A 57,347-nucleotide genomic window follows, 5' to 3' on the forward strand; every position below is an offset into this window, starting at 1 on the left:
CTCAAGGCGCATGCGGAAAACAACCCAGCCATCCTGGATGAGGTGAGCGCATTGCTGGGCGATATCAAGGAAGCTTGGGACGGCATCAAGCCCAAGCAGCCAGCGCAGCCTGAGATGCATACTTAACCCACATTTTTCACCCGGCGGCCAAGGGCAGTGGTGTAGACGGCTGAGACGGGTGAAAAACTATCAAGCAGTCGATCGACCAGACAATGACATACTGTTCTCGCCCTCGGCCTATCACGGTTTAGACGGGTTTGCCCGTACGCGGGCGCTTCAGCGCGGCGCCTACAAACGCGAATGCTACGCCGGCTCCCGCGGACCCGGTGAGAAATACGGGCTAGCCGCGCCAGGCCTTGGGCATTGTCGCGATATCTATATCCCCGCTCCTAATCATGAAACGTCCACTCCCTGCAGCAGGTGCATTCAGCCTGACCCGCTAGGGACCCACAATACGTCTCCCGGTGTGACGCGACCAGGCCTGGAATCTGCGGTCCTTTTTTAGCTCCGGGCAGAATAGCATCCAGCTAAAGTTTGGATTTGGCGAGGCGATATGTTGTACTGGAGCCGCTGGGTTTTGGGGAAGTATCGCCGGTGCAACCAGCCGGATGGCGTAGGGGTTGATCTGTCTTTAGGTCGTGGCGATTTGTTTTCACACGCTGGAAAACCGAACCGGTGGCTGCTCAGTCTAAATATAGTGATCTGTAAACGCGATTTTAGGAAAGTCAGCTATGAATGTTTCAGTACAGCGAGGCTCGGGGATAGAACAGTATAAAAAGGCCGGAACGCAAACGAGTCTTGAGACCGCCTCGCCGCATCGTTTGATACAGATGCTGCTCGAAGGCGCATTGGAAAAGCTGAGGTCGGCCAAACTCTATATGCAAAGCGGTGATCGGGCCTTGAAGGGAAGTCACATCTCCTGGGCGATTTCCATTCTGGACGGTTTACGGATGAGTATAGACAAAGAGGCCGGCGGGGAAATTGGGCGTAATCTCGATGATCTGTACGAATATATGGCGCGCCGCCTGATCGAAGCCAATGCGCAAAATGATTTGGACGCGCTTGACGAGGTCTCGGCCTTGTTGATCGAGATCAAATCGGCGTGGGATGCCGTGCCCGATGCCATGCAGGCCCAGCAAGAGACATTTAGCTAAGTTGTATTGCCCATGGATAGTCACGTGAACCACAAACCGGTATTGGCCAAGGTGGAGGCGCTGACCCCTCTAGCGGTACTGCTGGATGAAACGGAACGCATGCTGGCGCTGGCTCAGAAAGGCGAGTGGGAAGCGCTCGTCGCATTAGAGGCTGAACGAGGCCCGCGCTTGGAGGCCTATTTCGATACCCTCGCTGCGGCGCTGCGCGAGCAGTACCGGGATCAGCTGCGCCGGGCCATAGAATATATTTTAAACGCGGATAAACAAATCATCGCCCTGGGCGAGGCCACCAAAGCGGAAGCCGTCGATTCTCTGCGCCAGAGCCAGTCCGCCCGCAAGGCGAGCGCTGCTTATCAGAGGAACGACGGCCTGTAACCGCAACTTGATCAGCACGAGGCGGACGGACAGACGCCTCATTACACTACGTCAGGGATACAACGTGACCGAAGCGAGCGAACTGAGCGGGTTATTCTGTGAACTGAGCATCCCCTTCGAGTGGACTGCCGCTGATAAGGCCGACACCGCCACCGCCGTGACACCGGCGGAGGAGTTGGCCAACCAAAACTGCCTGAAAATCGTTCTCGGTCTCGACGATGTCAGCCATGATGCCAATGACGACGTCCTTGAAGTGAGTTACGAACTGCAACGCTTGGATTTCAAGGTTAATGTCATTCTCGAGCTGGTGGGCCAGCTTGTCAGCCAGAACCTGAGTCTACCGGCGCGTCACGCCGTGAAACTCGGACCCTCAAGCATCCGGTGGCGCACACAGGCATCGCCGGCCGAAGTGGGGCAGCGACTGCGGCTCAAGCTCTTCCCCGACCAGCGCTTTCCGTTTCCGCTTTGTTTAAGGGGGCGTGTGGCGACCCTCGAGCAGGTCGAGCAGGACTGGGAGATTCGGCTTGAACTGGACCAGATGCATGAGTACACCCAGGATCTATTGGAAAAATACATCTTCCGTTGTCATCGCCGCCATATCGCGCGGATGAAGACCCAAATCAATAAATAATTGATTGAATCTGTTATTGTTTTGGTGTTGGTTTTTTGACATTATTGAATCCTGATGCAGTGATGGGTAAGCGGCGCGTTTGATGCTCAACCCGGAAGTGGTTTGGAGTTACACTGGAGAGTGCTATGCGTGAATCAGCGATTTTGCTGATAGACGACAATGAAAGCCGGCGTGAAGAGCTGTTGGCGATACTGGAGTTTATCGATCTGCGCCACTTCTATGCTTGCGATTGCGCCACCTGGCGGCAGCAGTTGGACCAGATCGATGCGCCAATCCAGACGATCATTTTGGGGGATTGTGGCAGCGCGGAGACACTCGACGAAATCGTCGCCCTGACCACTCAGGCCAATCCCGATGTCGCGTTTATCCTGTTTCAGGAGGAGTGCGGCGCCGGCGCTTATTCGGAAGCTCTGCAAAAAGAGGCCCTCGCGCTTTTGGACCGACCGCTTAAATACAAACAGACGGCCTCAGTGCTGGAAAAGGCCAAGGTGTATCGCGGCACCACCAGCACCGTCCCCCGAGAGCGGCGCGGTTCTATCGAATTATTCCGCAGCCTGGTCGGCAATAGCCACTCCATCCGCCAGGTGCGCAAGCTGATCGAGCAGGTCGCCGTTGCCGACGCCAATGTGCTCATCCTGGGCGAGTCCGGCACCGGTAAAGAGGTCGTGGCGCGTAACCTGCATTACTATTCCGCCCGGCGCGACAAACCCTTTGTGCCCATCAACTGCGGCGCCATTCCCGCCGACCTGCTCGAGAGCGAGTTGTTTGGTCACGAGAAGGGCGCCTTTACCGGCGCCATCAGTGCGCGTCAGGGACGCTTCGAACTGGCCGAGGGCGGCACCCTGTTTCTGGATGAAATCGGCGATATGAGCCTGCATATGCAGGTTAAACTGCTGCGCGTGCTGCAGGAGCGTACCTTCGAGCGGGTCGGCAGCAACAAGAGTATTAGCACCAATGTGCGCATCGTCGCAGCCACCCATCGCGATCTGGAACGCGCCATCAAGGAGGGCAAGTTCCGTGAGGACCTGTTTTACCGCCTGAACGTCTTTCCCATCGAAATGCCGCCGCTGCGCGAGCGCCGGGAAGATATCCCCCTGCTGGTGAACGAATTGATCGCCCGCCTCGAGAACGAGGGCCGCGGTACCGTGCGTATCACCCAGCCCACCATGATGGCGCTGTGCCAGTACAGTTGGCCCGGTAACGTGCGCGAGCTGGCCAATCTGGTGGAACGGCTGGTGATCATGTATCCCACCGGGGTCGTGGATCAGAACGACTTGCCGGAAAAATTCCAAAGCGGCGAATTGAGCCAGGGCGAGGCCATCGTCAACGAGTTGATGGCGCAACAGCCCGAGTTGGACGAATTGCCGTCCGACTCCAGCGCGAATCTGCCGCGCTTGCCGCGCGAGGGCATCGACCTGAAAGAATATCTGGGTGACCTAGAGCGCCATTTCATCCAGCAAGCCCTGGACGATGCCGACGGCATCGTTGCCCATGCCGCCAAGCGCTTGCAACTGCGGCGTACCACCCTCGTCGAAAAAATGCGCAAATACGGGCTGCAGCGCAATGAAGAAGTGACGTAAATTTGACTTCGCCCGCCAATCCATCTTGTAAGCTTCTGATTTAAATAGACTCTATAAACCTGGCCCGATTTTTGCATTGGTTCTGTGTACGACAATAACTCACAACACAGACGAGCAGACAGGCAATTATGGCGTTACCAGGCATTGACCGGCTTGAGCATCTGAAAGACGCATTTCAGGCATTTAACCAGATGTCTGAGGCGCTGCTGTGTTCCTACCACGAACTCGAGCATCAGGTCGAACGCCTGAACCGGGAGCTGGCCCGGCGTGATGCCGATGCGGCACCCGGCTTGGCCAGTCGCTTGCGCAATATGCTCGACGCCCTGCCCGGCGCCGTGGTGGTCCTGAACGGCAGAGGCGTGGTGCAACTGGCCAATCTGGCCGCCCTCGACATGCTCGGTGAACCCCTGGAGGGCATTCAGTGGCGTGGTGTCATTCAGCGCGCCTTCGCGCCCCGTGCCGACGATGGCCACGACATCTCGCTTAAAGACGGCCGCCGGGTCAGCATCGTCACCAACTCCTTGGGGCGTGAGCCGGGCCAGATCCTGCTGATCACCGATGTTACCGATAAGCGCGCACTGCAGGACAAGTTGGGGCGCTTTCAACGACTCTCCGCCATGGGCCAGATGGCCGCCTCGCTGGCGCATCAGATCCGTACCCCCACCGCCTCGGCGTTGCTGTATTTATCCAATCTCAGTCGTCAGCGCGACAATCCCGCTGCGATCGCCAAATACAGCGCCAAGCTGCGCGCCCAACTGCAGCACATCGAGGCCATGGTCAGCGACATGCTGGTGTATGCCAGCGGCAGTTCCACCCTCCAAACGACCCGCTTCAGTCTGACCATGCTCTGCCAAGCCGTGGTCCAGGGGGTGCAGGGCCAATTCGATCAAAACGGTGTCAGTCTGACGCTGGAAAACCAGGCGCCTGAACTGGAGCTCAGCGGCAATCTGGACGCCATGAAGGGTGCGTTGATCAACCTATTGATGAATTCCATGCATGCCGCCGGGCAGGCACCGCTGCACGTCGTGCTGCGTCTGGCTCAACAGGATGCCGACACGGTGTGTATCAGCGTGACGGACAACGGTGTCGGCATTCCCGCCGATATCCAGGCCAACATATTCGATCCCTTTTTCACCACAAGACCACAGGGAACAGGTCTGGGCCTCGCGGTTGTGAAGTCTGTCGTTGACAAGCAGGGTGGCCGAATTGAGTTGGTGTCCACACAGGGACAGGGCACCGAGGTCACTCTGGCCCTGCCGTTGCAGCCAGACGGCAACGACGGGCATACCCAACCGTATAACATGCAAGCAGAGGTAGGATTATGAACGCAGCAGCTGTTCTGGTCGTCGAGGATGATATTTCACTTCGTGAAGCACTTTGCGACACACTGGAAATGGCGGGCATACAGGTCAGGGCCGTGGCCGACGGCAACGCCGCCCTGAAGATTATTGAACACGAAAAGGTCTCCGTGGTGGTCAGTGATGTCCACATGCGGCCGATGGACGGACATGCCCTGCTGCAGAAGCTCAAGGCGGCCAATCCCAATCTCCCGGTCGTTTTAATGACCGCCTATGGCAGTGTCGAAAACGCGGTCAAGGCCATGCGCGACGGTGCCAGCGATTATTTGGTGAAACCCTTCGAAGCGGACGTGTTGCTCAACATGGTCAACCGCTTTCTCAATCAAAAGAGTGCCGCGCGGGATTTGATTGCCGAAGACGAAAAGACCATGCGCGTAGTGGCCCTGGCCGAGCGCGTGGCCGCCGCCGATGTTACCGTGCTGATCAACGGCGACAGCGGTACCGGCAAGGAAGTCATCGCGCGCCACATTCACAACTGCTCGGCGCGCGCCGAGGGTCCCTTTGTCGCCATCAATTGCGCCGCGATCCCGGAGAATATGTTGGAAGCGGTGTTGTTCGGCTATGAAAAAGGTGCCTTCACCGGTGCCTACCAGGCCTGTGCCGGCAAGTTTGAGCAGGCCCAGGACGGCACCCTGCTGTTGGATGAAATCTCGGAAATGGACCTTGGTTTACAGGCCAAGCTGTTGCGCGTGCTGCAGGAGAAAGAAGTGGAGCGCCTGGGCGGTAAGAAGACCATCCCCCTCAATGTGCGCGTGCTGGCCACCACCAACCGCAACATGAGGGAGGATGTCGCCGCCGGCCGTTTCCGCGAAGACCTGTATTACCGCCTTAACGTCTTTCCCCTGAGTCTGCCGTCACTGCGGGCACGCAGCGGCGACATCGTGCCGCTGGCGGAACTGTTTATCGCCAAATACGCCGGTGCCGCGGCGCCGAGCCTCAGCGATGCCGCCAAGTATGCGCTCACCCGCCATGCTTGGCCCGGCAATGTGCGTGAGCTGGAGAACGTCATTCAGCGCGCCTTGATCCTATGCGACGACGGCGAACTCAGTACTGAAGATCTGCAATTCGAGACCCTGGAAGACCAGGAAGAAGCGCAGCTTTCCTTGCACCAGGAATTGGACTCAAACCTGAATAACGATCTCAAACTAAAGGAATTCGACCTGATCGCCCATGCCCTGAGTGAATGCAGCGGCAGTAAAAAGGCGGCGGCCGAGTTGCTGGGTATCAGCCCGCGTACACTGCGCTACAAATTGGCGCGCATGCGCGCCCAAAATCTTTTGATCCCCGGCGAATAATGTCGTTAAGACTGGAGGAAACGTCATGAATAACACTATGAATGTCGACCAAGTGCTGATGCAGATGCGTGTTATGGCAGCCCAGGCCAAGGGCATCCAGGATGTCAGTCAAGTGGAGGCTAAAGGCGGTGCCGATTTTTCCGACATGCTGGTGAAATCCATCAACGCCGTCAACGAAAGCCAACAGGCCTCCGGGGATTTGAAGAAACGTTTCGAAATGGGTGATCAGAGCGTCAACATGGTCGATGTGGCCGTCGCCTCAGAAAAGGCCAAGATCGCTTACACCGCCATGAGTGAGGTGCGCAACAAACTGATCAAGGCCTATCAAGACATCATGAGCATGCCTGTTTAAGGCCGTATTCAATTGTTTGAGCGGGTAAATAAATGGCGCTGGTAAAAGCTGAAAATATCGGTAATCAAATTGAAGGCATGAGCAGCATGCCGCTGTTCCGGCAACTGGGCATGATGGTGGCGTTGGCCGCCACCGTGGCCCTGGCGGTGGCGATTGTGTTATGGGTCAAAGAGCCGACCTATCGCATGTTGTACGGCAGTTTGTCGGATCAGGAAATGATGGAAATCACCCAGGTCCTGGACCAGGCCGGTATCAAGTACGACATCAACAGCAGCACCAACGCCGTGCTGGTGGATGCCGGCCGCGTGCACGATGCACGCATGCAGCTTGCCGGGCAGGGACTGCCCAAGGGCAGCGGCACCGGTTATGAATTGCTTGATAAGGACCAAGGCTTCGGCACCAGCCAATTCATCGAAACGGCGCGCTATCAACGTGCCATCGAGGGTGAGCTGTCGCGCACTATCGGTTCGCTCAATAATATCCAGAACGCCCGGGTTCACCTGGCCATTCCCAAGCAGTCCGCCTTCGTGCGCAATCGCAAGAAGCCCAGTGCCTCGGTGATGCTGAATCTCTATCAAGGTCGCGCCATGACCAAGGGGCAGGCCGATTCCATTGCCCACCTGGTGGCGTCCAGCGTGCCCAATCTGGAAATGGAGGACGTCACCGTGGTCGATCAAAACGGCCGCCTGTTGTCACGCCCCGACGGTGAGACCGAATTCGGTCAGTCGTCCAACCAGTTTGAATACCGCAAGAACCTGGAGCAGTATTACACCAGCCGTATCGAGCAGATACTCGAGCCCATCGTTGGCATGGGCAAGGTCAAGGCTCAGGTGGTGGCCGATCTCGACTTCACCGTCACCGAGCAGACCCATGAATCCTACAATCCCGACCTGCCTTCCATTAGAAGTGAGCAGACCATTGAGGAGGAGAGCAGCGCAGCTGCAGCCAAGGGCGGCCTGCCCGGCGCGCTCAGCAATCAGCCGCCCGGTGCCGCTGCGCTGAATGAAGCGGCGGGGGAAGGGGCGAATAGCGGTGCCAGCAACAACAGTCGCCGCGTCGTGCGCAACTACGAACTTGATAAGACCATTAGCCACACCCGCTACCAGACCGGCGAGATCAAGCGCCTGTCCGCGGCGGTCGTGATCGATAACAAACAGGGTGAGGACGGTAGCGTGCCGCTCAGTGGCGAGGAGCTGACCCGCATCAACGGCCTGGTGAAGGAGGCGATCGGCTTTAATCCGGCCCGCGGCGATAGTGTCAATATCATCAACGCGCCCTTCATTACCGAAGCCGAGGCCGAGCCCCTGCCCGAGACATCCTTGCTGGATCAGCCTTGGATCTGGGATGCGGGCAAGCAGCTCGCCGGCCTGGCGCTGGTATTGTTCCTGGTCTTCGGTGTATTGAAACCGGTGCTCAAGAGTCTGGCAGAAAAGGGTGCCACCGTGCGCCACTCCGCGCCGTCCTCGAATAACGACGTGGCCTTGCAAGGGCCGGCCTCCATGCCGGCGCTGCCCAACGCCCGTGCTTACGAAACGACGCTGGAGACCGCCAAGGCGGTGGCTCAACAGGAGCCGCAGCGGGTGGCGCAGGTAGTCAGGGAGTGGGTGGACAAGGATGGCTGAAAACAATAAGCGCCGCGATGCGGGTGGTCTGAGCGGTGCTGAGCGCGCCGCGATCCTGCTCATGAGTCTGGGCGAAACCGATGCCGCGGCCATTCTAAAACACATGGGCCCGAAAGAGGTACAAAAGGTCGGCACGGCCATGGCGCACACCTCTAACGTATCCAAAGAGGTCGTGCTTGATGTGATTAACAGTTTCGTCGAGGAAGTGGATGCCAAGGCCGCACTGGGCGGTTCTGAAGACTATATCAAGAACCTGTTGATGCAGGCCCTGGGTGAGGACAAGGCCTCCCAGGTGATCGACCGCATCCTGCTGGGGCATTCTTCCAAGGGGCTCGAGTCGCTGAAATGGATGGAGCCCAAGGCGGTGGCGGAGTTGATTCGCACCGAGCATCCGCAAATCATCGCCATCGTGTTGTCTTATCTCGACGGTGACCAGGCCGCAGCGATTCTGTCCATTCTGCCGGAGCGTACGCGTTCCGATATTGTCATGCGCATCGCCTCCCTCGACGGTATTCAACCCTCGGCGCTGCAAGAACTCGATTTGATCCTGGAAAAACAATTTACCGGCAACAGCTCGGTGCAGTCCTCCAGCGTCGGTGGTATGAAGACCGCCGCCAATATCCTTAACTTCATGGATGGCTCGGTGGAATCCGAGATTATGGATGAGGTCAAAGAGGCCGACGCCGAGCTGGGGCAGGGCATCGAAGAGCTGATGTTCGTATTCGACAACCTCGTCGATATCGATGACCGCGGCATTCAAACCCTGCTGCGCGAGGTCTCCTCCGAGACCCTGGTGCTGGCACTCAAGGCCGCCGACGAGACGGTCAAGGAAAAGATCTTCAAAAACATGTCCAAGCGCGCCAGCGAAATGTTGCGCGACGATTTGGAGGCCAGGGGGCCGGTCAAACTCTCCGATGTGGAGGCGGCGCAGAAAGAAGTGCTTGCCATTGCCCGCCGCATGATGGAATCCGGCGAACTGGCCATGGGCGGCAAGGGCGGGGATGAATATGTCTAAGCTGCCGGATAATGGCGGGGAGGCCAAGGTCTGGGCCGTGCCCGAGATCAAGGCGGACTCCAGCCGCAATCTCACCCATACCGATACCAGCTTGTCGCCACGCGAAAGAAAGGCGGTCGAGGAGAAGGTTAACAAACTCAAACACTCCGCCTACCAGGAGGGCTTTGAAAAGGGCCGCCGCGAAGGGGCGATCCGCGGCCAGCAACAACTTGATCAGACGGCTCAATCCGTGGCCAACGTAATGGATGCCATGAGCGCGCCCTTGCAGCGTATGGAAGAACAACTGGAATCCGAGTTGGTCAAACTGGCCGTTGCCATCGCCAAGCAGATCGTCCGGCGCGAGCTCAAGACCGATCCCCGTCAGGTAGTGGCGGTGGTGCGCGAAGCACTCGCCATTATTCCCTCGGCGGCGCAGCATATTCGGGTGTATTTGTGTCCCGACGACGCGGCGCTGGTGCGCAAGCTCATTCCGGCCAGCGGTGGTGATCGCAGTTGGGAGGTCGTCGACGACCCGCTCCTGAGCCAGGGCAGCTGCCGAGTGGAAAGCGATAGTGCTACTGTCGATGCCAGCTTCGAGGCCCGTATCGCCGCCATCGCCGCCGAGCTGTTGGGCAGCGAGCGTGCCGATGACTGAGCCGCAAGCCGCTCCCCGCGTGTTCGCCGATCTCCCGGCGCGACTGGCCCGCCATAGCGAAACCCTGGAAAACAGGATCCCCTTGGCTGTCAGCGGCAAACTGACGCGCATGGTGGGCCTGACCCTGGAGGCGGTCGGCATCCAGGCGGCGATAGGCGGCCGTTGTTTGGTGATGCCGCCCAGCGGCGAACCCGTAGAGGCTGAAGTCGTCGGCTTCGCCGGAGACAAGACCTACCTCATGCCCACCGGGGACATCCGCGGCTTGGTGCCCAATGCCAAGGTGGTGCCACTCAATAAAGTGTGCGCGGCGCCTGCCGGCATGGCGTTGCTGGGGCGCATTCTCGACGGTGCCGGCCGGCCGCTGGATAGCAAGGGTCCGCTGGGCGTCGATACCTGGGTGCCGCTCAATGGGCGCAGTATCAATCCCCTGGCGCGCCATCCCATCGACATGCCCTTGGATGTGGGCGTCGGCGCCATTAACGCCATGCTTACCGTCGGCCGCGGTCAACGCATGGGCCTGTTCGCCGGCAGCGGTGTGGGCAAGAGTGTGCTGCTGGGTATGATGACCAAGTACACCACCGCCGATGTGATCGTGGTCGGTCTGATCGGTGAGCGCGGCCGCGAGGTGAAGGAGTTCATCGAAAATATCCTCGGTCCCGAGGGCATGGCGCGTGCCGTGGTGGTGGCCACGCCGGCGGATAATTCGCCGCTGATGCGTCTGCACGGCGCCATGTTGGCCACCAGCATCGCCGAATATTATCGCGATCAGGGGCTGCAGGTGCTGCTGTTGATGGATTCCCTGACCCGTTATGCACAGGCCCAGCGCGAAATCGCCCTGGCCATCGGCGAGCCGCCCGCCACCAAAGGCTATCCGCCCTCGGTGTTCGCCAAATTGCCGCAACTGGTGGAGCGTGCCGGCAACGGCGACAAGGGCGGCGGTTCAATTACTGCCTTTTATACCGTGCTTACCGAGGGTGACGACCAGCAGGACCCCATCGCCGATGCCGCACGCGCCATTCTCGACGGCCATATCGTGCTGTCGCGTGAGCTGGCGGAGATGGGCCATTATCCGGCTATCGACATCGAGGCCTCCATCAGCCGTGTCATGAACGAAATCGTTGTGCCCGAGCATATGCAGCAGGCGCGGCGTGTTAAACAGCTCTATTCCACCTACCAGCAGAATCGTGACTTGATCAGCGTCGGCGCCTATAGCAAAGGCAGCAATCCGCGTATCGACGAGGCCATTGCCTACTATCCCCGGCTTATGAATTTTCTGTCGCAGCCCATCGGCGAGGCGGTGCAGTTTGAGCAGAGTCTGGGCGGCTTGGCGGCGCTGTTTAAGAATCCCCCCAGCACCCAGCCCCAGGCAAAGGAATAAGCGTAAATGGCGGATTCGCGGCGCTTCGAACCCATCGCCGATTTGGCTAGAAACAGCGAGCGCGAGGCCGCCAAGGCCTTAGGACAGGCCCTGCAGCAGCTCGAAGCGCACCAGGCGCAGCTGCAGCAGCTAATCGACTATCAGGCTGAATACCGGCGCCGATTGAGTGATTCCGCCAGTCAGGGGATGAATGCCCAGGCCCTGAATGAATATCGGGAGTTTGTCGCCAAACTGGCCCAAGCCATCGACCGGCAGGAGCGGGTAGTAGAACAGCTGCGCCGGGAACTGGAGGACAGTAAACGCTACTGGTTCGCCAAACGGGGACACTCCAAGGCGCTGGACATGGTGCTTGAGCGATATATAAAGAGTGAGCGCCGGGCGCTGGAAAAAAAGGAGCAGCGTGACCACGACGACCGCAACAATCGGGTGAAGCACGACTAACTCACTGTCGTTCAGGCAAGTGCCCGTTCGGGCGCCGTTTTTTGGGTTTAAAGGTATCCAATTTCTATCTAAAGCTCACTATTTGTTTGCCGTTAACAAAGGTGTGCGATTCGAGCGACCAGAAACCGAAAGCAGGGGTGTCTATGACGCAAGAGAATGAAACAGCGGTCTCCGAAACCGAGATGCTGATCGAGTGCGATGAAGCACTGGATATCTCGGTAGCGTCCGATTTCAAGGCGCTGTTGCAGCAGGCCATGGTGCAGGGTTGCCCCGTGGTTTTGGACGGCTCGCGCGTTGAGCGCATCGATTGCGCCGCGCTGCAACTGCTTTCCGCCTTTTTTTTAGAAGCGCAGGAAAGCGGCTTTGAGGTTAGCTGGCGCAACCCCAGCCAGGCATTACGATACGCCGCCGATATGACTGGTCTGAAAGAGACGCTCCATTTGTAGTACATCCACTTCTGCAGGCCATGCACGGAAGAATAATGAGGGGAAATAGCAATGCCGACAATACTTGCAGTTGACGATTCAGCATCCATGCGCCAGATGGTGACCTTTACCTTGAAGGGTGCGGGATTTACCGTCATCGACGCTGTCGACGGTGTCGATGCGTTGGGCAAGGCCAAGAGCGCCAAGGTGGACCTGGTGCTGACCGACGTCAATATGCCGAAAATGGATGGCATCAGTCTGATTAAAGAACTGCGCGCGCTGTCCAATTACAAATTCACTCCAATTTTGATGTTGACCACCGAGTCCGGCGGCGACAAAAAGATGGAAGGCAAGAGTGCCGGCGCCACCGGATGGATAGTCAAACCCTTCAACCCGGACCAGTTGCTGGCGACGATCAAGAAAGTCCTGGGTTGAGGGCGCAGCAATGAGCATCGATATCAGCCAATTCCTCGATACATTTTATGAGGAAAGTTTCGAAGGTCTGGATACTATGGAGACCGAGTTGCTGGCGCTCAAACCGGGCGAGGCCGATGGTGAATCGATCAACACCATCTTTCGCGCTGCGCATTCCATCAAGGGTGGCAGCGGCACCTTCGGCCTTGGCGCCGTCAGTGACTTCACCCATGTGCTGGAAACCCTGTTGGATCAGATGCGCGACGGCCGGCGCGAGGTGACACAAGCGGCGGTGGAACTCATGTTGGCCTCGGTGGATGTGTTGCGCGACATGCTCAATGCCCTGCGCGACGGCAGCGACATCGATAGCGATCGTGTCAACGAAGTACATGGCCAGCTGGAGGCCCTGCTGCAGGGTGATGCCGCGCCGCAAACAGAGCAGGCCGACGCGCAGCCGCTCACCACCGATGCGCAGGCCGCGTCGGTGGCGAACGGCTGGACGGTGCATTTCAAACCCTTTGCCCACTTGTTTAAAACCGGCAACGATCCGGTCCGGATTATCAGAGAGCTGGCCGATCTGGGCAGCATGCAGGCCAGCGTCGACCTCACCGCCCTGCCCGAATTCGATTTGCTCGATCCGGAAGAATGCTACCTCGCCTGGCGCATCAACCTGGACGGTGATATCAGCGAAGCCCAGATCAGAGACGTATTCGTCTGGGTGGAAGATGACTGCGACTTGAGCGTGGAGGCATGTGCTGCCCCCCCTGAAGCCAGCGACTCAAAAGCGCATCTTGAACAGGGTGAAGCCCCGGGCGGGAACGACGCAGGCGCCGTTGAAATTCAGGCCGATGAGACACGCGCGCGTGAAACCGTACAGCAGCCCCAGGCCGGCGCTGAGCAAGCCAAATCTCAGACAGCGGCCCCTGCGACGAAGAAGCAGGCCAACGCTGAATCCGGCTCCATCCGCGTCGGAATCGATAAGGTGGACGCGCTCATCAATATGGTGGGCGAATTGGTCATCACCCAGTCCATGCTCAATCAGCTGGGCGAAGAATTCACTATGGACCGGGTGCAAAAACTGCAAGAAGGTTTGACCGAACTCGAACGACATACACGCGAATTACAGGAAAATGTCATGCGCATTCGCATGCTGCCAATCAGCTTTTCCTTTAACCGCTTCCCGCGTCTAGTCCACGATCTGAGCACCAAGCTCGATAAGAAAGTGGAGCTGAAGATGTCAGGTGAACAGACCGAGCTCGACAAGACGGTGATGGAGAAGATCGGCGACCCGCTGGTCCACCTGGTCAGGAACTCCTTGGATCACGGCATCGAATCGCCCGAAGAACGCCAGGCCAAAGGTAAGCCCGAAACCGGCACCTTGCATCTCAACGCCTATCATCAGGGCGGCAACATCGTTATCGAGATTCATGACGACGGGGCCGGTCTGGATGCCGAGCGCATACGTGCCAAGGCCATCGAGAAGGGCCTGGTTAATGAGCATGAAGAGCTGTCACACGACAAGATCTATGACTTGATATTTGCGCCGGGATTTTCCACCGCCAAGGAAGTCAGCGATGTCTCCGGCCGCGGCGTGGGCATGGACGTGGTCAAGCGTAATATCAAAGACCTTGGCGGTGTGGTCGAGGTGAAGTCGGAGCAAGGGTTGGGGTCGACGTTTACCATCCGCCTGCCCCTGACCCTGGCCATCCTCGACGGACAGCTGGTGCGCATCGGCGATCAGACCTACGTGGTGCCTCTGGTATCCATCATCGAGTCCCTGCAGATCAAGTCGGAAAAAGTCAGTTCTATCGCCGGCGGTACGGAGTTGTACAAGCTGCGGGATGACTATCTGCCGATTATTCGTATGCATGAGCTGTTTAATATCGAGTCGGACAACACCGAACTGGTCAACGGCCTACTGGTGGTGGTTGAAGGCGAAGGTCAAATGGCCGGTATATTCGTGGACGATCTACTGGGTCAGCAACAGGTGGTGATCAAGAGTCTCGAAACGAATTATAAAAAGGTGAAAGGCCTCTCTGGAGCGACCATTTTGGGCGATGGTACCGTCGCCATGATACTGGATGTGCAGGGTCTCGTGGCCTTGTCGCGAGAACGGCTTAGATCCCTCAGGGACCGGTCCGCGGTTGCCTAGTGCGGAATTAAGGAGATTGCAATGAATATGATTCAGGGCCTGGATATGGATACGATCGCGGGCGACAGCGACGGCAACCAGTATCTAACCTTTATGCTGGCCGGTGAGGAATACGGGCTGGATATTCTGAGAGTGCGGGAGATCAAGGGCTGGGACAATGTGACACCCATTCCCAATACACCCAAATACATCAAGGGCGTGATCAATCTGCGTGGCACGATAGTGCCGATTATCGATCTGCGCCAGCGCTTTTCCCTGGACGCCATCGAATACGGCCCCACCACGGTGGTGATTGTACTCAAGGTGAATAGCGAAAAAGGCAGCCGCACCATGGGTATTGTGGTGGACGCGGTCTCCGAGGTCTACAACATCGATGAAGAATCGCTAAAGGCGGCGCCTGATTTCGGTCAAGCGATCAGTACCGATTTTGTAAAAGGCTTGGGTACGGTGGATGAAAAGATGATTATCGTTCTGGATATCGATCATCTTCTGAATTCAAGCGTGCTGAACGCGGTGGTTGACCAAGCGACCGAATAGAATCAAATTGCTATAGAACGCATTCTTTTCAACAAAACAAAGCATCCCATGTCGCGCCGCTCGATGGTCGCTGGTCAGGAAGAAAATTGAATGTCGAGGGAATTCGAGTTTACCGATAAGCATTTTCAACAAATTAGAAAGCTGGTTCTAGAGCATACCGGTATTCATCTTTCCGATATCAAGATGGATATGGTCTATAGTCGTTTGGCGCGCCGTCTGCGGCAACTCCATCTCAACTCCTTCACCGACTACCTGGAACTGCTGGCGCAGGGCGATGATGGTGAGCTGGGCAATTTCGTAAACTCCATCACCACCAATCTAACGTCGTTTTTTCGTGAGCAGCATCATTTTGAATATCTGAAGGCCACCGTACTGCCGCAGCTGATGCGACTCAATGCGGCCAGCAAGACCATCCGCATTTGGTCGGCCGGATGTTCCTCCGGTGAAGAGCCTTATAGTCTCGCCATTACAGTGAAGGAGGCCATCCCCGACAAGCTCGGCTGGGACGTCCGCATTCTGGCCACCGACCTCGATACCAACGTGATCGCCACCGGTAGTGAAGGCGTCTATACCTTGGAACGCGTCAACGGCCTGCCTCCGGCGGTGCTGAAACGCTGGTTTTATCGCGGCACGGGTGAGCGCGCCGGTCTGGTCAAGGCTTCCTCGGCGCTGCGTGATTTAATCATATTCAAACAACTCAATCTGATGGGCGACTGGCCCGTCAAAGCGGGGGTCGATGTCATCTTTTGCCGTAACGTGGTGATCTATTTCGATAAGGATACCCAGCGCCGCCTGTTTCACCGCTATGCCGATATCCTGCGCTCCGACGGCTACCTCTTCGTCGGGCATTCAGAAACGCTCTATAAGGTCTCCGAGCGTTTTAGGTTGTTGGGCAAAACCGTTTATCAGAGGATGGCCTGATGACAGGCGGATTCACTACAGCGCGGCCGGAGGCGAGGCAGCCTAAGGCATTGCCCGGCTTTTCCCATATCAATCGTTATTGGGACAAGATGCACGATGTCTATGCCGCCAAGATCCTGCCCGGCGAATATTATGTCAGTCTGGAAGGGGAAATGATCGTCACGGTATTGGGCTCTTGTGTCTCGGCCTGTATTCGCGACAGTGTGTTCGGCATCGGTGGCATGAATCACTTCATGCTGCCCATCGGCGCCGCGGGCGGCGGTAGCAACAGCACCTGGAACAATGCCGCCACGCGTTACGGCAATTTCGCTATGGAGGCGTTGATCAACGATGTGCTGAAGCACGGCGGCCGGCGCGAAAATCTGGAGTTGAAGATTTTCGGCGGCGGTATGGTGATGGAGCATATGACCAACATCGGCAAACAGAATATCGCCTTCGTGCATGAATTCATCAAAACCGAGGGGCTCAAGTTATTGGCGGAAGACTTGGGGGGTATCTATCCCCGGAAGGTCCACTATTTTCCCCAGTCCGGCAAGGTGAGGATGAAGAAGCTGCGCTCCATGCACAACAGGACCATTATCGAGCGTGAAGCCGATTATATGGACAGCCTCGAGACCAAGCCCATCGAGGGTGAAATCGATCTGTTCTGATCGATGCGGACGCGATGGCTAAGATCAAAGTCCTAATCGTTGATGACTCCGCCCTGGTGCGTAAGCTGCTGACGGAAATGTTGTCCGATGCCCCCGGCATCGAGGTGGTCGGTGCGGCGCAGGATCCCTATATCGCCCGTGAAAAGATCAAGCAACTGCAGCCCGACGTGCTTACCCTGGATGTGGAAATGCCACGCATGGACGGACTCACCTTTCTCAAGAACCTGATGCGTTTGCACCCCATGCCGGTGGTGATGGTGTCGTCCCTCACCGAAGCGGGCGCCGATGTCACCCTCGAAGCCCTGGAAACCGGCGCCATCGATTTCGTCACCAAGCCCAAGCTGGATCTGGCCGAAGGCCTCGGCGCCTATCGCGATGAACTGGTTAACAAGCTGAAGACCGCCGCCGCCGTCAGCAAGACCGCCTTGCTGATACGCTCCGCTTCGCTCCAGGTGCGCCAGAAGAACAGTGTCGATGCGGTGATCCAAAAGGAAATCGGTAAGCACTATCGCACCACCGATCGGCTCATCGCCATGGGTGCGTCCACCGGGGGCACGGAGGCCATCCGCGAGGTGTTGGTCGACATGCCCCCGGATGCGCCGGGCATTGTGATCGCACAGCACATCCCCGCCGCCTTTAGCGAACCGTTCGCCCGGCGTATGGACAGCCTTTGTGCCATTCACGTCAAACAGGCCGAGGATGGAGATCAGATCCTTCCCGGTCATGCCTATATCGCGCCGGGCGACGCGCACTTGCTGGTGGTGCGTGACGGGGCCAAATATCGCTGTCGTCTCAGCGACGGTCCGCCGGTGAATCGGCATCGCCCGGCGGTGGACGTATTGTTTCGCTCGGTGGCGCAGACTGCCGGTCCCAATGCCCTGGGGGTGATCCTGACCGGAATGGGCGCCGATGGCGCCGACGGCTTGAATGAGATGCGCCAGGCCGGCGCCCAGACCATCGCCCAGGACGAGAAGACCAGCGTGGTCTGGGGCATGCCGGGCGAGGCGGTCAAGCGCGGCGCTGTGGATTTCGTCCTGCCGCTCAACACGGTCGTGCGCAAGCTCATCGAACTGATTCGGAAATAGCACCGCGCGGCGCTGCCGCCGGCGACCAAGCTTTTCTCCCGAGGTATTCAATGCACGTTGGTACGTTAATTGCTCTATATCTAACGCGAAACCAGGATATATGACCGAATGCAAACAGCGACACCCGATATTTCATCTCTCTTAGCCGGACTGCTGCCGGGGCAGGGGCCTGCCTCCGGCGCCGTGATCGGTGCCGGAAGGCCGGCGCAAGGGGTTGAAACAAAAAGCGAAAATGGCCCGTCGCCGTTTTTGAGTGCGCTCCGAGCGTCGCAGCAACAATTGCCGCTCGACAGCCCGAGCGGCGCGGCGGGGCTGAACCCCGAAGCCTTGCGCGCCGTCGTTGAGCAGCTGATCGGCGGCCAGGCGGCAACAGCTGGCTCGCCTTTGCCGCAGCAGCCGGGGCAAGGTCTTGCCGCTGAGGAGTTGGAGGCGCTGCTGGCGCAGCTGGAGTTGCCGCCGGACAGCCTGGCGGCGGTATTCAAGCAGATTAAACTGGCCACGACTCAGCGCGACGCCGAGGCCGCAGCGAATCCCGTCGCCGATGCCCCAGCGGATCCCATCGCCGATGCCCCCTTCCCGCCACTGCTGACCATGACCCCCGCGCCGTCCCCGGCCGCCGATGCGCGTCTGCTGGACGAACGGGTGGCGGCCCTGGCCAATGCCCACACGCCGGTTCAAGCCCCATTGGCCGCCGGGCGTCAGCCCCAGCCGCCGACGGCGGCTCCGGCCCTCGAGCTAGACAGTGTCGAGGTATCCGCTAACCCGGAGGCGGGTCAGCGGCTGAGTGTCAATCCGGTGGCCGCCATTTCGCCCGCCATGCTGGAACGCGTGATGATGAACACGAACCTGGAACGCCGGCCGTCGGCCGAGCTGCTCAACTGGAGTGACGGCCAAATCGATTCACTGGCCACCCTGCAGGGCGGCTCACAAGGACGCCCCATGACCACCACCGCCGGCGATGCCCGGCCGACGCAAAGCTTTATCCAGACGCCCTTGAATGATCCGCAGTGGCAGCAGGATTTCAGCAATCGGGTGGTGATGCTGGCCAGGGGCGGCGCAACGGGCCAGGCCCAGGTCGCCGAGATTCGCCTCAATCCCGCTCATCTGGGGCCGGTGGAGGTACGCGTGGTGATGAACGACGATAAGGCCTCGATCACCTTTTCCGCCCACCACACGGCGGTGCGCGATGCGATCGAGACCTCGTTGCCGCGGCTGCGTGAAATGTTCTCCGGTTCCGGTGTGCAGCTGGCGGATGCGACGGTGTCGGACCAATCCTTGCCGGATCGGCGTCAGCGCCATCAGCAGGGACAGGCGGATGGCCACGGCTTCGCCGCCGCTCCGTCGGGCTTCGATGACGACGCCGAACGGGTGATCGGACAGGTCGATCTGTCCGCGCTGCCGTTGCAACGCGGCCTGGATCTGTACGCGTAAACCCCCGTCGCTTTCTTGTCGTTGTCTCCCGCCGCACCTCAATACGCCCAGTCAAAAATCCGTCGCCATCTCCTTTTAAGATTGTAAGCCGTTGTAATTATTAGAACATTTTCGTGGCATGCTAATTGCTATTCCAGATTGGGTGATCCAATCAGCTTGAGGAAAGGCAATGGCAGACGCGGACGACGACGATACCAAACCGGCCAAGAAGGGCAATGCCAAGAAGATGATCTTCATGGTGCTGACCCTGCTGGTGCTGCTGGGGGCGGGCACTGGCGGCACGCTCTATTTCACCGGCATGTTGGGCGGCACGGGCGACCCGGACGTCGCGGAAGAAGAGCAAAAGCCGCAACAGGACGCCAATAAGGTGCCGATCTACTTCGCCTTTCCCGAACCCTTTACCGTCAACTTCGAGACCGACCAGGGACTGCGTTTCCTGCAGGTCAGTGTTGAGATCATGACCTACAACCAAACCGCCGTGGACGGCATCCAGACCCACATGCCGGCGCTCAAAAATAACATCATCCTGCTGCTCAGCAATCAGAGCTACGGCACCCTGGTCACCCTCGAAGGCAAAGAAGAGCTGCGCCAAAAGACCCTGAACGAGATCCTGAGCATTCTGAAAAAGCATAAGGTCGAGGGTAAGGTCGAGGAAGTCTATTTCACAACCTTTGTAATGCAATAAGACTATGTCAGTAAACGACCTGTTATCACAAGACGAAATCGACGCCCTGTTACACGGCGTCGACGGCGGTGACGTCGAGACCGAAGAAGACATCTTCGACGGCGAGGCCAAGGCCTACGATTTCACCAGTCAGGATAGGATCGTGCGCGGGCGCATGCCTACCCTGGAGATGATCAACGAGCGCTTCGCCCGCTATTTCCGGACCAGCCTGTTCAACATGCTGCGCCGCACCGCCGAGATCGCCGTCGGCGGCGTGCAGATGCTCAAGTTCGCCGAATACGTTCACACCCTGTTCGTGCCCACCAGCCTGAATCTGGTCCACGTGAAGCCACTGCGCGGTACCGGACTGTTCGTCTTCGATCCCAAATTCGTATTCATCGTGGTGGACAACTTTTTCGGTGGCAGCGGCAAGTTCTACAACAAGATCGAGGGCCGCGAATTCACCCATACCGAGAACCGTATCATCGAGATGATGCTGCAAAAGGCGTTTCAGAATATGAAGGATGCCTGGGCGCCGGTCATGGATGTGGATTTCGAATTTCAGAACTCAGAGGTCAATCCGCACTTCGCCAATATCGTCAGCCCCACCGAGGTGGTGGTGATCTCCACGTTTCATATTGAATTGGACGGCGGCGGCGGTGACATCCATGTCACCATCCCGTACTCCATGCTCGAGCCGATCCGTGAATTACTCGACGCCGGCACCGTCAGCGACCGTACCGAGGTGGACGAGCGCTGGACCCGGGCGCTGATGGAAGACATCAAAGAAGCCAATATCGACGTCAAGAGCACCCTCACCGAGGTGGATATGAGCTTGCGCGAGGTTCTTAACATGAAGGCGGGCGATATCATCCCCTTTGATTTTCCCGAACGGGTCATTTTGGCCACCGAGGACGATGTGCCCGTGTTTCGCGGCAAATTCGGCGTCCACCACAGCAATAATGCCATCCGCATCATAGAGCCGATCAAGGCCGGCCTACCCGTTGTTACCAAGCCAGGAGTTGACCGATGAACGACGAAACCGAAAACCCGGATATCAGCAGCGATGACGCCGCTGCCGAGGATGCCTGGGCTGCCGCGCTGGCGGAGCAGGACGAGGAAGAAAACAACGCGCCGCAGGCCGAACCGGCCGAATTGGACGAGTTCACCGACCCCGTACCCCATGTGCCGGGCGAGGAAAACCTGGACGTCATCCTCGACATCCCGGTCACCATTTCCATGGAGATCGGCCGCAGCAAGATCAGTATCCGTAATCTGCTGCAATTGAACCAAGGCTCGGTGGTGGAGCTCGATCGGCTCGCCGGTGAGCCCATGGACGTGCTGGTCAACGGCACCCTCATCGCCCACGGCGAAGTGGTGGTGGTAAACGAAAAGTTCGGCATCCGCCTGACCGACGTGATCAGTGCCCAGGAACGTATCAAGAAACTCAAATAAGCGCAGGTATTCAGTGATTCCTTACCGATACATAGTCCTCTTTATGGCGCTTCTGCCCGGCTTGGCGGCGGCCCAGGAACAGGCGGATAAAGTGCAGAAAAGCCTGCCGCATACCTCGGCGGACCAGATGATCAAGCTGGTGCTGGGGCTGTTGTTCGTATTGTTCCTGATCTTTCTATTAGCCTGGTTGTTCAAGAAATACCTGGGCGGTTCGGTTATCTACAACGCCTCGCTCAGGAGCGTCGCCGGTGTTTCGGTGGGACAGAAGGAGCGCGTGGTACTGATGCAAGTGGGCGAGCGCCAGATCCTGGTAGGCGTGGCGCCGGGCCAGGTCAACATGCTCTATGCCTTGGAAAAGGGAGATGAGATCAAACCCCCGACACCGGCCGAGAAGGGCGCCTTCGCTGAAAAACTCAAACAGAGCCTGACCCGGCTGGACAAACAATGAAAGGTTTGCTCATTCTTTTGGCCCTGTTTTTTCCCGCTGTCGGTTTCGCCGAGCCCGGTATGCAGGCCCTGTCCATGAGCGTCAATCCGGACGGTACCGAAACCTATTCCCTGAGTATTCAGGTGCTGGTCCTGATGACCCTGCTGACCTTCATCCCGGCGGGGGTGTTGGCCATGACCAGCTTCGCGCGCATCGTCATCGTGCTGGCATTGCTGCGTCAGGCGCTGGGCACCATGTCCACGCCGACCAATCAGATCATCATCGGGCTGGCCTTGTTCATGACGTTTTTCGTCATGGCGCCGGTGTTCGACCGTGTTTATAACGATGCCTTCGAACCTTACATGAACGAGGAGATTTCCAGCGAGGACGCCTTGCTGCGCGCCTCTCAGCCGTTCAAGCGCTTCATGCTCGACCAGGTGCGCGAGACCGACCTTGCCCTGTTCGCCGATATGTCGGGTCAGGAATTCAGCGAAGACAATCTCGGCGATATTCCCTTCTCGGTGCTGGTGCCGGCGTTTTTGACCAGTGAATTGAAGACTGCCTTCCAGATCGGCTTCATGATCTTTATCCCCTTTCTGATAATCGATCTGGTGGTGGCCAGCGTACTCATGGCCATGGGGATGATGATGTTGTCGCCGCTGATCGTGTCTCTGCCGTTCAAGATCATGATGTTTGTCTTAATTGATGGCTGGGTGTTGGTACTGGGCACCCTGGCCTCCAGTTTCTATGTCGCGTGAGGTCAATGTATGACACCTGAAGTCGTCCTCGATATCGGTACTCAGGCATTGCAGGTGTTGACCGTGCTGGTGATGATTATTCTGCTGCCGGCGTTGGCCGTGGGGCTGCTGGTGAGCGTGTTCCAGGCCGCCACCCAGGTCAATGAACAAACCCTCAGTTTCATCCCCAAGCTGTTGGTGACCTTCGGGGTGATCATGTTCGCCGGCCCCTGGCTTCTGAATCTGCTGGTGAATTACTTTCAGCGCCTGATCAGCGGCATTCCCGGCGTGATCGGCTGAGGCGCTGGCTGGTGAATCTCGTCTATGACCAAGTCGTCAATCAACTGCTCTGGTACCTATTGCCGTTTTTTCGCGTCAGCGCCTTTATCGTGGCGGCGCCCATTTTCAGTACCGGCATGGTGCCGATGAAGATACGCCTGATCGTTGCCGTGGCCATTTCAGTGGCCATATTCCCCGGTCTCACGCCTGCCGACAGCGTCGATCCCTTGTCGTTGAACATGTTCTTGCTGGTATTCGAGCAGATTTTGATCGGTGCCGCGCTCGGCTTTGTCATGCAGTTCATCTTCGCCGCCGTGGTCAACGGCGGTCAGTTGATTGGCATGCAGATGGGCCTCGGCTTCGCCCAGATGATGGACCCGCAGACCGGCGTCAACGTACCGGTGGTGAGCCAGTTTTACAACATCATTGCGGTGCTGTTCTTCCTGTCCCTCAACGGCCACCTGGTGTTGCTGCAGATCCTCGGCGAGAGCTTTGAGATCCTGCCGGTCGGCGGCGAGGGATTGGCCCTGGCGGGCATCGAGGCCATGGTCTATTTTTCCGCCTGGATGTTTTCAGGCGCCCTGATCATGGTCCTGCCTGCGGTGGTTTCTTTGCTGATGATCAATATGGTGATGGGTGTCATGACGCGTGCCACGCCGCAGATGAATATCTTCGCCGTCGGTTTTTCCATCACCATAACCGCCGGTTTCGTGGTGATCATGTTGACCCTCTCCACTGCCTTGCCCCAACTGGCCACTCTGTTCAACGAAGGGTTTTTGTTCATGCGCGAGATGATGAGTAGCTGATATGGCGGAGTCGTCAGACGGTCAGGAAAAAACCGAAGACCCTACCGAGAAAAAACTGCGTGAAGCGCGGGAAAAGGGCCAGGTTGCCCGTTCGCGCGAACTCACCACCACTGTGATGTTGATGACGGCGGCCTTGGGGTTGTTGGCGTTCGGGCCCATGGTGGTGTCGGCCCTGGGCAGGGTCATGGTGAGCAACTTCAGCCTGCGCCGCGCCGAGGTATTCGACACGCGTTACATGATCGATGGCTTTCTCAGCGCGGTCGCCGAGGCCTTGATCGCCCTGGCGCCGTTCCTGGTGTTGCTGGTGGTCTCGGCCATTGCCGGGTCCATCGCCCTGAGCGGCTGGAATTTCAGCGTCCAGGCCTTGGCGCCCAAGTTTTCCAAGATGAATCCGCTCTCAGGCATGAAGCGCATCTTCGGGCCGCAGGGGGCGATGGAGCTGGGCAAGGCCCTGGCCAAGTTCTTCGTCATTGGTATCTGCGGCCTGACGGTGCTGTACTTCGCCTTCGAGCCGGTCATGGGTTTGGGCATGGAGCCGGTGAATCAGGCCATTGCCCACTCCGGCGAACTGATCTTCTGGGGTTTTTTCGCCGTCAGCGCCAGCATGATTGTGATCGCCGCGTTTGATGTGCCGTTTCAGCTGTGGAATCACAAGCGCCAGCTGAAGATGACCAAGCAGGAGGTCAAGCAGGAGAACAAGGATACCGACGGCAGTCCCGAACTCAAGGCTCGCATCCGCCGCACCCAGATGGATATGGCCATGCACCGCATGATGGAGAAGGTGCCCGAAGCCGATGTGGTCATCACCAACCCCCACCACTTCTCGGTGGCCATCAAGTACGACCAGAACAAAATGAATGCCCCCATCTTGGTGGCCAAGGGCGCCGATCTTGTGGCCTTTGAGATCAGAAAGATCGCCCAGGGCAATGACGTGCCCTTGATGGCCTCACCGGCCCTGGCGCGTGCGCTGTTCTTCACCACCGAGCTGGACGAGGAAGTGCCGGAAGGCCTGTATCTGGCCGTGGCCCGGGTACTGGCCTACGTCTACCACCTGAAACAGCAGTTCGGCGGCGCCTATGAGCGTAAAGATCTGGAAATGAATGATCTGCCCATTCCCGAAGATATGCAGTTTGATGCCAAGGGGAAAAAACAGTGACAGCAGTAATAGAGCAGGGGAAGACGTATGGAAAACGCTAAGAACATGCCCAGTATGTCGGAGGTGATGCGCATGGGGCTGGGCGTGCCCGTCATCCTGTTGATGATGCTGGGCATGATGATTGTGCCGCTGCCGGCACTGGGCCTGGATGCGCTGTTCACCTTTAATATATCGCTCTCTTTGATTGTGCTGCTGGCGGTGATCTACAGCAGGCGGCCGCTGGATTTCGCCGTCTTTCCCACCGTGCTGCTGCTCGCCACCCTGTTGCGCCTGGCGCTGAACATCGCCTCCACGCGCGTGGTGCTGCTCGACGGGCATACCGGCACCGACGCCGCCGGTCAGGTGATCGAGGCCTTCGGTGAATTCGTCATCGGCGGCAACTATGCCGTCGGCCTGGTGGTGTTCGCCATCCTGGTGATCATCAATTTCGTGGTGGTCACCAAGGGTGCCGGGCGCGTCTCGGAAGTGTCGGCACGCTTCACCCTGGACGCCATGCCGGGCCGGCAGATGGCCATCGACGCCGACCTCAATGCCGGCCTGATCGGTCAGGAAGAGGCCCAGCTACGGCGTAACGAAATCATCCAGGAAGCGGATTTTTACGGTTCCATGGACGGTGCCAGCAAATTCGTGCGTGGCGACGCCATCGCCGGCATCTTGATTCTGTTCATCAACATCATCGGTGGTTTGGCCATCGGCGTGGCCCAGCACGACATGCTGTTCGCCGAGGCGGTGCGCAATTACACCCTGCTGACCATCGGTGACGGCCTGGTGGCGCAGATCCCCTCGCTGGTGCTGTCCACCGCCACGGCCATTATCGTGACCCGCGTCTCCAGTTCGCAGGACATGGGCGGTCAGATCCTGGGTCAGTTATTCGAAGATCCGCGCGTCTTGATCGTCACCGCCGTTATTCTCGGAGTGTTGGGCATTATCCCCGGCATGCCCAACCTGGTGTTCCTGACCCTGGCCGCCATTATGGGCGGTGGCGCCTACATGGCTATGCAAAAGCGGCAGCGCGCCGCCGCCGCGGAGGCGCAGCAGCAGCGCGAACCGGTGCCGCAGGCGCCGGGGCCGGAGATCAAAGAGCTTAGCTGGGACGATGTGGTGCCGGTGGACACCCTCGGCCTGGAGGTGGGTTATCGTCTGATCCCGCTGGTAGATAAGAATCAAGGCGGCCAGTTGATGGGCCGCATCAAGGGTATTCGCAAGAAGCTGACCCAAGACCTGGGCTTCCTGATTCCCTCGGTGCATATCCGTGACAATCTGGAGCTGGCGCCCAACGTCTATCGCATCACCTTGCTGGGGGCCACCGTGGGCGAGGCCACCATCCATCCCGACCGGGAACTGGCCATCAACCCGGGCCAGGTCTACGGCAACCTGCAGGGCATCCCGGGCAAGGACCCGGCCTTCGGTCTGGACGCGGTCTGGATCGAGACGTCGCAGCGCGATCATGCCCAGGGCCTGGGGTATACCGTGGTCGATCCCAGCACCGTGGTGGCGACCCATCTGAGTCATATCATCGGCGCTCACGGCCAAGAGCTGTTGGGCCGTGAAGAGGTGCAACAGCTGCTTGACAACGTGGCCAAGGTCGCGCCCAAGCTGGTGGAGGGACTGGTGCCCGACATCCTGCCGCTGGGCGTGGTGGTGAAGGTGCTGCAAAGCCTGTTGGAGGAGGGCATTCCCATTCGCGACATGCGCCGCATCGTCGAAACCTTGGCGGACGAAGGCAGCCGGAGTCAAGACCCCGGTATTTTGACGTCGCAGGTGCGTATTGCCCTCGGTCGGTCAATTGTCCAGCAAATCAACGGCATAGCGAACGAGCTGCCGGTCATTACGCTGGATCCAACATTGGAACAGTTATTGCAAGAGTCGGTAAAGAACGCCGGCAGCGGCGGTCTCGGGCTGGAGCCCGGGCTGGCGGAGAACATGTTCTCTGCCCTGGGTGAGGCGGCGCAGCGCCAGGAAGTCAACGGACAGCCGGCGGTGTTGCTGGTCTCGGCCTTGATCCGGCCGGTGCTGGCGCGCTTGACCAAGGGGGGCATCCCGTCGCTGCGAGTGCTGTCATACAACGAGATACCCGATGACAAGCAGATCAAGGTCGTGGCGTCCGTGGGCGGACAAGCGACTCCGGCCCTGGGTTAACCGACATGGCACGTCGGCGCAGTGTAAATGAGGTAAGTGTGCGATGAAAATAAAACGATTTTTTGCTGCGGATGTGAGAAGCGCCATGCGCATGGTGCGCGAGGAATTGGGCGAAGACGCCGTCATCCTCTCCAACCGACGCGTCAACGGCGGCATTGAAATCATTTCGGCCATCGATTATGACGAAAACGCCCTGCGCCGCGAGGTGCAGCAGGAACATGCGCGTGACACCCAGCGTGCGTCGTCCCGGCCGAGAATAGATGACGTTCACCACCCGGCCCCGACCAAGCCCCAAGTCATCTGGAATGAGGAACCGGCCCTGATGGAGATGCGCGGCGAGATCAAGACCTTGCGCGGCCTGCTGGAAAGCCAGCTGGCCGGCATAGGCCGTGCGGAACCGGAACGCCCCCACCCGTTTTATCAAACGCTCAAACAACGTCTGGCCATGCTCGGCCTGGGCAGCAGCATGGCGCGGGAATTGTTGGAATCCCTGGCGCTTGAGGGCAGCGAGGAAGAGTTGTGGCGTCGCCTGCTGGGCAAGATCGCGGTCAAACTCGCGGTCACTGACGACGACATCCTCAACCACGGCGGCGCCGTCGCCCTGGTAGGACCCACCGGTGTGGGCAAGACTACCACCGTGGCCAAGCTGGCGTCGCGCTTCGTGATGCGCCACGGCGCCCGCAGTGTCGCCCTGATCTCCACCGACAGCTACCGCATCGGCGCCCATGAGCAGCTTAAGGCCTATGCCCGCATCCTGGATGTGCCGATCCGTTTCGCCAACAACGCCGCTGGCTTGCAAAGTGCCTTGGATTATTTCTGCGACAAGCGTCTGGTGCTGATTGACACCGCCGGCATGAGTCAGCGCGATCTGCGCCTGTCGGAACAATTCTCTGTATTAAAAAGCGAAAGCGAGCGTGTGCGCAGTTACCTGGTGGCCTCAACCACCTCACGCCTGTCCGGCCTGCAGGAAGTGGTACGCGGTTTCCAGGGCGTAAATCTGGCCGGTTGCATCCTCACCAAGATGGACGAAAGCACCTGCCTCGGCCATGCCCTGGACGTGGTGATTCGGCACCGGCTGCCGGTGGCCTATGTCAGCGACGGGCAGCGCGTGCCGGAAGATTTGCAGCCGGCGCGGGCCCATACCCTGGTCAGCCGCAGTGTCGCCGTGATGCAAGAAAGTACCGACCTGCTCGACGATGAAATGTCGGGCGTGCGCCTGAATGAGGCGGGTTATTAGTATGTTGATGACGGAGACACAGATGGATCAGGCAGCAGGGCTACGAAAAGTGAGTAAGCCGCACCCGGTGAGGGTGATCGCCGTCGCCAGCGGCAAGGGTGGGGTGGGCAAGACCAATGTTTCGGTCAATCTGGCGCTGGCGATGGTGGCGGAAGGCAAACAGGTAATGTTGCTGGACGCCGATCTGGGTTTGGCCAATGTGGACATCATGCTGGGTCTGCGTCCGCAATTTAATCTCTCCCACGTCATCAACGGCGAACGCACCCTGGAAGAGGTGATTGTCGCCGGGCCCAGTGGTTTACAAATCGTGCCGGCCTCGTCCGGTATGCAGAACATGGCCGAACTGACCCCGGCGCAGCATGCCGGCATGATTCAGGCCTTCAGTGAAGTCGGACATGATCTGGATGCCTTGATCATCGATACCGCCGCGGGCATCGCCGATTCGGTGGTGAGTTTCACCCGCGCCGCGCAGGAAGTCATTATCGTCGTCTGCGACGAACCCACCTCAATTACCGACGCCTATGCCTTGATGAAGGTGCTCAACCGAGATTACGGGATTCAGCGTTTTAGGGTACTATCGAATATGGCGCACAGCATGCAAGAAGGGCGTGAGCTATTCAATAAAATGGTCAAGGTTACCGACCGCTTTCTCGACGTAACCTTGGATTTTATGGGCACTATCCCCTACGATGAGTACCTAAGAAAGGCGTTGCAGCGGCAAAAAGCGGTAATTGAGGCCTATCCCAGAAGTAAGGCCGCAATGGCATTCAAGAATTTGGCGAAGAAAGCCGATAACTGGCCCATACCCAGGAACGCGGGCGGACACCTGGAGTTTTTTGTCGAACGGCTGATTCAGAGTGCACAATAAACGTGAAGGGACGCTGCAATGAACGGACTCGCAATGTACAGCAATACTATGCAAACGACTAAAAAAAACAGTAAGGATGACCTGGTCGTACAACATGCGCCGCTGGTCAAGCGCATTGCCTACCACCTGATGTGTCGTTTGCCACCCAGTGTGCAGGCCGACGACCTGATTCAGGCCGGCATGATCGGCTTGCTCGAGGCGGCCCGCAACTACGATTCCAAACAGGGCGCCAGCTTCGAGACCTATGCCGGTATCCGGGTGCGCGGCGCCATGCTCGACGAGATCCGCAAGAACGATTGGGCACCCCGCTCAGTGCACCGCAAGGCGCGCAAGGTGGCCGAGGCGGTCCGCCAGATCGAAAGCATGAAAGGCCGCGACGCACGCGACAATGAAGTCGCCGAAGCGCTGGACATGTCCCTCAGCGAATATCACCAGACCTTGCAGGCGGCCAGTGGTTATCTGATGCTCAGCTTCGACGACCTGGGCGCTGATGACGAAGCGGTTGCCACCACCCTTTCCCAAGCCGCCACGACGCCTTTCGACGGTCTGCAAAAAGAGGATTTCAAACGCAGCCTGGCCGAGGCCATCGCCGGCTTGCCTGAACGCGAACGCCTGGTGATGACGCTGTATTACGACGAAGAACTCAATCTGCGTGAAATCGGTGCGGTGTTGGGCGTCAGCGAATCCCGCGTCAGCCAAATCCACAGCCAGGCCTTGATTCGTCTGCAGGCCCGCCTGGGTCAGTGGACCAAAAACGAATCGGAATAGTCTCGGGCTAAGCACCATTCTGCTGCCGGCACTCGGCCGCCTGGTCTGCGCGCAGGACATTGGTCGCTGCGCCCCCTTACCCCTTCAATGATTTGTCGCAACGGCCGCTTGGGCCGGTCTTAAGTGGCGCGTGCCCACTAGGCTAACCCGTATGACGGGTCCCCGTTGTGGCGCCATGTAAATTAGTCTCAATGCGGCCTAAACATTTTCCAGCAAGTGCAGATAATAATAGAGAGCTTACAGGGCCGTAATTCAATACCGATGTGTCCGTAACCTCTTTTTCAAGAGCCACTAGGTAAATGGAGGTTTCTAGTCTTGGACAAGAACATGAAAATCCTGATTGTAGATGACTTCTCTACGATGCGTAGGATTATAAAGAATCTGCTCAGGGATCTGGGCTTCAATAATACCGACGAAGCCGACGACGGCAACACCGCGTTGCCGAAACTCCAAAACGGCGATTTCGATTTTCTGGTGACTGACTGGAACATGCCCGGCATGCAAGGTATCGACCTGCTCAAGGCCGTGCGCGCCGACGCCAAGCTTGCGAGTCTCCCCGTGCTGATGGTGACCGCCGAGGCAAAAAAGGAACAGATCGTGGCCGCGGCCCAGGCCGGGGTCAATGGGTATATCGTCAAGCCATTTACCGCAGCTACCCTGAAAGAAAAAATTGACAAAATATTTGAACGGCTCGAAGCGAGCCAGGGCTGAAAGCATGGCGTGGGTAAAGGGACTTTAAATAATGATTCAAAACCAAATATGCAGTGACCAAGGTCTCGAGTACGCCAAGAAATTGCTTGAGTGCATCGAACAGGGAAGGGCTGAAGAAGCGGAACAGGTGCTGGAAGATATTTCCGCCTTGCGCGAGAGCGAACTGTTTCAGGAGCTTGGCAAGCTGACACGCGATTTGCATGATTCTCTGATGAGTTTTCAGTTGGATCCCAAGATGGCGGACATGGCGCAAAAGGATATCCCGGATGCCAAAGAGCGCCTGAATCACGTCATCACCATGACCGAGGACGCTGCCGACAAAACCCTAACCGCAGTGGAAGGTTCCCTCAAGCAGTTTGATGAGCTGAGGGAAAAGGCCACGCGGCTGCAGACCAATTGGGTCCGTTTCAGAAAACGGGACATGGACGTGGATGAGTTCCGCGCCATGAGCGCGGAGATCGATGAATTTTTTAAGTGGCTGGACGACAAAGGAAGCGCAATCAACGCCGGTCTGTCGGACATCATGATGGCGCAGGACTTCCAGGATTTGACCGGGCAGATCATTCGCCGCGTCATTACCCTGGTGCAGGATGTGGAAGACGGGCTGGTGAGTCTGATCCGCATGACCGGTCACAAGATGCACACAGAGGAACAGGGACAGGGGAAACAGGAGAAACAGAAACAAGGGCCGGATATTGAAGCCGTGGGTCCGGCGGTCCCGGGCGTCGATCAAGCCGACGTGGTCAATGGCCAGGACGACGTTGACGACCTGCTGTCCAGCCTCGGTTTCTAAGGACAGACCCTAAGCACGATAGGATATTGAGCTAGATGGCAATCGATCTAAACGATGAAATTCTGCAGGACTTTCTAGTCGAAGCGGGCGAGATCCTCGACCAGTTGGGCGAACAATTGGTTGAATTGGAGCGCAGTCCCGACGACCTCGACTTGCTGAATGCCGTTTTTCGTGGCTTTCACACCGTCAAGGGCGGTGCCGGATTTCTTGGGCTGAATGCCTTGGTGGAGGTGTGTCACCGTGCCGAGGATGTGTTCAACCTGTTGCGTCAGGGCGAGCGTCAGGTCAACCCGCAGTTGATGGATGTCATTCTGAAGGTCACCGACATCGTCAATGAGATGATGGATTACATCCGCTCCGGCGAGGACCCGCCCGAAGCAGCGCCGGAAATCCTGCAGGCCTTGGAGGCCATCCTCAAGGGTGAAACGATCGCGGCTGCACCGGCTGCCGAGGCCCCTGAATCGATTCCTGAGCCGCCGGCGGCTCAGGCCGCCCCCACGGCCGACGAAGCGCGAGCAGGCGCCTCCGACGAAGAAATCAGCGACGACGAATTCGAAGCCCTGCTGGACGAATTACAGGGCAGTCCCAAGCCCGCCGCCGAGACTGAAACAGCGGCTCCCGCTGCGGACAATGACGTGGCCGGCGCGGCCGACTCGGATGAGATTTCCGAGGAAGAATTCGAGGCCTTGCTGGATCAATTGCAGGGTTCGGGTGAAGTGGCAACGCCCGCCCCCAGCGCCAGCGACGCGGCGGTCTCCACAGGGGCGCCGCAGGGCGCAGTCGCCGGCGGCGATTCCGACGAGATTGGCGAAGATGAGTTCGAGGCCCTGCTGGACGAGCTCGAATCCAAGAAGCAGACACAGCCTGACGCGGGCCAGGTCTCTCAGCCTGCGCCTCAGCCGCCGGCCGAGAAGGCGCCGCCGCAAACCGCCGCCAAAGCCGCGCCCGCCAAGCCCGCCAAGGAGGCGGCGCCGGTTGCCGAGACCAGTGTGCGCGTGGATACCAAGCGTCTGGACGACATTATGAACCTGGTCGGCGAGCTGGTGTTGGTGCGCAATCGCATGGCGACCCTGAAAACCAACATGGCCGCCGACGGTGAGGTGAGTAAGGCCATCGCCAATCTCGATCTGGTCACCGCCGATCTGCAAAGTTCGGTGATGAAGACCCGCATGCAGCCGATCAAGAAGGTATTCGGCCGTTTCCCCCGCGTGGTGCGCGACTTGGCCCGCAGTCTCAAGAAAGAAGTCAATCTTGAACTCATCGGTGAAGATACCGACTTGGACAAGAACCTGGTGGAGGCCCTGGCCGACCCGCTAGTGCATCTGGTGCGCAACTCCGTCGACCATGGGATCGAAATGCCGGACGAACGCGAGCAAGCGGGCAAGGACCGCACCGGCACCGTCGTGTTGTCGGCGCAGCAGGAGGGTGACCACATCCTGCTCATGATCGAGGACGACGGTAAGGGCATGGATCCGGACACCTTGCGCCAGATCGCGGTGAGCAAAGGTGTGATCGATGAAGACACCGCCGCGCGTCTGGATGACAAGGCCTGCTACAACCTGATTTTCGCCCCGGGCTTTTCCACCAAATCAGAGATCTCCGATATCTCCGGGCGCGGTGTCGGTATGGACGTGGTCAAAACGCGTATTGCGCAACTCAACGGCGCAATCGAGATCGACTCCACGCTGGGGCGGGGCAGCCGCATTATTATCAAGCTGCCGCTGACCCTGGCGATCATGCCGACCCTGATGGTGGTGCTCGGCGAGCAGGTGTTCGCCCTGCCGCTGGCCAATGTCAGTGAAATATTCGATATGGATTCGGCCAAGCGCAGCACGGTTGACGGCAAAGAGGTGGTCATCATTCGTGAAAAGGCCGTGCCCCTGGTGCGCCTCAGGTCTTGGCTGATCAAGGGCCATGCCGCCAATGTCGAGACCGAGGGCGATGGTTTCGTTGTCGTCACAGCGGTGGGCAATCAATTGATCGGTTGCGTGGTTGATCAGCTGGTGGGCCAGGAAGAAGTGGTGATCAAACCCCTGGGCGCCATGTTGCACGGCACTAAAGGCATTTCCGGTGCCACAATCACAGGTAATGGTGGAATCGCCCTAATACTGGATATGCCAGGGCTCATGGAAGCCTATGCCAGCCGTTTGTAGGAGAACACCATGCCGGTTCGGGTCCTGGTTGTCGATGACTCATCATTTTTCAGAAAGCGACTGACCGAAATACTCAATGGCGATAACCATATTGAAGTCGTCGGTGCGGCGATCAATGGCAAGGAGGCCATCGAGCTTGTAAAAAAGCTTAAACCCGATGTCGTCACCATGGACATCGAGATGCCGGTGATGGACGGCATTACCGCGGTGCGCAAGATCATGCAGTCCGATCCGCTGCCTATCCTCATGTTTTCATCCCTGACCACCGACGGCGCCAAGGCGACGCTGGACGCACTTGAAGCCGGTGCGACTGATTTTCTGCCCAAGCGCATGGAAGACATCTCGCAGGACCGGGAGTCGGCCAAACGTCAGCTCTGCGCGCGCGTGCGTTTGATCGGTGCCCGGGGCTTGCAAAAGGGCCCGCTACTCGCGGCCAAACCCCAGTTCGCCGCGCCGGCGCCAAAACCGGCCCCCGGGCTGCGGCGCGGCAAGTTCAGATTGGTGGCCATCGGGACGTCGACGGGCGGACCGGTGGCCTTGCAACAAGTGCTGACCGGTCTGCCGGCCTCTTTTCCTTTGCCTATCCTGCTGGTGCAGCACATGCCGGCCAGTTTCACGCCGGCCTTTGCCGAACGTCTCAACAAGTTGTCGGCCATTCGTATCAAAGAGGCCTGCGACGGCGATCGTTTGGAAAACGGCTGCGCCTATCTGGCCCCGGGCGGGATGCAGTTGCTGCTGGAGGAACGCCACGGCGGCGCCGTGATCCGCATAGTCGAAAGCCGTCCGGGACAGACCTACAAGCCCAGCGTGGACGTTACCTTCGGCTCGGCCTCGAAACTGTTCGGCGCGGATGTATTGGCCATTGTGCTCACCGGTATGGGTGCCGATGGGCGCGAGGGTGCGCGCATGCTGAAGCACGGGGGTGCCAGCGTCTGGGCTCAGGACAAGGGCAGCAGTGTGATCTACGGCATGCCAGCGGCTGTAGTCGAGGCCGGGCTGGCCGATAAGGTATTAGCGTTGAATGCAATCGGCCCCAGCTTAATGGAAGTGGTGTAACGGCTTTATATGGATATCCTCACACTCATCGGCCTCGCGCTCGGCTTTGGCGCCATTCTTGTCGGCAACATTCTCGAGGGTGGGCATACCGACTCCCTGGTACAGGGGGTCGCCTTTTTGATCGTCGCCGGCGGTACGGTCGGCGCGGTGATGGTCCAGACGCCCCTGTCGGTGTTTCTGCGTTCCTTGAAGATGTTCATGTGGATCTTTCTCCCCCCCAAGGTGGAGCAGAAGGCAGCGGTGGAAAAGATCGTCAGTTGGAGCAACATCGCCCGTAAAGAGGGCTTGTTGGGGCTGGAGTCGTTGGTGGAGTCGGAGACCGACAGCTTTGCCCAAAAGGGGCTGCAACTGTTGGTGGACGGCTCCGAGCCGGAGACCATTCGCAGTATTCTGGAGGTCGAAATCGGCGTCAAGGAACACTTCGACACCCAGGCGGCCAAGGTCTACGAAGGGCTGGGCGGCTATTCCCCCACCATCGGCATCATCGGCGCCGTCATGGGCCTGATCCACGTGATGAACAATCTGGCCGATCCCAGCAAGCTCGGCTCGGGCATCGCCGTGGCCTTCGTCGCCACTATTTACGGTGTCGGTCTGGCCAATCTCATCTTTCTGCCCGTCGCCACTAAATTGAAAGGCATCATCCACAACCAGACCCAATTCCGCGAAATGGTGGTTGAGGGTGTTATCTCCATCGCCGAAGGCGAAAACCCCAGGAATATCGAAACCAAGCTGGATGGCTATCTGCATTAAGGCCTGTGAACACTAATTTCAAAGCAGCGCCGGCGGCCCATTTTTCTCGGGACAAGGCGCATTGAGCGGCAGTGTACTTACTGTACATGAGCGAAATGCAACGCCGTCCCGAGGAAAATGGGCCCCGTCCCTTCGGGTTGCGCCCCAGAACGGGCCATGCGGCGTTGCTCGGCGCTCATTTGGAATCACCAAACTACGCTTCTCGCGCCTTGCCTGGCCCGTTCTGGGGCGGCAACGCTGCTTTGAAATTAGTGTTCACAGGCCTTGGCCCGCATTTCTCACCGGGCCGCCGGCGGTTCGACGAGGCACAGAAATTGCACCATCTCCTTGGCAGTCACTTTTTTGACTCGCGGATTGGGACATGTTGCTGACTGAGTTGATATGGCGCGCAAGAAAAAACCCGAAGAGCACGAAAACCACGAACGTTGGTTGGTCTCATACGCCGACTTCATTACCCTGTTGTTCGCCTTTTTCGTGGTGATGTACGCCCTGTCGTCGGTTAACGAAGGCAAGTATCGCGTGCTATCGGACTCCCTGATCGCCGCGTTTCGCAACGCGCCGCAAAGCCTCAAGCCGATCCAGATCGGCGCCCCGGTGAAGGCGCCCGACAAGGTGATGCCGGACAGCCAGCCGCAATTGAAGGCCATTCCCTACAGCCCGCCTATGAACGTCTCCTCGAAGGAGATGGAAGAGGGCGGAGAACAGGGCCATGGCCGCGACCGGGAGAATTTGAACAAGATCCAGAAACAGCTGGAAAAGGCGCTGGGGCGCATGATCGAACAGGACCTGATCGCGGTGAAACGCACCGGCCGGGGGTTGGAGGTGGAGATCAATACCGCCGTGCTGTTCGACAGCGGCAGTGCCCTGATCCAGCCTGCGGCCGTGCCCACCTTGACTAAGGTGGCGGCGGCGTTGAAGGGATTTCCCAACGCCGTGCAAGTGGAAGGCTTTACCGATGACGTGCCCATCGACACGCCCGCCTACCCCTCCAACTGGGAGTTGTCCGCCGGCCGTGCCGCCAGCGTCGTGCACGTGTTTTCCGACGAAGGGGTGGATCCGTTCCGCATGTCGGCCATCGGCTATGGTGAATATCGACCGGTGGCCCTGAATACTACTGCCGAGGGGCGGCGCCGCAATCGCCGCGTGGTGATCGTGATCCTCTCCGAGGCGGCGGAAAAATTGTACAACCTGGACAAGGTGGTGGAACTCAAGGCCAAGGACAGGCCGGCGCAGGACATCGATTTGGATAACCCCCCCGACTTGATCGAACTGCCGCTAATGACGCCCAGCGCGCCGGTGCCCGAGACCGGCTTTCCGCAAGAGTTGCCCTTGCGCGGGCGTGATACCAACTCCGGCAACCGCGCCGAACAGCAGCGGTTGATGGACATTATGGATCAGGCGGAAACGGACCCGCCGCGCGAGGAGGACGCGCCGTGAGGGTCTGGGCCGTGGCCAATCAGAAGGGCGGTGTGGGCAAGACCACCAGCGCCGTCAGCCTGGCCGGGCTGCTGACCCAGCGTGGCCGGCGCGTGCTGCTGTTGGACATCGATCCGCACGGCTCCCTGACTTCGTATTTCCGTTTCAATCCGGACGAGCTGGAAAGCAGCATTTTTACCCTGTTCCAGGACCAGGTTGTCAATCCCATCAGCGTCATCCGCCCGACCCGCTTCGAGAATCTGCACCTCCTGCCGGCGACCATGGCGCTGGCCACTCTGGATCGTCAGCTGGGCGCGCGCAGCGGCATGGGCTTGGTGCTAAGCCGCGCCCTGAAGACGCTGGCCGGGCGCTACGACTATGCGTTGATCGACTGCCCGCCCATGCTCGGGGTGTTGATGGTGAACGCCATGGCGGCCTGCGATCATTTGGTGATTCCGGTGCAGACCGAGTTTCTCGCCCTCAAGGGGCTGGAGCGCATGCTGAAGACGCTTTCCATGATCACCCGTTCACGCAGCGTGCGCCTGCCGTACACCATCGTGCCAACCATGTTCGATCGCCGCACCCGCGCCTCTAGCGACACCCTGCGGCTGCTGAGGACGCGCTACAGCGCCGAATTGTGGAATGCCGTGATCCCGGTGGACACCCAGTTTCGCGAGGCCAGTCGAATCGGTGTACCCCTGCCGTTGTTGGCGCCCCAGGCACGCGGCGTGGCGGCCTATACGCGCTTGCTGGATACCCTGGTGAGCACTCATGCCGGCGAGCGGCAGGCGGCGGTCATATGAGCCGGGACGACGAACAGGATTTCGTTACCGTGGTCGAGCATGAGCAGGCGCTCAAGGTCTACATCGATGCCTTGCTGCTTGAGCCCCCCGCTGACGACGCTGCGTCCGTCGAAACCGCCGCGCCGACCCCGCTGGTTGCGCCCGTGGCGGCCGAGCCCGACGCTGCGACGGTGGCAATCGACGCGGTTGAACCGCCGCCTCAGCCGCGGCGGCGGCAAGCACCAGCCGTCGACCGCGATGCGCCGTTTGAGTGTTTGCTGTTTAAAGTGGCAGGTGGCTTGAGGCTGGCCGTACCCCTGGTGCGCCTGACCGGTATTCTGAAATGGGAGGGACACCTGACGCCCATTCCCGGTTACGCCGATTGGTTTCTCGGCCTGATGTCCAAGCGCGGCCGGCAAGTGAAGGTGATCGATATCGCCGCCTTTGTCATTCCCGAAAATCACAACGCACGACAAGCCCTGGCGGACACGCGCCGCTATCAGCATCTGTTATTAATCGACGACGGCAAGATCGGCCTGGCCTGCGACGACCTGGGCCGGGTGTTGAAATTGTCTGCGGATAAAGTGCGCTGGCGCAAGGACGCCGGCAGCCGTCCCTGGTTGGCCGGTACCGTGATCGAGCAGATGAGCGCGTTGCTCGACGTCGAGCAACTGACGGCCATGCTAAAGGAAGGCGCACCATCGGACGACATACATGAAGATACCAGGGAACCGGTTGATTTATCGGATGTTAGACACCCGAGTCGACCCGACGACATTTAGCTAGACCAGGAGCACAGCGATGAGCACAAGCGAGCAGGCAGAAAATAATCCGATTACACAGTGGGTGACTTTTCGCTTGGGTGAAGAAACCTATGGCATCAATGTCATGCAGGTACAGGAAGTCCTGCGCATGACCGAAATCGCCCCGGTGCCGGGGGCGCCAGGCTATGTGCTGGGCATCATCAATCTGCGCGGCAATGTCGTCACCGTCATGGACACGCGCAGTCGCTTCGGCCTGCCGCCGCACGAGGCCGACGAGGCCACGCGTATCGTGATCATCGAGGCCGAAGACCAGGTCGTGGGCATTCTGGTGGACAGCGTCGCCGAGGTGGTCTACCTAAAACAATCCGACATCGAGATCGCACCCAATGTGGGCAACGAAGAGAGCTCGCGTTATATTCAGGGGGTGGCGAATCGGGACGAAGGCCTGCTGATATTGGTTGACCTGGACAAACTCCTGACAGACGAAGAGTGGAAGGAGTTCGCCAGCCTGTAACCGCCAGGCCGCAAGGGAGGGTCGCCATGGCTGAAATCGACAACTCGAATCCTATCGGCCCGGTCTGGCCGCAGCGCCCGATACGACGGGTGGAGGACGACGACAAGGCAAAGGACGAGCGCCGTTGGAAACAACAAAAGCGGCGCCAACAGGGAGGTAATAATGATAAAAAGGATGATGGCAAGCCGCATATCGATGAATATGCCTAATGCATCCCGGGGAGCTCCGTATCCATGGATAATCTCGTTTACATAGCCGCCGTTCTGAGTCTGGTGCTGGTGGTATGTGTGGTGCTGCTGGCAAAGCGGCAGTCGCGTCTGCAACGGGGACTGGCGGAGAACCGGGAACGCATCGATCATTTAATGGATGAACTCAAGGCCTTGTATGCCGGCGCCGCCGGGCAGGGCAGTCATATCGCCCGCATCGAGGAACAGATCGGCCAATTGTCAGACCGGCAGGAACAAATCGATGAACAGGACCCGACCAGCCAAAGCTACAGCGAAGCTATCGAACTGATCCAGAGCGGCGCCTCCGTCGACGAACTGGTGCGCCACGGGCTGCGCCGCGAAGAGGCGGAACTGTTGATGCGCCTGCACGGCGAGCAGTCGCTGGATTAACCCCCATTTTCCACCACCGTCCGTAGCGGGACGATTCAAGCTGCGGCTGCCCAGGCAGGGCGTGCCATTGGGTCGTCACAGCAGGCGGGGTGAGACACGGGGGTGACCGTGGCGCGGCTTTTCTTCAGGCCTGCGCATCCTCTGTCACGCTGTGTCTGCCGGACAGGTGATAGGCAAAGGCGATGACTTGCGCCACCGCCACGTATAAGCTTTCCGGGATTTCATCCCCCAGCTCGATTTGCGCCAGGGCGGTGACCAGCACTTCGTTGTCTTCCTGAATGGGAATGTCGTGGGCCCGGGCGATGGCCAGGATCTGCTCCGCCAGATCGCCCTGACCTTTGGCGGTGACCGTGGGGGCGGCCTTGCCGTCCCACTTCAATGCCACTGCCTTGGGCGGTTTTCGGTCTTGTTCGCTCATGCCTTGATATCCAATACGATCTGCGTCGCGGCCCGTTCCCGGGCGCCCGGTGGCGTTCCTTGAAAACAGCCCAGCTCGCCGGGCTCCAATCCCGCTGCGCGATAGCGCTGTGACAGGTCGGCCAGGTGTTGCTTGAATAGCTGGCTGGTGTGGGCATTTTCGGCCCAGAACAGGGTGGAAACTTTATCCTTGATCAGGCGCAGCCGGGCGTACACCGGGCCCAGCCCGTCAAGATTAAAGGCCAGGGTGACGCTCCAGGGAGGGTTGCCGTCTTCCTCACCCTGTTCGCGCGCCGTGTCTTCTTCGATGACCATGTCGAAGATATCGATCTGTTGACCGTTGCGCAGCGGCAGTTCGAAGGCCCAGCTGTTCGGTGTTTGCTCGCCGGGCGGCAGGGAGGCGGCCTGGTGCAACTGTGTGCGGGCCAGCGCTGCCTCAGTCTGTCTGCCCAGCTCCTGCAACAGCAGTTGCAGCGTGCCCAGTTGCTGCAGCGTCGCGGCGGCGCGCGCCTGCGCCTGCGGCGCCTGGCCGCGCAGGGGGGGCGGGGTGGCGAGGGGCTGCGACGCTGCGGCACTGGACTGGAATGCTGATGCCTGCGGCGCGCTGACGCGCGGCGCTTGTTGCACCGCGCCCAGCAGGCGTAACAGATTGGCCTTCAGATCGCCGGCAGTGGCGGAGTATGCGCCCGGGGCCGGCTTCTCGCCGCCGGTCTGCACGGTGTGTTGTAATGCCTGCTTCAACTGCATGCCGCCTGGGTCCGCGGCGTTTTTAGCAAGCCTGCTTTCCAGGAATATGCCTGAATTGGCAATGCTCTGTTTAAGCTGCTGGGCATTGCCGATTTTATCCGCCGTCGGCAATTGGCGATAAAGCTGTTTGGTAATGGCCTCCACCGCCGGCGGCAGGGGCATTAGGCGGCCGGCCTGACTATTGAGCTGACTGAGATTGGCCAATAGGCCGGCCATGCCGGCCTGTTGCGGTAGCGCCTGTTTTAACAGGGCATTAACGGCGGTTTGCATGGGTGCCGATGAGCTGTCGGCGCGCCCCGGCGCGGCCGTGGAGAGATTCGTCGGTGCCGCGGAGCCGAGCAGCCGTGCCTGCAGCACCGGTTTGTCACCGAGCTGGGTCACGGTCAATTCCAGCCGTTGACCGGCGGCAAGTTGTACATGGGTCTTTGCCAGCAACTGCTGATTATCGACTTGCAGCAGCACGGCCTGGGGCGTGGCCTGCCTGACCACCCGGGCGTGCATGATCTGGCCGATCTGCCAGGCGTTGACGGTCGCCCGAATCTGGCGGGGCGTCATGGTGGTTGGCGGTGGGCCGTTGATTTCCATGGGGGATAAAGAGAAGCCCTGATTGTCCGATTTACTCTTAGGGGGTTTATATATTGCCAAGCCGTAACTCGGATGTATAGATAATCGGCCTTAACGGAGTTTTTCTGAATTCATCATGACCTCGAAGAAACAACACCTGCTGTGGTATGTGCGCCGCAACCGGGATGTGCGCGGGCCGTTTCCAACGGCGGTCATCTCCCAGTTCCTGTTGCTGGGGCGCCTGCAAAAATCCGACTACGTCAGCCTTGATCGTCAGGAATGGCGGGAGATCGGCAACGTGGTCGAGTTGCAGCCCGAGGTGTTGAGGGCCGACTTGAGCGAAACCGCGAACCAGTCGAATCTGGAGGCCGCCAGGCGCGGTGCCGATGAGCGCGATGTGGGCGATCGGCGTCGGGCCGATGATCCCGACTATGTCGACCAGCGTAAGGGCGAACGCCGCGGGGTGGAAAGCGAGGAAATGCGTATCCACCGCGAACGGCGCGCCGCATTGCGTCAGGGGGAATCGGAAAAGAAGAAAAGGCGGCAGCAAACTTTTTTGACAATTGTTTTGCTACTGGTGTGCGCAGGTGTGCTGGGCCTTTTGTTTATCTCCACTCCACGTCAGACGGACGGGGCGATCGATTGCGCCGCCGATCCGGCGCCCGGGGTCAACTGGAGTAATTGTAATTTGCAGGCCGCCGCATTCGATGGTGCCGATCTGAGCCGCGCGCATATTCGCAACGCTAATCTTACCAATGCCTCATTCTATCGAGCCACGCTGACAGGCGCCGATCTGGCCTATACCAATCTGGCATTGGCCAATCTCCGCATGACCGACATGGCCCAGGTCATCATGACCGGGGCGACATTGCGCGGTGCCGATTTACGTGGCGCCGATTTGCGCGGTGCCGATCTCTCCTATGCCGACCTGCAAGGCGCACAACTGGCCGGTGTCAGCCTCGAGGGCGCCAGGCTGGACAAGGCGGTCTGGATCGACGGAACGCTGTGTGCGCGCGAGTCGGTGAGTGGCTGTGTGCCCGCCGCCGTTTCCAACTAGCCATCACTGCATCGTTTTGTCCGCTGCCCTGACCGAGAATATCGTCAATTTTGACAATACCGCCGATGTCGGTGCCCATCCGAGTGCCAATTTTTATTTTTGAGTATCAAACTGACCCAAAGCTATGGGAACGAGGTGGTGATGTAGCGCCATACCCGCAGCGAAGGCGACCAGTGCTTGGGGGACAGCCCCGCCTTTAATTTGAGATGGGCAAAAAACTGTTCCGGCTCGGGCAACTGTTCCCAGACACTGGGCAGGAAGGTGCCCCTGTGGCCATCTTGTTGAATAATCAGGCCGTCGATACCCGGACGCAGCTGGGTGATCAAATCGGTTTGCGAGTCAAACTGCATCTCCTCTGCGGGATTGAGAATGGCGATATGAATATCGATGCGTTCGAACTCCGCCATTGTCACGGGCAGGAAACGTGGATCGCTAAAGGCGGCTGCGTAGGCGTTGCGGGCCACGTCCAGCACCACAGGCTGGTAGGCCTCCAAATTACCGATGCAGCCGCGCAGCTCATGGTCCAGGTGCAGGGTGACGAAAGCGGCGCGCTGTTGCCTTAGCCGATCCGGATAATCCTGTATCTCGAGCCGGATCTGTTCGCCGTGGTTCAGCGTGTGGGCGATACTCTGTCGCGCCACGTCCAACAGGGTGTCCTGTTCTGCCGCAGTGACGGCAGCCGCTGCGGCCTCATCTGAAGACATAGGCACCGTATCCCACCACCTGATCTCTCGGCCCGGCGGTATCGCCGGAGTTACGCAGATCGACGATCTCCGCCTTCAATCCCAGCTTGCGCGCCAGCGTCAGCATGCCGCTGACGGGGATGCGGCCGCAGGCGTCTTCATAGCCGAGCGTGTCGGGCGCCAGGTGTTTGATGGCGTCGGAGGTGTGCTGGTCCATCTGTTGTGCGGTGGCATAGTCGTGGTAATGGCTCAGGTCGGAACTGATGACGATCAGGGTCGTCCGGTCCAGTCCGGCCTGTTCCAGTACTTCGCAGACTTCATCGGCGCTGGCATCGCCAACCACTAAGGGGACCAGTTTGAAGTCAGCCAAAATGGATTGCAGAAACGGCAGTTGCACTTCCAAGCTGTGTTCCATTATGTGCGCTTCGTCCAAGATGTTGACCTGGGGCAATTGGCTCAGCCGTGCAATCATGGTCCGATCCAGCGGCACGTTCCCCAGCGGAGTGGCAAAGCTCTCGGCGCTGCTGGCGGCCAGACCCAGCAGCGGCACCCGGTGTGAGGGTCCGAGCAGCACGACGCGTTTGATCGTGTCGCGCTGGCCCTCCAACAGGTGGTAGGCGCTGGCGGCCACGCAGCCGGAATAGATGTAGCCCGCGTGCGGGGCGATGATGGCCTTGGGCGCGGCGCCGCTGGAGGTGGCCTGATCCAGAAATTGGCGCACCATGTGTTTCAGTGTGGCCGCGTCATCGGGATAGAACATACCGGCAACGGCGGCGGGTCTGACCTTGCTCATACGACACCTTCCTGAATCTGTGAATGGACGCTGTCCGCAACACAACAAGTATAACGTCGGTCTGTCGTGATTCCAGGCGCACACCAATCGCGGGCTTGCAATCTGGCGCTGTTAACACTATTAAATTCCAGTATGAGTGACGCGATGCAGATGCAAACAGTGGTTCCTACCACATTTTGGCACAGGCTCGAGGATGGCCGCATACAGTGCGATGTCTGTCCCCGTTTTTGCAAGTTACACGAGGGGCAGCAGGGCTTGTGTTTTGTGCGCGCCAACCAGGGCGACCAGATCGTGCTTACCACCTATGGCCGTTCCAGTGGCTACTGTATTGATCCCATTGAGAAAAAGCCGCTAAACCATTTTCTGCCGGGCACCCCGGTGCTGTCCTTTGGCACAGCCGGCTGCAATCTGGCCTGCAAGTTCTGTCAGAACTGGGACATGAGCAAGGCCCGCGAGATGGATGTGTTGGCCGATGAGGCGCCGCCCGCGGCGATCGCCCAGGCGGCCAAGGAACTGGGCTGTGCCAGTGTCGCCTACACCTATAATGATCCGGTGATTTTCCTCGAATACGCCGTGGATGTGGCCAAGGCCTGTCATGAGCGCGGGATCAAGTCCGTTGCCGTCACGGCGGGCTACATCACGCCGCAGCCGCGCAAGCTGTTCTTTGAGCACATGGATGCTGCCAATGTGGACCTGAAGGCCTTCACCGATGAGTTCTACTATAAGGTCTGCGGTGGTCACTTGCAGCACATCCTCGATACCCTGATGTATATCAAGCACGAGACCGATTGCTGGTTGGAAACGACCACGCTCATTATCCCGGGCAGCAACGACTCGGACGATGAGCTTAAGCGCATGACCGAGTGGGTGGTGGAAAACCTGGGTCCGGACGTGCCCATGCACTTTTCCGGCTTCCATCCCGACTGGAAGATGATGGACGTGCCCGCCACCCCCATGGCCACCCTGGTGCGCGCGCGCAATATCGCCCTGGCCGCCGGTGTGCGTTACGCCTATACCGGCAATGTGCACGACAAGGCCGGCGAGAGCACCTATTGCCATCAGTGCGGCAAGATGCTGATCGGTCGCGACTGGTACGTGTTATCGGATTGGCATTTGAGCGAGGATGGTCAGTGTGAATTCTGCGGTGCGCGATGCAGCGGGGTATTCCATGGTCCGCCGGGGGCGTGGGGCGCTAAGCGTATGCCGATTAGGTTAAAGGATTACGCAGCGCTCGCGTGATGCGGACTAGCTCGCATCGGTCATCTGGTACAGCTTGGAGATGCCGTCTGTGCTTTCGAAGGTCACGCCCAAGTCACGCAGCAGACCGTCCTTGATGCTGTAGATCCAGCCGTGTATAGAGAGTTCCTGGCCCCGCCCCCAGGCGCTCTGGACGATGTTGGTGTGGCAGACATTGAACACCTGTTCCACCACGTTCAGCTCGCACATGCGGTCCCAGCGTTGTTCCCGGTCGGCAATCTGCTTCAGGGCTTGATGGTGCTTCTGATACAGGTCCTTGAGGTGGCGCAGCCAGTAGTCGACAATGCCGAAAGACTGGGTTTGCATGGCCGCCTGTACCCCGCCGCAGCCGTAATGACCGCAGACGATGATGTGCTTGACCTTGAGGACGTCAACGGCATATTGGATCACCGACAGGCAATTCAGATCGGTATGAATGACCGCATTGGCGACGTTGCGATGTACGAACAATTCGCCCGGCAGCAGGCCGACGATTTCATTGGCCGGCACACGGCTGTCGGCGCAGCCGATCCACAGGTATTCCGGTGCCTGCTGCGCCGACAGCTTCTTGAAAAAGGTCGGGTCCTCGGCGTTGATGGCCTCGGTCCAGGCCTTGTTATTTTCAAATAAGTCGTTGAGGTCGGTCATGATCTTCATACTACGTTAAGGGGCGGCCTGAGCATACCAGTGTTGCCCGAAATCGGGCTAGTCCGAATGGCTCAGTGCTTCCTTTTCTTCCAATTGTTCGGCCGGGGTGCGGGCCTGAAAATTGGCCAGGTAGCGGGCGCCTTTTTCGATCTGTTCCGCGAGGCGGCGGATCTCGCTCATGAGCTCCAATTGACTGACCATTTCGCGCGCGCTAACGCGTGCCTCGGTGCCGGCGCGCAGCAGTTGCGCCTTGAGCGCCTGGTATTCGCTCTGCAGCTGTGCCAGCAGCTGGGCGCAGGTCTCGCTGTGGTACTGCTCGCGGCTGACGTCGGCTGCCAGGGTCAAGTGCACCGCGCCGCCCTTGAAGTGGTTGATCGCCTCGTCGAGAGCTGTGTCGTGCAGCTCGTGACGCTGGGCCTGGGCGGCGGCAATGTGTTCGGCCAGATGGGCGACGGTGCTGTAATAACGCCCTACACGGATGGCATTGGGAAGGGCCTCGGCCAGTTCCGAGGGCAGGTCGGTCTTTTGTAGCGAGGTGCAGTACTCTCCCGTGCTGGTCACCAGCCGGTCCAGAATTTGGCGGTCACTACGCAGTTGACCGCCGGGCCCGAGCTCAGCGCTGATGGCGCCCTTGGCGACGCGACGGCCAATCTCGGCGATACGCTGCAGTTCCAGACCCAGGGCGCGGAAGGCCAGCACGGGGGTGCCCAGCAGGGTGCGGTCCAGATGATGGGGGCGGGCCTCGTCCTCTTCGGTGGAGCGGAAGCGCGGTTCGAGAAAGGCCACCAGGCGGTCGGTCATGGGCCACAGCAGCGCGACGCCCAGGATATTGAAGAAGCTGTGGAACAGGGCCAATACCGCCGGCACTTCGGCGATGTAGCCCAGCATATTCTGCAAGCCCTGTACCGCGGCCAGCATCCAGGGCAGGATCAGCAGGGCCACGGCGCCGGTGATCAGATTGAAGGCCACATGGGCGGCCGCCACCCGTTTGGCGTTGGCGGTAGCACCGATCACCGCCAGCAGGGCGGTGCTGGTCGAACCCACATTGGCGCCGATGGTCATGGCCGCGGCGGCGGGCAGGGGGATCACGCCGCCGCCTGCGGCGGTGAGAATGATGGCCATGGCGGCGCTGGAAGACTGCATCAGCACGGTCATCACAAAGCCGCTGACCACCAGCAGTAACAGCCCCAGCCCGTCGGGTTGCAGTGTGGCAAACTGGAGCGAGCCGCCCAGGCCCTCGAACCCCCCTTTGAGGACCTCGATGCCGAGAAAAAATACGCCGAAGCCCGCCAAGGCCTGGCCCACGGCGCCGGCGCGGCTGTCGTTGCGGAACAGCCACAGCCCCATGCCCAGGCCGATGGCGGGCAGGGCAAAGCCCTTGATATCGATATGAAAGCCGATCAGGGCCACTAGCCAGGCGGTCATGGTGGTGCCGATATTGCTGCCGTAAATCACCGTGATCGCTTGGCGCAGCGACATCAGCCCGGCGTTGACGAAGCCCAGTGTGGCCATGGTCACGGCACCTGAGGATTGCACCAAGGCGGTGATGCTAAAGCCTGCCAGAATGCCGCGCAGGGTGGTACGGGTAGCGCTTTCCAGAATGCTCTGCAGGGCCTGACCGGCGGCGAGCCGCAGGCCGTGGGTCATCAGATACATGCCCAATAAAAAGAGGCCGATGCCCCCGAGCAGGCTGCTGCCGATACTGAAATCCATCTCAGGTCTTGTAAGTATGTGGCTTAATTGTGCCGCATTGTGAATGGTTATAGCGGCCGACTATATTATATTTAAAATAAATATATAATATTCGAAACTATATAGGGTAATCTTATATCGAATTGAAGAGGCGATCCCTCGATTTCAAATTAAGCATAATCCGGAATCCTTTTATATGACGACAACCGCAGTCCAGACCCCCAGCCGCTCGCTTGAGGAGCAGCTGCATGATCTCAACGCCCGCTACCATGGCCTCACACCGGAACAGCGGGTCAAGCAGCTGTATCGTGATTTCGACGCCGGTGAGGTTATGCTGACTTCCTCGTTTGCCACCAACTCGGCCTTCTTGCTGCATCTGTTTGCCACCACGGCGCCGGATCAGGTGATCCATTTCATCGACACCGGCTATCACTTTCCCGAAACCCTGGCCTACAAAAAGAAGCTCACCGAGCTGTATCACCTGAACGTGGTGGACGTGCATCCCGAGCCTTGGAAGCACGAGTATACCCTCAAGGACCAGACCTGGAAAACCGACCCCGATTTTTGTTGTTCCATCAACAAGGTCGAGCCCTTGCAGGAGATCAAAAAGGATTACAATGTCTGGGTCTCCGGCCTGATGCGCTGGCAGACCGAGCACCGCGCCTCACTGGATATATTCGAATATCGCGGCGGCATTATTAAATTCTACCCCCTGCTGGATGTCACCAAGGAGCAGCGTGATGCCTATATTCGCGATCATAAGCTGCCCTTCCATCCGCTGGTGGCGCAGGGCTATTCTTCGGTGGGCTGTACCCATTGCACCCGGGCCGGCGACGACCGCTGCGGCCGCTGGGTGGACTCATCCAAGTCCGAGTGCGGACTGCATTTATAGATACCGCTCCGGCTGAATTCCCAACCTGCAGGGCCCCCTGGGTATTGAGCCCAGGGGGCTTTTATTTACGGCCGATAATCGGGGTTGGGGATTAAGCTTTTCTAATAATTAGGTCGATATAGGGATAGGCCCCGTCGCACATGGAGAGGCGGGCGCAAGCGAAAGGAACAAGCATGAAGTACGACGTCGTCGATGCACGTATCACCCCCGAAGGACATCTGGATGTACTGTCCCAGCTGGAGGTCGCCAAGCTGCGCGATACCAGTCAGGGCGGCCTGTATCACATCTTCCGCAACTGTTCGCTGGCGGTGTTGAACTGCGGCGGTCATCTGGATGACGGCCGTGAGCTGCTGCAACGCTATAAGGATTTTGATATCTGGGTGGTGCAACAGGAACGCGGTATCAAGCTGGAAGTGCAAAACGCACCGGCCACCGCCTTCGTTGACGGTAAGATGATCAAGGGCATCAGCGAACACCTGTTCGCCGTGCTGCGCGACGTGGTCTACGTGAATGACGAAATCCATGGTACCGGCCGCTTCGATCTCAACGACAGCGAAGGCATTAGCAATGCCGTGTTCCATATCCTGCGTAATGCCAATGTGCTGCAGCCCAACTCGAATACCAATATGGTGGTCTGTTGGGGCGGCCATTCCATCGAGCGCAGCGAATATGAATATACCAAGGAAGTCGGGCATGAACTGGGGCTGCGCACTTTGAATATCTGCACCGGCTGCGGTCCGGGTTCCATGAAGGGCCCCATGAAGGGCGCCACCATCGGCCACGCCAAGCAGCGCATTAATAACGGCCGTTATCTCGGTATTTCCGAGCCGGGCATCATCGCCGCCGAATCACCCAATCCCATTGTCAACGAGTTGGTGATCATGCCCGACATCGAGAAGCGGCTGGAGGCCTTCGTGCGCACCGCCCACGGCGTGGTGGTGTTTCCGGGCGGTGCCGGCACGGCCGAGGAGATCCTCTACATACTGGGTATCCTGTTGCACCCCGACAATGAGGAGATTCCCTTTCCGCTGATTTTTACCGGCCCTGCCTCGGCGCAGACGTATTTTAACGGCATCGATAGATTCATCGCCCAGACGTTGGGGCCCAAGGCGCAGAAGCTGTATCAAATCATCATCGACGACCCCGCCCGAGTGGCGCGGGAGATCGAGAACGGCATACAGGCGGTGCGCCAGTTTCGCCGCGAAAAGGGCGATGCCTACTATTTCAACTGGCTGCTGACCATCGACCAGGCGTTCCAGAAGCCCTTCGAACCCACCCATGAAAACATGGCGGCGCTGGAGTTGCACAAGGACCAGGATGCCCACCTGCTGGCCGCCAATCTGCGCCGCGCCTTTTCCGGCGTGGTGGCGGGTAACGTCAAGGACGAAGGCATCCGCGCCATCGAAGAAAAGGGTCTCTTCGAGATCCGCGGTGACCACGGCATCATGGAACCGCTGGACGTGCTGCTTGCCAGTTTCGTGGAACAGCAGCGCATGAAATTGCCGGGCAGAGGCTACACCCCCTGCTACAAGGTGATCAAATAGACTGACAACCCCGGCTTGCCTGAATGGGCTTGGCTAGCGTCACCTCGATGACTGTGTCGGGATCATCGCCCTGAGATAGCGCTATGGCCGGCGCTGGTTTACAGTTTTGTGTTTCCTGTGCTTCGTTGCCTAGCGACTCTATGGTCGGGGCCTGACTGGCAAGATCGATAAAGCCGGCATAATTTACGGAATAGTTCATTGTTAACCCCCGTGTGATAAAAGTGTTAATGAGACCTGCGTGATTGGCGTAACAATGTCCGTGCCAAGTCGCTATCCGCCTGCAAAAACAATGATTTCTGCACCGCGCCGGAAGGGTGTTCAGGGGCGTATGCTGCGTTTTGGAGCATACGCCAGGCGAAAATGGTGCGGTATTGGAGGTAAACCAGGGGCGGAGCAACATCCCGCGTGTCCGGTTTCAGTTGGGATGACGAAAGGGGGAATGAGTTTCGAGCCGCTGCATCAATTTGTCCATCTCCGCGGCCTCGGCGGCGGTATAGCGCGCGATGGCTTGGCGAAATTCCGGATGGCTGATCCAGTGCGCCGACCACGTGCGTGTCGGTAGAAAGCCACGTGCGATCTTATGTTCCCCTTGGGCGCCCGGCTCAAAGCGCGTCAGGCCGTGCTTGAGGCAGTATTCCAGGCCCTGGTAATAGCAGGTTTCGAAATGCAGGCCCGGTAGCGCTTCGTCACAGCCCCAGTGACGCCCGTAAAGGGTGTGATCGCTGCGCAGATTGAGGGCGGCGGCGATGCAGGTATCACCGCGATAGGCCAGTACCAAGACCACCTGACGCGGCAGAGCGCGGCCGATTTCCTGAAAGAAGTCCAGGCTCAGAGTGGCAAAGCCCCATTTGCGATCGTAGATCTCGCGGTAGAATCGATGGAAGAGGGACCACTCTTCCGGGCTGATTTCATCGCCATGCAGCAGACGAAAACTGATCCCGGCGTTTTGCACCTGGCGTCGCTCCTTCAACACGTTTTTTCGTTTGCGTGAAGCGAAATGACTCAGGTAGTGATCAAAACTCTCATAGCCCTGATTGTGCCAGTGATACTGACAACCCTGGCGGATAATCAGTCCCTGCCGCGCCATGATGTCCTTTTGCGCCTCGCTGGGAAACAGCCAGTGCGCCGATGAATAGCCCATTTCCTCGGCCAATTCGGTGATCGCCGTAATGAGTGTGCCGGCCACCTGCGCGGCATCGGCCTCGGGCGCGATCAGCAGTCGCTCACCGCTCATCGGCGTATAGGGAATGGCCGAGACCAGCTTGGGGTAATAGGCCAGCCGGCTGCGTTGATAGGCCTCGGCCCAGGACCAGTCAAACACAAATTCACCGTGGGAGTGAACCTTTGCATACAACGGTGAGGCGCCCACCAGGCGGCAGCGTTCGTCATGGACGACGATATGTTGCGGCTGCCAGCCGCTGTCCTGGCCAACGCAATGATGGCGCTCCAGGGCGGACAGGAATTCGTGCCTCAGAAAGGGATTGTTGTCGCGCACGAGCCGATTCCAGTCGCGCCGCTCGATCTGTTCGAGCGAGTCGATCAGGGTGACTTGTAAGGCGTGACCGATTACTGACTCCACGGGTAAAGTTTAGTCCATGAGGTGGGGCGTATAAAACACAATAAATCAGCCTATATCATCGGCCCGATCTGGCGGGATGCTTGTGCTGGGCCATGGCTATGCTTCATGATGACAATTATAACGGGGTCTAGGCTGGCAAGGGCCCAACCGTAATTGAATATGAGGTACGTCGTAGATGGGCAGCGCCCTGGAAACCAAACCCCGTATCGGACTGGCGCTGGGCAGCGGCTCGTCGCGCGGCTGGGCCCACATCGGTGTCATCAAGGCCTTGGCCAGGCACGGCATCGAGCCGGATGTAGTCACCGGCTGTTCTATCGGCGCCCTGGTGGGCGCGGCCTATGTCACCGATCATCTGGATAAGCTGGAGCGCTGGGTGTGCTCCCTGGACCGTCTCGACGTGGCCCGGTTCTTCGAAATCTCAACGAGTTTCAGCGGCTTCGTCAATAAGGACAAGTTCCACAAGTTTTTGAACCAACACGTGTGCCGGGACGACACCCAGATCGAGTCCCTCGACAAGGCGTTTGCGGTGGTGGCCACCGACTTGGCCAGCGGCACCGAAGTGTGGTTTTCCAGGGGTGCCTTGATCGAAGCGGTGTGGGCGTCCATCTCTCTGCCCGGACTGTTTCCGGCCATCCGTCACAAGAATCGCTGGCTGGTGGATGGTGGCCTGGTCAATCCGGTGCCCATCTCCACCTGCCGTTCCCTGGGGGCCGATGTGGTCATCGCGGTCAATCTCAACGGCGATATTGCCGGTAAACATTTTAAGAAAATGGCGCCCAAGGTCGAGAAGGTGGAACGTACGGAGACCGAAATTCCCGCGGACGAGGGTTGGATAGACACCCTGACCCGTACAGTGCGTGAATACTCGATGAGTCTATTCACCAATCATAAGGATGGGCGTGAGGAGGCCCCGGACCTGTTCGATGCCATTGCCGGCTCGATCAATATCACCCAGGATCGTATTACCCGCTTTCGCATTGCCTCCGACCCGCCCGACATCCTGATTACGCCCCGATTGATGCATATCAGTTTGCTGGAGTTTCATCGTGCCAAAGAGGCCATCGAGGCGGGCGAGGCGATGATCGAAACGATGTTGCCCGAGATACAGGATGTGGTGTCATCCGTGTAGGCGCCTGGCCCGCATTTCTCACCGTTTAAGACAGCCGCATGTCCGTCGCTGCCAGGCCAAGTATTAAAGTTTCGCTCCGGACCCGACGATATACCAAACGGCCAAGACGCTGTTTTTAACCCGTTTTTTTATTGGGAAAGGGCGTTGAGTCGGTCGCTTGCTAGACACGTCGCAAACAGGATTTGAACAACCATGCAAACCATGTTGAGCCAGGCACAGAGGCAGCAATTCGCCGATGAATTTCGTCGGCGTCTGGCACATGTCGAAGAACTGCCGGCCTTGCCAGAGGCGGCCATGGAGTTGTTGGCCTTGCGTAATCACCCGCAGGCCGACGTCAAGGACCTGGTCAGCATCATCTCGCGGGATCCCGGTGTCAGCGCCCAGGTGCTGCGCTACGGCCGACTGTCGATCTTCGGCTACGGTGAGCGGATTCAGACCGTGGAGAACGCCGTCACCCTGGTGCTGGGCTATGAAAAGGCCCTGTATTTGACGCTCGGCCTGGCGGTGGGCAATAGTCTGACCATGCAGGCCGACGGGCCGCTGGGTCGGCGCGAGTTCTGGCGTCATTCATTTACCAGCGCCATTCTCTGCCAGACCTTGGCGCAGGCCATGCCCAAGCAACAGCAACCCAACGCCGATATGGCCTACCTGAGCGGTTTGCTGCACGATATCGGCTCGATGCTGATCGGCTATTTATATCCACGTGAATTCGCCATGCTCAACGTCCTGGTGGAACGCTATTACGATCAGGAGCCGCGCGAGCTGGAGCTGCTCAGCCTGGGGATCAGCCATGATATGATCGGGCTGCATTTAATGCGTACCTGGAACATGCCGGAAGAACTGTTGGTGGCCATCGGCGAGCATCACTTCCCCGAATACGGCGGCAAACACAGCGCGTATTGCAAGCTGGTGTACTTATCGAACTATCTGCAACGGCAGATGCGTCAGCCCGGTCTGGCGGTTGAAGAACGCCGCTATGTCATGGTTCGGCAATACCTGGGCTTGGACGAGGAAAGCGTCGAAGCAGCGGTGCGCATGATGAACCAGGCCACTGCCGAGATCGGACAGCTGTCCGAGGACATGGCCGCCTGAATCGCTTAGGGGTAAAGCGGCAGTAAAACCTGATTGTCCGACCTGTCCCGCTTTGCATGATTAGCGCTCGCCTTTTTTAGGCTTTGCCACAATTCATCACCCCGCCATCCGGTTTGTCGCGAGCCGTAGAGCGTTTGATTGAGCGATTCTATTTCCCCTTGTACGTCTTCATCAAGACGCCGACCGATGTCGCCCAGGCTGGCGGGAGGGGCCGCGGGCCAAAAAGCCGCGCCCCATTCCAGCAATGCCCGTTTCGTCCCGTGCGGGTCATTGCGTTCACAGGCCTTCTTGACCGCGCCTAAGCAAAGCTTTGCGCCGGGTGTGGTCGGCCGTCCCCGTAGCAGCGCTGTCCGGCGTCGGCTGACAACCCAGGCCAGTGAGGTGGTCAACCATGCCGCTGCGAAAAAGAGACTCAGCCACAGATATATGCCCGGCGTGGCTTGGTCCGTGGTCCCCGCCGGCGCGGCGCGGGTCTCGGCCGTAACCGTGTTGGTGTCGGGCTGGGTGATCGAGGACGTTGCTTGAGCGCCGCCCACGCCGGGCTGGACCTGGACGGTGCGCGCCGGCAGTTTGGCCACTTCGCGCTGTTGGCGATTAACGTTCCACCAGGGGATCTCGATGGCGGGCAGGGTGAGTTCGCCGGGGCGTGTGGGAATGATGGCGATCTTCTCTTGTCGCGTACCGTTGATGCCTTGACTGCCGCGTTTATCGTTGAGACGCGGTTGATCGGGATAGGTCTTGAAACCGTCGCCTTGCGGCATGGGCAAGGCCGGCAATTGGGCCGCGCTCAAGCCGTCGGCCTTGAGTGTGAGAGTGCGGGTGATCGGTTCGCCGACGACAAACTCCGGGGATTGCTGCGACCAGCTCTCGCTGAGGCGCAAATCCTCGGCCGGCAGCCAGGGCTGATTCTGCATGGCCGTCGGGATGGGTTTGATATCCAGCTTCACGCGCTTTGAGTTGAGCCGCCGCGTGCTGGTGTTCTGGCCGAAGGGGTCGAAGACACCGGCGCGGCTGTTGACCACTTGCGCGTCGAGCGTGATGGGGTTGATGGTGATGGCGCCGCTTTGCTGCGGAAACAGCGCGTAATTGCGCTCGATCACTACATAGCGTCGGCCGTTGCGGCGCGTCTCGAAGCTGGAATCCTCGCCCAGCTGCTGCACCCGTACCTCGCCGCCACTGAATGTCGGTTCCGGCATGGTGGCGCTGTTGAGGTTGACGGCGCGATAGAAGCGGATGGTGTAGAGGATCTGCGATTGCACATAGGCGCTGGTGGGTTGCGCCTCCACTTCCAGGAACATGTCCATGTTCTCGGCGGCGGCGCCGCTATCACCGGCCGCGTTGACCGTGATGCTGATCTGTGGGCTGTGATCCGAACCGATCTCGATCGAAGGGATGTTCAACTCGCCGCTGCGCTTGGCCATGACGAACAGGGTCCAGCGGGTTTGTTGGGTGATTTCGCTGTTGAGGATTTGCATGTTGCTGCTGCGGCTGCGACTCAGGATGTCGAAGTCCTGTTCCAGCGGCGCAAAGTCCGGGTCTGCGTTGATATTGTCATCCGCCTCGAAGATGATCTTGAAGGATTCGTTAAGCCGCACCGGGTCGCGATCCACCCGGGCGGTGATGTTGGCGGCCATGGCGGTGACGGTCATCAGGCTCAGACATAAAAAAAGAAATACGCGTTTCACCATGGCTCCCGTTCATTGTTGCGCCGCTGGCGCGCCTGTTGTTGATATTGATACTGGAACTTGCGCCGCAGCAGACCGCCCGGGTCGTCGGGGATGCGGCGCAGCCACTGTTCGGTGGCGATGTCGGTTTCCGCGGTTTCGCTGTATTCCCGCGACGGCAGGGGACGTTGTTCTTCGCCTTCCGCTTGTTCACCGTCCTGCTGCCGCCCGAGTTGTTGCTGTTCACCTTCGATCTCATCGGCCTCCTGTTGTGCCTGTTGTTGCGCCTGTTGCTGTTGCGCCGTCGGATCCTGTGTTGGGCCGGCCGAGTCGGCCTGTTGCTGATCGCCGCGCTGAGCGGGCTGTTGTTCGGCGGACTGTTGCTCGCCCTGTTGTCCCGGCCGGTCTGATTGTTGTTTCCCCTGACCGTCCTGCTGCGGTTGATCACCTTTTGTTTGATCCGATTGCGACTGCTTTTGTTGTTGCAGTTGTGCCTTTACCAGATCGCGGTTGTGGCGTGCGTCCTCGTCATCCGGGTCCAGCTTCAAAGCCTGTTCATAGGCCTCAATGGCTGCTGGATAGTCGCCCAGCCGGGCCAGGGCGTTGCCTTTATTGTAGAGGGCGTCGGCGGTATTGATGCCCTCCAGTGTCTCTACCGCCGCTTCATACTGTCCGGCCCGGTAACGGGCCGCCGCGCGCCAGTGGGGGGCATTGAACAATCGGGCCGCCGCTTCCGCATTGCCTTGTTTGAGTTGATGCAGGGCTTGTTGATTATCATTGCGCCACAGATCGGCCAGTTCGACGGCCTCGGCGTTTTGTGGCAGGGGCAACAGCGCCACCACCGCCAGCAGCGCCAAGTGACCGCGGCGGAAGGCCAAGGCCGCCAGCAGCAGCACGGGCAACAACAACCACGGCCCGGCCTCACGCCATTGATCACTCTTCAGGCGGCTAAGCTGTGCTTCGGATTTGCGCAAGCTGTCGACGCCTTCGAGCAGGTGATTGATATCCCCATCACCGGCCGTGATGCGGTGATAACGGCCGCCACCCTGGCGCGCCAGTTGTTGCAGCGCGGCCGTGTCCAGTTTGGGGACGACGATGGCGCCCTGGCTGTCCTTGAGAAAGCCGCCGTCACGCAGGGCGATGGGGGCCCCTTCCGCCGTGCCCACCGCCAGCACGGAGAGGCGGTGCTGATGCCCCTTTAATTCAGCCAGAGTGTGTTCCAGGTCCTGGCGATCGATGCCGTCGCTAATCAGCAAAATATCGCCCTCGGGTACACCGGCCTGTTGCAACAGCTGCGTCGCCCTGGCCACGGCGGCCGAGGTGTCGCTGCCCTGCAGCGGCATCATATTGCTGTCCAGGGCGTTGACCAGGGAGATAATGGTGTTGGCATCATCGGTCAGCGGTGACACGGTGAAGGCCTCGGCGGCATAGACGATGAGCGCGGCCTGACCCTCGCGACGTTGTTTGAGGATATCGATCAACTTCAAGCGGGCGCGCGCCAGCCGGCTGGGTTTGATATCGGTGGCGTCCATGGAGCGCGACAGGTCCAAGGCGATCACCAGCGCTGAGGGATCACGAAACACCGGTTGCTCGCGCTGTTCACAGGCCGGACCGGCCAGCGCCAGGATGGCCAGGAGTCCGGCCAGGGCGGTGACCGGCAACGGCCAGCGCGCCGCCCGGGCCGCGCCGCTCTGTAGGATGTAGGGCAGCAGACGGGGCTCGCAGACCGCTTGCCAACGGCCGGCGTTGCCGCGGCGTCGACCCAGCAGCCACAACAGCAGGGCCAGCGGCAGCAGCAGCCAGAGCCATTCCGGGCGCAGCAAATGACAACTAGCCATGCCGCCGCCTCACCTCCGGCAGGCTCAGGGCCAGGATCAGCGCGGTGGCCAATGCCATGGCCGCGCCGAGGGGGTAGACATACAGGGCCTGCAGAGGACGGAACACCTGCGCCTCTTGCTCGCTGGGCTCCAGTTGATCGATCAGGCCATAAACCTGTTGCAACTCCTCGGTATCGCGGGCGCGAAAATAACGGCCGCCGGTCTTGTCGGCGATGGCGGTCAACAGTCCT

At 59.1% G+C, this 57,347-nt stretch carries 59 protein-coding genes and 1 pseudogene (2 of these 60 cut by a window edge); 50 read left to right on the forward strand and 10 right to left on the reverse strand.

The genetic code is table 11. The features are described from left to right. The 44 genes and pseudogenes from Tel_05605 to Tel_05820 all read left to right on the forward strand — a co-directional run. Positions 1-126, forward strand: the end of a protein-coding gene (locus tag Tel_05605) for a hypothetical protein (protein ALP52665.1). Its footprint begins 291 nt before the window's first position; 126 of the gene's 417 nt are visible here — the last part of the coding sequence; the start codon falls outside the window, past its left edge; it ends in the stop codon at positions 124-126. A gap of 605 nt (positions 127-731) precedes the next feature. Continuing rightward, on the forward strand, positions 732-1,154 hold the full coding sequence (locus Tel_05610; protein ALP52666.1) for a flagellar protein FliS: 423 nt from the start codon (positions 732-734) through the stop codon (positions 1,152-1,154). A gap of 12 nt (positions 1,155-1,166) precedes the next feature. After that, positions 1,167-1,529, forward strand: coding sequence for a hypothetical protein (locus Tel_05615; protein ID ALP52667.1), 363 nt, complete (start codon positions 1,167-1,169; stop codon positions 1,527-1,529). A gap of 64 nt (positions 1,530-1,593) precedes the next feature. After that, positions 1,594-2,160, forward strand: a complete 567-nt coding sequence (locus tag Tel_05620) for a hypothetical protein (GenBank protein ALP52668.1) — start codon at positions 1,594-1,596, stop codon at positions 2,158-2,160. A 125-nt stretch (positions 2,161-2,285) separates the two neighbouring features. Then, entirely contained in the window at positions 2,286-3,740 is a 1,455-nt protein-coding gene (locus Tel_05625; protein ALP52669.1) for an AAA family ATPase, read from the forward strand. Between the two features lie 191 nt (positions 3,741-3,931). Further along, positions 3,932-5,065, forward strand: coding sequence for a hypothetical protein (locus Tel_05630; GenBank protein ID ALP52670.1), 1,134 nt, complete (start codon positions 3,932-3,934; stop codon positions 5,063-5,065). Further along, positions 5,062-6,393 carry a Fis family transcriptional regulator gene (locus tag Tel_05635; GenBank protein ALP52671.1) on the forward strand — a complete coding sequence of 444 codons (1,332 nt, stop codon included), beginning with the start codon at positions 5,062-5,064 and terminating at the stop codon, positions 6,391-6,393. The genes Tel_05630 and Tel_05635 overlap by 4 nt, the downstream gene beginning before the upstream one ends. Before the next feature lie 37 nt (positions 6,394-6,430). After that, positions 6,431-6,745: a flagellar hook-basal body protein FliE gene (locus tag Tel_05640; protein ALP52672.1), complete on the forward strand. Its 315-nt coding sequence runs from the start codon at positions 6,431-6,433 to the stop codon at positions 6,743-6,745. A 32-nt stretch (positions 6,746-6,777) separates the two neighbouring features. Then, entirely contained in the window at positions 6,778-8,367 is a 1,590-nt protein-coding gene (locus tag Tel_05645; GenBank protein ALP52673.1) for a hypothetical protein, read from the forward strand. After that, entirely contained in the window at positions 8,360-9,382 is a 1,023-nt protein-coding gene (locus Tel_05650; protein ID ALP52674.1) for a flagellar motor switch protein FliG, read from the forward strand. The genes Tel_05645 and Tel_05650 overlap by 8 nt, the downstream gene beginning before the upstream one ends. Further along, positions 9,369-10,016 (forward strand): hypothetical protein, encoded by a 648-nt coding sequence (locus Tel_05655; protein ID ALP52675.1) that lies wholly within the window; start codon positions 9,369-9,371, stop codon positions 10,014-10,016. Before Tel_05650 ends, Tel_05655 begins: the two co-directional genes overlap by 14 nt. Beyond that, positions 10,009-11,394 carry a flagellar protein export ATPase FliI gene (gene fliI / locus Tel_05660; protein ID ALP52676.1) on the forward strand — a complete coding sequence of 462 codons (1,386 nt, stop codon included), beginning with the start codon at positions 10,009-10,011 and terminating at the stop codon, positions 11,392-11,394. The genes Tel_05655 and fliI overlap by 8 nt, the downstream gene beginning before the upstream one ends. Positions 11,395-11,400: 6 nt before the next feature. Further along, on the forward strand, positions 11,401-11,835 hold the full coding sequence (locus Tel_05665) for a hypothetical protein (protein ALP52677.1): 435 nt from the start codon (positions 11,401-11,403) through the stop codon (positions 11,833-11,835). A 143-nt stretch (positions 11,836-11,978) separates the two neighbouring features. Further along, positions 11,979-12,281, forward strand: a complete 303-nt coding sequence (locus Tel_05670; GenBank protein ALP52678.1) for a hypothetical protein — start codon at positions 11,979-11,981, stop codon at positions 12,279-12,281. Positions 12,282-12,332: 51 nt separating this feature from the next. Next, entirely contained in the window at positions 12,333-12,695 is a 363-nt protein-coding gene (locus tag Tel_05675) for a Fis family transcriptional regulator (GenBank protein ALP52679.1), read from the forward strand. Between the two features lie 10 nt (positions 12,696-12,705). Then, positions 12,706-14,826: a chemotaxis protein CheA gene (locus Tel_05680; protein ALP52680.1), complete on the forward strand. Its 2,121-nt coding sequence runs from the start codon at positions 12,706-12,708 to the stop codon at positions 14,824-14,826. Between the two features lie 21 nt (positions 14,827-14,847). Beyond that, positions 14,848-15,363, forward strand: a complete 516-nt coding sequence (locus Tel_05685; protein ID ALP52681.1) for a chemotaxis protein CheW — start codon at positions 14,848-14,850, stop codon at positions 15,361-15,363. Positions 15,364-15,453: 90 nt separating this feature from the next. Then, complete coding sequence (locus tag Tel_05690) at positions 15,454-16,284, forward strand: chemotaxis protein CheR (protein ID ALP52682.1); 831 nt, start codon at positions 15,454-15,456, stop codon at positions 16,282-16,284. Beyond that, the gene (locus tag Tel_05695; GenBank protein ID ALP52683.1) at positions 16,284-16,934 is read left to right on the forward strand and encodes a chemotaxis protein CheD; all 651 of its coding nucleotides are present in this window, start codon (positions 16,284-16,286) and stop codon (positions 16,932-16,934) included. The genes Tel_05690 and Tel_05695 overlap by 1 nt, the downstream gene beginning before the upstream one ends. A 14-nt stretch (positions 16,935-16,948) precedes the next feature. Beyond that, a complete protein-coding gene (locus tag Tel_05700) occupies positions 16,949-18,019 on the forward strand; it encodes a chemotaxis response regulator protein-glutamate methylesterase (GenBank protein ID ALP52684.1) in 1,071 nt (356 codons plus the stop codon). A 279-nt stretch (positions 18,020-18,298) separates the two neighbouring features. Next, positions 18,299-19,450 carry a hypothetical protein gene (locus Tel_05705; GenBank protein ID ALP52685.1) on the forward strand — a complete coding sequence of 384 codons (1,152 nt, stop codon included), beginning with the start codon at positions 18,299-18,301 and terminating at the stop codon, positions 19,448-19,450. A gap of 169 nt (positions 19,451-19,619) precedes the next feature. Further along, complete coding sequence (locus Tel_05710; protein ID ALP52686.1) at positions 19,620-20,135, forward strand: hypothetical protein; 516 nt, start codon at positions 19,620-19,622, stop codon at positions 20,133-20,135. A gap of 4 nt (positions 20,136-20,139) precedes the next feature. Beyond that, positions 20,140-21,147 (forward strand): flagellar motor switch protein FliM, encoded by a 1,008-nt coding sequence (locus tag Tel_05715; protein ID ALP52687.1) that lies wholly within the window; start codon positions 20,140-20,142, stop codon positions 21,145-21,147. Then, positions 21,144-21,569, forward strand: coding sequence for a flagellar motor switch protein FliN (locus Tel_05720; protein ALP52688.1), 426 nt, complete (start codon positions 21,144-21,146; stop codon positions 21,567-21,569). Before Tel_05715 ends, Tel_05720 begins: the two co-directional genes overlap by 4 nt. A gap of 43 nt (positions 21,570-21,612) precedes the next feature. Further along, a complete protein-coding gene (locus tag Tel_05725) occupies positions 21,613-22,017 on the forward strand; it encodes a hypothetical protein (GenBank protein ALP52689.1) in 405 nt (134 codons plus the stop codon). Further along, positions 22,014-22,754 (forward strand): flagellar biosynthesis protein flip, encoded by a 741-nt coding sequence (locus Tel_05730; protein ID ALP52690.1) that lies wholly within the window; start codon positions 22,014-22,016, stop codon positions 22,752-22,754. The genes Tel_05725 and Tel_05730 overlap by 4 nt, the downstream gene beginning before the upstream one ends. A 9-nt stretch (positions 22,755-22,763) precedes the next feature. Further along, positions 22,764-23,033, forward strand: coding sequence for a flagellar biosynthetic protein FliQ (locus tag Tel_05735; protein ID ALP52691.1), 270 nt, complete (start codon positions 22,764-22,766; stop codon positions 23,031-23,033). An 11-nt stretch (positions 23,034-23,044) separates the two neighbouring features. Further along, positions 23,045-23,818: a hypothetical protein gene (locus tag Tel_05740; GenBank protein ID ALP52692.1), complete on the forward strand. Its 774-nt coding sequence runs from the start codon at positions 23,045-23,047 to the stop codon at positions 23,816-23,818. 1 nt (position 23,819) lies between these two features. Beyond that, the gene (locus Tel_05745) at positions 23,820-24,974 is read left to right on the forward strand and encodes a flagellar biosynthetic protein FlhB (GenBank protein ALP52693.1); all 1,155 of its coding nucleotides are present in this window, start codon (positions 23,820-23,822) and stop codon (positions 24,972-24,974) included. Positions 24,975-25,001: 27 nt separating this feature from the next. Continuing rightward, positions 25,002-27,113 (forward strand): flagellar biosynthesis protein FlhA, encoded by a 2,112-nt coding sequence (locus tag Tel_05750; protein ALP52694.1) that lies wholly within the window; start codon positions 25,002-25,004, stop codon positions 27,111-27,113. 43 nt (positions 27,114-27,156) lie between these two features. After that, positions 27,157-28,350 (forward strand): hypothetical protein, encoded by a 1,194-nt coding sequence (locus Tel_05755; protein ALP52695.1) that lies wholly within the window; start codon positions 27,157-27,159, stop codon positions 28,348-28,350. Between the two features lie 7 nt (positions 28,351-28,357). Then, the gene (locus tag Tel_05760) at positions 28,358-29,218 is read left to right on the forward strand and encodes a cobyrinic acid a,c-diamide synthase (GenBank protein ALP54750.1); all 861 of its coding nucleotides are present in this window, start codon (positions 28,358-28,360) and stop codon (positions 29,216-29,218) included. A gap of 18 nt (positions 29,219-29,236) precedes the next feature. Then, positions 29,237-29,986, forward strand: a complete 750-nt coding sequence (locus Tel_05765) for a hypothetical protein (protein ALP52696.1) — start codon at positions 29,237-29,239, stop codon at positions 29,984-29,986. A gap of 315 nt (positions 29,987-30,301) precedes the next feature. Further along, positions 30,302-30,697 (forward strand): histidine kinase, encoded by a 396-nt coding sequence (locus Tel_05770; protein ID ALP52697.1) that lies wholly within the window; start codon positions 30,302-30,304, stop codon positions 30,695-30,697. A gap of 31 nt (positions 30,698-30,728) precedes the next feature. Then, the gene (locus Tel_05775) at positions 30,729-31,490 is read left to right on the forward strand and encodes a hypothetical protein (GenBank protein ID ALP52698.1); all 762 of its coding nucleotides are present in this window, start codon (positions 30,729-30,731) and stop codon (positions 31,488-31,490) included. Between the two features lie 35 nt (positions 31,491-31,525). Beyond that, positions 31,526-33,643, forward strand: a complete 2,118-nt coding sequence (locus Tel_05780; protein ALP52699.1) for a chemotaxis protein CheA — start codon at positions 31,526-31,528, stop codon at positions 33,641-33,643. Between the two features lie 9 nt (positions 33,644-33,652). Further along, entirely contained in the window at positions 33,653-34,699 is a 1,047-nt protein-coding gene (locus tag Tel_05785) for a chemotaxis response regulator protein-glutamate methylesterase (GenBank protein ID ALP52700.1), read from the forward strand. Positions 34,700-34,708: 9 nt separating this feature from the next. Beyond that, positions 34,709-35,449 (forward strand): flagellar motor protein, encoded by a 741-nt coding sequence (motC, locus tag Tel_05790; protein ALP52701.1) that lies wholly within the window; start codon positions 34,709-34,711, stop codon positions 35,447-35,449. A gap of 381 nt (positions 35,450-35,830) precedes the next feature. After that, positions 35,831-36,670 (forward strand): annotated as a pseudogene (locus Tel_05795) (hypothetical protein). 212 nt (positions 36,671-36,882) lie between these two features. Next, positions 36,883-37,668 (forward strand): cobalamin biosynthesis protein CobQ, encoded by a 786-nt coding sequence (locus Tel_05800; GenBank protein ID ALP52702.1) that lies wholly within the window; start codon positions 36,883-36,885, stop codon positions 37,666-37,668. After that, on the forward strand, positions 37,665-38,429 hold the full coding sequence (locus Tel_05805) for a hypothetical protein (GenBank protein ID ALP52703.1): 765 nt from the start codon (positions 37,665-37,667) through the stop codon (positions 38,427-38,429). The genes Tel_05800 and Tel_05805 overlap by 4 nt, the downstream gene beginning before the upstream one ends. Positions 38,430-38,448: 19 nt before the next feature. Then, positions 38,449-38,925 carry a chemotaxis protein CheW gene (locus Tel_05810; protein ID ALP52704.1) on the forward strand — a complete coding sequence of 159 codons (477 nt, stop codon included), beginning with the start codon at positions 38,449-38,451 and terminating at the stop codon, positions 38,923-38,925. A gap of 26 nt (positions 38,926-38,951) precedes the next feature. Further along, positions 38,952-39,134 carry a hypothetical protein gene (locus Tel_05815; GenBank protein ALP52705.1) on the forward strand — a complete coding sequence of 61 codons (183 nt, stop codon included), beginning with the start codon at positions 38,952-38,954 and terminating at the stop codon, positions 39,132-39,134. 24 nt (positions 39,135-39,158) lie between these two features. Further along, complete coding sequence (locus Tel_05820) at positions 39,159-39,542, forward strand: hypothetical protein (GenBank protein ALP52706.1); 384 nt, start codon at positions 39,159-39,161, stop codon at positions 39,540-39,542. 124 nt (positions 39,543-39,666) lie between these two features. On the opposite strand, the gene Tel_05825 is transcribed toward Tel_05820, so the two are convergent. Continuing rightward, positions 39,667-39,960, reverse strand: coding sequence for a hypothetical protein (locus tag Tel_05825; GenBank protein ALP52707.1), 294 nt, complete (start codon positions 39,958-39,960; stop codon positions 39,667-39,669). Then, positions 39,957-41,291, reverse strand: a complete 1,335-nt coding sequence (locus Tel_05830) for a hypothetical protein (protein ID ALP52708.1) — start codon at positions 41,289-41,291, stop codon at positions 39,957-39,959. Before Tel_05830 ends, Tel_05825 begins: the two co-directional genes overlap by 4 nt. 115 nt (positions 41,292-41,406) lie before the next feature. Between Tel_05830 and Tel_05835 the strand changes: the two genes are divergently transcribed. Then, a complete protein-coding gene (locus Tel_05835; protein ALP52709.1) occupies positions 41,407-42,327 on the forward strand; it encodes a hypothetical protein in 921 nt (306 codons plus the stop codon). Positions 42,328-42,449: 122 nt separating this feature from the next. On the opposite strand, the gene Tel_05840 is transcribed toward Tel_05835, so the two are convergent. After that, complete coding sequence (locus Tel_05840; protein ID ALP52710.1) at positions 42,450-43,031, reverse strand: hypothetical protein; 582 nt, start codon at positions 43,029-43,031, stop codon at positions 42,450-42,452. Continuing rightward, positions 43,018-43,803, reverse strand: a complete 786-nt coding sequence (locus tag Tel_05845; GenBank protein ID ALP52711.1) for an extradiol dioxygenase — start codon at positions 43,801-43,803, stop codon at positions 43,018-43,020. The genes Tel_05840 and Tel_05845 overlap by 14 nt, the downstream gene beginning before the upstream one ends. Positions 43,804-43,935: 132 nt before the next feature. On the opposite strand from Tel_05845, the gene Tel_05850 reads away from it, so the two are divergent. Beyond that, a complete protein-coding gene (locus tag Tel_05850; GenBank protein ID ALP52712.1) occupies positions 43,936-45,042 on the forward strand; it encodes a radical SAM protein in 1,107 nt (368 codons plus the stop codon). A 6-nt stretch (positions 45,043-45,048) separates the two neighbouring features. Here Tel_05850 and Tel_05855 read toward each other — a convergent pair whose 3' ends face one another. After that, positions 45,049-45,687 carry a carbonic anhydrase gene (locus tag Tel_05855; protein ID ALP54751.1) on the reverse strand — a complete coding sequence of 213 codons (639 nt, stop codon included), beginning with the start codon at positions 45,685-45,687 and terminating at the stop codon, positions 45,049-45,051. A 57-nt stretch (positions 45,688-45,744) separates the two neighbouring features. After that, the gene (locus Tel_05860) at positions 45,745-47,400 is read right to left on the reverse strand and encodes a hypothetical protein (protein ALP52713.1); all 1,656 of its coding nucleotides are present in this window, start codon (positions 47,398-47,400) and stop codon (positions 45,745-45,747) included. A 175-nt stretch (positions 47,401-47,575) separates the two neighbouring features. On the opposite strand from Tel_05860, the gene Tel_05865 reads away from it, so the two are divergent. Together Tel_05865 and Tel_05870 are read left to right on the forward strand one after the other, a co-directional pair. Next, positions 47,576-48,271 carry a 2', 3'-cyclic nucleotide 2'-phosphodiesterase gene (locus tag Tel_05865; GenBank protein ALP52714.1) on the forward strand — a complete coding sequence of 232 codons (696 nt, stop codon included), beginning with the start codon at positions 47,576-47,578 and terminating at the stop codon, positions 48,269-48,271. 173 nt (positions 48,272-48,444) lie between these two features. Then, on the forward strand, positions 48,445-49,815 hold the full coding sequence (locus Tel_05870) for an LOG family protein (GenBank protein ID ALP52715.1): 1,371 nt from the start codon (positions 48,445-48,447) through the stop codon (positions 49,813-49,815). A 415-nt stretch (positions 49,816-50,230) separates the two neighbouring features. On the opposite strand, the gene Tel_05875 is transcribed toward Tel_05870, so the two are convergent. Continuing rightward, on the reverse strand, positions 50,231-51,382 hold the full coding sequence (locus tag Tel_05875; protein ID ALP54752.1) for a hypothetical protein: 1,152 nt from the start codon (positions 51,380-51,382) through the stop codon (positions 50,231-50,233). 187 nt (positions 51,383-51,569) lie between these two features. On the opposite strand from Tel_05875, the gene Tel_05880 reads away from it, so the two are divergent. Then, positions 51,570-52,523, forward strand: coding sequence for a patatin (locus tag Tel_05880; GenBank protein ID ALP52716.1), 954 nt, complete (start codon positions 51,570-51,572; stop codon positions 52,521-52,523). 192 nt (positions 52,524-52,715) lie between these two features. Further along, a complete protein-coding gene (locus Tel_05885; protein ALP52717.1) occupies positions 52,716-53,615 on the forward strand; it encodes a hypothetical protein in 900 nt (299 codons plus the stop codon). Positions 53,616-53,620: 5 nt separating this feature from the next. On the opposite strand, the gene Tel_05890 is transcribed toward Tel_05885, so the two are convergent. The 3 genes in view from Tel_05890 to Tel_05900 are tightly spaced (at most 7 nt apart) and all read right to left on the reverse strand, a layout consistent with a single transcriptional unit that may run on beyond the window. Next, positions 53,621-55,303 (reverse strand): hypothetical protein, encoded by a 1,683-nt coding sequence (locus Tel_05890; protein ID ALP52718.1) that lies wholly within the window; start codon positions 55,301-55,303, stop codon positions 53,621-53,623. Next, entirely contained in the window at positions 55,297-57,102 is a 1,806-nt protein-coding gene (locus tag Tel_05895) for a hypothetical protein (protein ALP52719.1), read from the reverse strand. Before Tel_05895 ends, Tel_05890 begins: the two co-directional genes overlap by 7 nt. A 7-nt stretch (positions 57,103-57,109) precedes the next feature. Further along, positions 57,110-57,347, reverse strand: partial view of a BatB protein gene (locus Tel_05900; protein ID ALP52720.1) — the end only. The gene runs 764 nt beyond the window's last position; the window shows 238 of its 1,002 coding nt (coding positions 765-1,002); the start codon falls outside the window, past its right edge; its stop codon occupies positions 57,110-57,112.

Origin of the sequence: Candidatus Tenderia electrophaga, assembly GCA_001447805.1 — a bacterium.
In the GTDB taxonomy this organism is placed as follows: domain Bacteria; phylum Pseudomonadota; class Gammaproteobacteria; order Tenderiales; family Tenderiaceae; genus Tenderia; species Tenderia electrophaga.

Excerpts from the sequence above, each read along its gene's own strand:
- Tel_05610 (ALP52666.1), top strand. The coding sequence starts at position 732 with ATGAATGTTTCAGTACAGCGAGGCTCGGGGATAGAACAGTATAAAAAG.
- Tel_05615 (ALP52667.1), top strand. The coding sequence starts at position 1,167 with ATGGATAGTCACGTGAACCACAAACCGGTATTGGCCAAGGTGGAGGCG.
- Tel_05625 (ALP52669.1), top strand. The coding sequence starts at position 2,286 with ATGCGTGAATCAGCGATTTTGCTGATAGACGACAATGAAAGCCGGCGT.
- Tel_05630 (ALP52670.1), top strand. The coding sequence starts at position 3,932 with ATGTCTGAGGCGCTGCTGTGTTCCTACCACGAACTCGAGCATCAGGTC.
- Tel_05635 (ALP52671.1), top strand. The coding sequence starts at position 5,062 with ATGAACGCAGCAGCTGTTCTGGTCGTCGAGGATGATATTTCACTTCGT.
- Tel_05640 (ALP52672.1), top strand. The coding sequence starts at position 6,431 with ATGAATGTCGACCAAGTGCTGATGCAGATGCGTGTTATGGCAGCCCAG.
- Tel_05645 (ALP52673.1), top strand. The coding sequence starts at position 6,778 with ATGGCGCTGGTAAAAGCTGAAAATATCGGTAATCAAATTGAAGGCATG.
- Tel_05650 (ALP52674.1), top strand. The coding sequence starts at position 8,360 with ATGGCTGAAAACAATAAGCGCCGCGATGCGGGTGGTCTGAGCGGTGCT.
- Tel_05655 (ALP52675.1), top strand. The coding sequence starts at position 9,369 with ATGAATATGTCTAAGCTGCCGGATAATGGCGGGGAGGCCAAGGTCTGG.
- fliI (ALP52676.1), top strand. The coding sequence starts at position 10,009 with ATGACTGAGCCGCAAGCCGCTCCCCGCGTGTTCGCCGATCTCCCGGCG.
- Tel_05665 (ALP52677.1), top strand. The coding sequence starts at position 11,401 with ATGGCGGATTCGCGGCGCTTCGAACCCATCGCCGATTTGGCTAGAAAC.
- Tel_05670 (ALP52678.1), top strand. The coding sequence starts at position 11,979 with ATGACGCAAGAGAATGAAACAGCGGTCTCCGAAACCGAGATGCTGATC.
- Tel_05675 (ALP52679.1), top strand. The coding sequence starts at position 12,333 with ATGCCGACAATACTTGCAGTTGACGATTCAGCATCCATGCGCCAGATG.
- Tel_05680 (ALP52680.1), top strand. The coding sequence starts at position 12,706 with ATGAGCATCGATATCAGCCAATTCCTCGATACATTTTATGAGGAAAGT.
- Tel_05685 (ALP52681.1), top strand. The coding sequence starts at position 14,848 with ATGAATATGATTCAGGGCCTGGATATGGATACGATCGCGGGCGACAGC.
- Tel_05690 (ALP52682.1), top strand. The coding sequence starts at position 15,454 with ATGTCGAGGGAATTCGAGTTTACCGATAAGCATTTTCAACAAATTAGA.
- Tel_05695 (ALP52683.1), top strand. The coding sequence starts at position 16,284 with ATGACAGGCGGATTCACTACAGCGCGGCCGGAGGCGAGGCAGCCTAAG.
- Tel_05700 (ALP52684.1), top strand. The coding sequence starts at position 16,949 with ATGGCTAAGATCAAAGTCCTAATCGTTGATGACTCCGCCCTGGTGCGT.
- Tel_05710 (ALP52686.1), top strand. The coding sequence starts at position 19,620 with ATGGCAGACGCGGACGACGACGATACCAAACCGGCCAAGAAGGGCAAT.
- Tel_05715 (ALP52687.1), top strand. The coding sequence starts at position 20,140 with ATGTCAGTAAACGACCTGTTATCACAAGACGAAATCGACGCCCTGTTA.
- Tel_05720 (ALP52688.1), top strand. The coding sequence starts at position 21,144 with ATGAACGACGAAACCGAAAACCCGGATATCAGCAGCGATGACGCCGCT.
- Tel_05725 (ALP52689.1), top strand. The coding sequence starts at position 21,613 with ATGGCGCTTCTGCCCGGCTTGGCGGCGGCCCAGGAACAGGCGGATAAA.
- Tel_05730 (ALP52690.1), top strand. The coding sequence starts at position 22,014 with ATGAAAGGTTTGCTCATTCTTTTGGCCCTGTTTTTTCCCGCTGTCGGT.
- Tel_05735 (ALP52691.1), top strand. The coding sequence starts at position 22,764 with ATGACACCTGAAGTCGTCCTCGATATCGGTACTCAGGCATTGCAGGTG.
- Tel_05745 (ALP52693.1), top strand. The coding sequence starts at position 23,820 with ATGGCGGAGTCGTCAGACGGTCAGGAAAAAACCGAAGACCCTACCGAG.
- Tel_05750 (ALP52694.1), top strand. The coding sequence starts at position 25,002 with ATGGAAAACGCTAAGAACATGCCCAGTATGTCGGAGGTGATGCGCATG.
- Tel_05755 (ALP52695.1), top strand. The coding sequence starts at position 27,157 with ATGAAAATAAAACGATTTTTTGCTGCGGATGTGAGAAGCGCCATGCGC.
- Tel_05760 (ALP54750.1), top strand. The coding sequence starts at position 28,358 with ATGACGGAGACACAGATGGATCAGGCAGCAGGGCTACGAAAAGTGAGT.
- Tel_05765 (ALP52696.1), top strand. The coding sequence starts at position 29,237 with ATGAACGGACTCGCAATGTACAGCAATACTATGCAAACGACTAAAAAA.
- Tel_05775 (ALP52698.1), top strand. The coding sequence starts at position 30,729 with ATGATTCAAAACCAAATATGCAGTGACCAAGGTCTCGAGTACGCCAAG.
- Tel_05780 (ALP52699.1), top strand. The coding sequence starts at position 31,526 with ATGGCAATCGATCTAAACGATGAAATTCTGCAGGACTTTCTAGTCGAA.
- Tel_05785 (ALP52700.1), top strand. The coding sequence starts at position 33,653 with ATGCCGGTTCGGGTCCTGGTTGTCGATGACTCATCATTTTTCAGAAAG.
- motC (ALP52701.1), top strand. The coding sequence starts at position 34,709 with ATGGATATCCTCACACTCATCGGCCTCGCGCTCGGCTTTGGCGCCATT.
- Tel_05805 (ALP52703.1), top strand. The coding sequence starts at position 37,665 with ATGAGCCGGGACGACGAACAGGATTTCGTTACCGTGGTCGAGCATGAG.
- Tel_05810 (ALP52704.1), top strand. The coding sequence starts at position 38,449 with ATGAGCACAAGCGAGCAGGCAGAAAATAATCCGATTACACAGTGGGTG.
- Tel_05815 (ALP52705.1), top strand. The coding sequence starts at position 38,952 with ATGGCTGAAATCGACAACTCGAATCCTATCGGCCCGGTCTGGCCGCAG.
- Tel_05820 (ALP52706.1), top strand. The coding sequence starts at position 39,159 with ATGGATAATCTCGTTTACATAGCCGCCGTTCTGAGTCTGGTGCTGGTG.
- Tel_05825 (ALP52707.1), bottom strand. The coding sequence starts at position 39,960 with ATGAGCGAACAAGACCGAAAACCGCCCAAGGCAGTGGCATTGAAGTGG.
- Tel_05830 (ALP52708.1), bottom strand. The coding sequence starts at position 41,291 with ATGGAAATCAACGGCCCACCGCCAACCACCATGACGCCCCGCCAGATT.
- Tel_05835 (ALP52709.1), top strand. The coding sequence starts at position 41,407 with ATGACCTCGAAGAAACAACACCTGCTGTGGTATGTGCGCCGCAACCGG.
- Tel_05840 (ALP52710.1), bottom strand. The coding sequence starts at position 43,031 with ATGTCTTCAGATGAGGCCGCAGCGGCTGCCGTCACTGCGGCAGAACAG.
- Tel_05845 (ALP52711.1), bottom strand. The coding sequence starts at position 43,803 with ATGAGCAAGGTCAGACCCGCCGCCGTTGCCGGTATGTTCTATCCCGAT.
- Tel_05850 (ALP52712.1), top strand. The coding sequence starts at position 43,936 with ATGAGTGACGCGATGCAGATGCAAACAGTGGTTCCTACCACATTTTGG.
- Tel_05855 (ALP54751.1), bottom strand. The coding sequence starts at position 45,687 with ATGACCGACCTCAACGACTTATTTGAAAATAACAAGGCCTGGACCGAG.
- Tel_05860 (ALP52713.1), bottom strand. The coding sequence starts at position 47,400 with ATGGATTTCAGTATCGGCAGCAGCCTGCTCGGGGGCATCGGCCTCTTT.
- Tel_05865 (ALP52714.1), top strand. The coding sequence starts at position 47,576 with ATGACGACAACCGCAGTCCAGACCCCCAGCCGCTCGCTTGAGGAGCAG.
- Tel_05870 (ALP52715.1), top strand. The coding sequence starts at position 48,445 with ATGAAGTACGACGTCGTCGATGCACGTATCACCCCCGAAGGACATCTG.
- Tel_05880 (ALP52716.1), top strand. The coding sequence starts at position 51,570 with ATGGGCAGCGCCCTGGAAACCAAACCCCGTATCGGACTGGCGCTGGGC.
- Tel_05885 (ALP52717.1), top strand. The coding sequence starts at position 52,716 with ATGCAAACCATGTTGAGCCAGGCACAGAGGCAGCAATTCGCCGATGAA.
- Tel_05890 (ALP52718.1), bottom strand. The coding sequence starts at position 55,303 with ATGGTGAAACGCGTATTTCTTTTTTTATGTCTGAGCCTGATGACCGTC.